This is a genomic window from Pseudomonas cremoris (genome assembly GCF_014230465.1).
Genome location: NZ_JAAXCY010000006.1, coordinates 229,538 through 284,042 on the forward strand (window position 1 = coordinate 229,538; position 54,505 = coordinate 284,042).

The window sequence follows — 54,505 nt, forward strand, 5'->3', positions numbered from 1 at the left end:
CAGTCCTGGTCGATGATATTCAGTTGCGCTGGCGTGTCGAGGTAGATGCGGTCCGTCTCGGCGCTGAAATGCAGCAGCCCGCCTTGTTGCTTGGTCGCCCAGCCATCGGCGGTATCGATGTAGGTTCCACCGTCCAGCCCGTCAACCTGTACGTTGCGCACATCGCTCACGGCGAAGTAGGTATGCAGCGCCTGGCTGAGGGTGACGGTGTCGTTGCCACGGTTATGACTGGTCAGGCGGATATGCAGCTGGTCGTCCAGCAGCAGGCTCAGGGTCAGATCGACCTGATGGGGCCAGCCGGGGAATCCACCTGCCGGCACAGGCAACACCAGGTCGATGCGCAAGGCATCGCCTTCAAGCTCGGTTCCGGCCAACTCCCATAGCGCAGTGCGTACAAAACCGTGGGCACCCGCCGGTTGTTCGCTTTGGCGCATCGCCTTGACGCTTTGCGGGTTGCGATCAAACACACCGAACCACGGCCAGCACACCGGCACGCCGGTGCGAATGCCTTTGCCTTTCTTGAACACCGCTTCAGGGTTAGGCCAGATCAGCGGCTGCTCGCCATCACGCTGGTAACTGAAGATATGCGCACCCTGTTGGGCCACCTTCAATTCGGCGCCGTTGTGGCGGATGCGCCAGCAGTCCAGCTCGTCGATTTTCACGGTTTCAACGTGGGGCGTAGGCATGGCAACACTCTTCAATGGCAGGCAATGGGGCAATTGACCGTCAAAACCCGGCGAGGTTTAACGTGCGCGCGACGGTACCGAACGCGTGCGGCCACTGCCATCGATGGCGACGAATACGAACACCGCCTCGGTGACCTTGCGCCATTCGCTGGACAGCGGATCGTCGCTCCACACTTCGACCATCATCTGGATCGAGCTGCGGCCGATCTCCAGGGCCTGGGTATAAAAGGAAAGCTGCGCGCCAACCGCCACCGGCACCAGGAACGCCATGCGATCAATGGCCACCGTGGCAACACGCCCGCCGGCGACCTTGCTCGCCATGGCGGTGCCGGCCAAGTCCATCTGCGCGACCAACCAGCCTCCGAAGATGTCACCGAAACCATTGGTTTCACGCGGAAGCGCGGTGATTTGCAGGGCGAGGTCGCCTTGCGGGATAGGGTCTTCTTGTTCGAGTTCGATCATGCCGAGGGTGCCTCTGACCCGTGACGCTTCATGGGTATTTCAAGTGGATAGCCGTCTTTGGAAAAACGTTTCAGCACCAACATACACCGCGTGATACGTTTCTCGTAAGGCGTACTAAAAGGGAAACTCTGCCAAATCGGCTGGATGGCACCCAACGGCGTTTTGGCACAGCAGCCCCTCAAGACTGGGGTTCTAGCGCTTGCAAGGGCCGAGTATATCGAGACCCTGGCGCCACGACGACCTCCTGAGGCTCATTTGGTCGGCATTTGGCCGCTGTATCGCGGCTTTTTATGGCAACTGTGCTTCTGATGTGCTTTTGCAAGCGATTTGCTATCTTGCCCAACCCGCTATGGCCCTGCCAACACCTCGGGCTTGCCGTTCTGACTAATAAGAGAAGCCTTGCCATGTCCTCCGTGCCTGCAAGCAGTGCGCAACCGTCGCGCCCGCTGACCCGCAACGACTACAAAACCCTGTCGCTGTCTGCCTTGGGCGGGGCGCTGGAATTTTATGATTTCATCATTTTCGTGTTTTTCGCCACCGTGGTCGGAAAACTCTTTTTCCCGGTGGATATGCCTGAATGGCTGCGCATGATGCAGACCTTCGGCATCTTCGCCGCAGGCTACCTGGCACGCCCACTGGGCGGCATCATCATGGCGCACTTCGGCGACCTGCTGGGCCGCAAGAAGATGTTCACCCTGAGCATCTTCATGATGGCCGTGCCGACCCTGATCATGGGCCTGCTGCCGACCTACGCGCAGATCGGCCTATGGGCGCCGATCCTGTTGCTGTTGATGCGCGTCATCCAGGGCGCGGCGATTGGTGGCGAAGTACCGGGCGCGTGGGTGTTTGTCTCCGAACACGTGCCGCCACGTCATATCGGCTACGCCTGCGGTACCCTGACCAGCGGCCTCACCGCCGGCATCCTGCTGGGTTCGCTGGTGGCCACCGCGATCAACACGCTGTACACCCCAGCGGAAGTTTCGGACTACGCCTGGCGCATCCCATTCCTGCTGGGCGGCGTGTTCGGCCTGCTGTCGGTGTACTTGCGCCGCTGGCTGCATGAAACGCCGATCTTCGCCGAGATGCAGCAACGCAAGACCCTGGCCGCCGAACTGCCATTGCGTGCGGTACTGCGCGACCACCGTGGCGCTATCGTGCTGTCGATGCTGCTGACCTGGCTGCTGTCGGCCGGTATCGTCGTTGTCATCCTGATGACCCCGACCGTGCTGCAGACCGTCTACCACTTCACGCCGACCATTGCCCTACAGGCCAACAGCTTGGCCATCGTCACCCTGAGCCTGGGTTGCATTGCGTCCGGTGCCCTGGCCGACCGATTCGGTGCGGGCCGCGTGCTGGTGGTGGGTTGCCTGCTATTGCTGTGCAGCTCCTGGACCCTGTATCACAGCCTCATCGAACACCCGAACTGGCTGTTCCCGCTCTACGCCCTGACCGGTTTGTTCGTCGGTACTATTGGCGTAGTGCCGTACGTCATGGTCAAAGCCTTCCCGCCCGTGGTGCGTTTCAGCGGGCTGTCGTTCTCCTATAACGTCGCCTACGCCATTTTCGGTGGCCTGACGCCGTTGGCAGTATCGCTGCTGATGAAGGAAAGCCCGATGGGCCCAGCCTACTATGTCGCTGCGCTGTGCCTCATGGGGATGGTCGTCGGCGGCTACTTGTGGAAGCGCTCCCGCTAGGTTTTTGATGACGATCGCTCCCGCGCCCTGCGTGGGAGCGATGGCAATTCCCCGCTTTATCCCTTCTCCCGCCGATAGTGGCCTTTCATCTAACTGTCACATTGCGGACATAGAGTGTTCACACGGCCTCCCGATACTTGGCCCCGATCCAACTATCCCTATCTGCTAGGAGCAAGGCATGAAACTGAAACGTTTGATGGCGGCAATGACTTTTGTCGCTGCTGGCGTTGCGACCGCCAACGCGGTGGCCGCTGGTGTTGACCCGGCAATTCCGGCTTACGTTAAGACCACTGGTGTGTCGGGCAACTTGTCCAGCGTCGGTTCCGATACCTTGGCTAACCTGATGACCCTGTGGGCTGAGGGTTACAAAAAGGAATACCCGAACGTCAACATCCAGATTCAGGCCGCTGGCTCCGCCACTGCACCTCCTGCGCTGACTGAAGGCACCTCCAACCTGGGCCCGATGAGCCGCAAGATGAAGGACACCGAACTGGCAGCCTTCGAGCAGAAGTACGGTTACAAGCCTACCGCCATCCCGGTTGCCGTGGATGCCCTGGCTGTATTCGTACACAAGGACAACCCGATCCAGCACCTGACCATGGAACAAGTCGACGCGATCTTCTCCTCGACTCGCCTGTGCGGTGGCAAAGCCGACGTGAAAACCTGGGGTGACCTGGGTGTGACCGGCGACCTGGCCAACAAGCCAGTACAGCTGTTCGGTCGTAACTCGGTATCCGGCACCTACGGCTACTTCAAAGAAGAAGCCCTGTGCAAAGGCGACTACAAAGCCAACGTGAACGAACAACCAGGCTCGGCTTCGGTCGTGCAGTCCATCAGCTCCTCGCTGAACGGCATCGGTTACTCGGGCATCGGCTATAAGACCGCCAGCGTGAAGACCGTTGCTCTGGCTAAAAAGGGCAGCACTGACTTCATCGAAGACAGCGAAGAAAACGCCCTGAACGGTAAATACCCGCTGTCGCGTTTCCTCTACGTTTACGTCAACAAAGCCCCAAACAAGCCTCTGGCCCCGCTGGAAGCTGAGTTCGTGAAACTGGTTCTGTCCAAACAGGGCCAGGAAGTTGTAGTGAAAGACGGCTACATCCCACTGCCAGCCAAAGTGGCCGCCAAGGCCCTGGCTGACCTGGGTCTGAAAGAAGGCAACTAAGTTGCCTGGGCGAGGCCGGTAAACCGGCCTCGCATCCCCCTTTTTTCACCCGCTGCCAGCTCTGCTACGCGGCGGCTTTGTTGCGTCACTGCATTGTCATCTTTCTGTCATACAGGATCGCTAGGGTGTGCGCATGAATGATCTGGCCAATTCCACCATGACGACGACTTCTCCCCCCAAGCGCATTGATTTCAATACGCCTGAGCTGCAACGCAAGCGCCGCATTCGCGCGCTCAAGGATCGCCTGACGCGTTGGTACGTACTGGTTGGCGGCCTCGCCGTCCTCGGTGCCATTACCCTGATCTTCTTCTTCCTTGGTTATGTGGTTGCGCCGCTGTTCCACGGTGCCTCGCTGACCAAGGAAGACACCCTGACGCCGGCCTGGATGCAAGACGCCGGCAAGCCCTTGATGATCTCCATGGAGGAGCAGAACCAGGTCGCCATGCGGGTTTCCGACAAAGGCCAGGCCCTGTTCTTTGCAGTCGATACCGGTGCTGAGCTCAAGCGTGTCGACCTGCCGCTTCCCGCCGGCGTGAGCGTTGCCTCCATCGGTGAAGACCAGCCGGGCAGCCCGCTGGTGATCCTCGGTTTGTCCAATGGCCAGTCCCTGGTGTTCCGTCACACCTATAAGGTGTCCTACCCGGACGGCAAGAAAACCATCACCCCGGCGATCGAATATCCCTACGGCGAAACGCCGATCGTGCTGGATGACGCCGGTCGCCCGTTGGAGCATGTCGCTCTCAACGCCACCGATTCCTCACTGGTGGTCGCCGGTTCCGCCGGGTCGCACTTGAACGTGCTGTCGCTGACCCGCGAAGAAAACATGATGACTGGCGAGGTCACCAGCGAGCAAAAGCGCATCGACCTGCCGCAAATGACTGAACCGGTGAAGGCGATCTTCATCGACCCACGCCAGCAATGGCTGTACGTGATTAACGGTCGCGCCCTGGCAGACGTGTTCAGCCTGCGCGACAAGAGCCTCAATGGTCGCTACAAACTGCTGGAAGACGGCACTGCCGAAATCACCGCCAGCACCCAGCTGGTGGGCGGCATCTCGCTGATTGTCGGTAACTCCAAGGGCGGCCTGGCCCAGTGGTTCATGGCCCGCGACCCAGATGGCGAACAGCGCTTCAAGCAGATCCGTACCTTCCAGATGGGCAGCGCACCGATCGTGGAGATCACAGCCGAACAGCGCCGCAAAGGCTTCACCGCCCTCGACGCTTCCGGCAATTTCGGCGTGTTCCACAGCACCGCCCACCGCACGTTGCTGGTAGACCCAGTGGTCGACGGCCAGGGCGTATTCGGCCTGTCGCCACGGGCCAACCGCGTGATCGTGGAAGCCGGCGGCAAGCTGCAACCGCTGCTGCTCGACAACCCGCACCCGGAAGTGTCATGGAGCGCGTTGTGGAGCAAGGTCTGGTACGAGAACTACGACGAGCCTAAATACGTCTGGCAATCGACCGCTGCCAACACCGACTTCGAACCGAAAATGAGCCTGGCCCCGCTGACCTTCGGCACCTTGAAGGCCGCGTTCTACGCCATGCTGCTGGCCGCACCCCTGGCGGTTGCCGCCGCGATCTACACCGCGTACTTCATGGCCCCGAGCCTGCGCCGCAAGGTCAAGCCGGTGATCGAACTGATGGAAGCGATGCCGACGGTGATCCTCGGCTTCTTCGCCGGCCTGTTCCTGGCGCCCTATGTCGAAGGGCACTTGCCGGGCATTTTCAGCCTGTTGATGCTGCTACCGATTGGCATCCTGGTGGCGGGTTTCATCTTCAGTCGCCTGCCTGAGTCGATTCGCCTGCGCATTCCCGATGGCTGGGAGAGCGCGATCCTGATCCCGGTCATCCTGTTTGTGGGCTGGCTCTCGCTGTACATGAGCCCATACCTGGAAACCTGGTTCTTCGGCGGCGACATGCGCATGTGGATCTCCCATGACTTAGGCATTACCTACGACCAGCGCAACGCCCTGGTAGTCGGCCTGGCCATGGGCTTCGCGGTGATTCCGAACATCTACTCCATCGCCGAAGATGCCGTGTTCAGCGTGCCGCGTGGCCTGACCCTGGGCTCCCTGGCGCTCGGCGCTACACCGTGGCAAACCATGACTCGCGTGGTCATCCTCACGGCAAGCCCGGGGATCTTCTCGGCGCTGATGATCGGCATGGGCCGCGCCGTCGGCGAGACCATGATCGTGCTGATGGCCACAGGTAACACGCCGGTGATGGAGATGAACCTGTTCGAAGGCCTGCGCACCCTCGCGGCCAACGTCGCGGTGGAAATGCCCGAATCGGAAGTGGGCGGCAGTCACTACCGCGTGCTGTTCCTCTCGGCGCTGGTGCTGCTGCTGTTCACTTTCATCATGAACACCCTCGCCGAGCTGATTCGTCAGCGTCTGCGCAAGAAATACTCGTCGCTTTAAGAAAGGTAGAAGTCTGTGAAACAGAACTCCCTGAATGGATGGTTCAAGAGCGGCGCTCCCGGCGTCTGGATCAGCGGTGGCGCGGTGTCCATCGCGGTCATCATGACCATTGGTTTGCTGGCGGTGATTGCCGTGCGTGGCCTGGGCCACTTCTGGCCGGCCGACCTGATCCAGGCCAACTACAATGTCCCCGGCCAGGAAAACCATATCGTCATTGGCGAAGTGGTGCAGAAAGAAGAAGTGCCGCGTGAACGCCTGAAAAGCGCGGGCCTGCCGGTGCCGGACCAAGGCCCGGAATTCATGACCCGCGAGCTGATCAAGGTCGGCAACCGCGACCTGAACGGCAACGACTTCACTTGGATCGTCGGCGAGTGGTTGAAGGACCAGACCAAGCCTGCCGACCTGATGGCCATCGAGCGGCGTGAGTGGGGCAACTTCTACGGCACGTTGGTCAACGTCAAGCAGGATGGCAAGGTCATCGCTGAAGGTGCTGCGGCCTGGCCGGAGCTGCAAGCCCGTGTCGAGCGCGTGAACAAGCTGGCTGCCCAGCTCAAGACGTTGGAAAAAACCGACATCGGTGCGATCAACGCCGGTCTTGAACGCATCCGCCTGCACGGTCGCAAGCTGGAGCTGGAAGGCAAGCTCGACGCCGCCGCCCAAGCTGACATGGATGCCGACCGTGCCGAGCTGAACGCCCGCTACCAGGACATCGAAGCACGCCTGACCGACCTCCACACCCAGTTCAACCGCGACGCGCTCACGGCCCGTGACGGCAATGGAAAGGAAGTGGAAATCGGCATCGGCAAAGTGGTGCACGCCTACCAGCCGAACGCCATGGGCACCTTCACCAAGATCGGCTTCTACTTCAGTAAGGTCTGGGAATTCCTCAGCGACGACCCACGGGAAGCCAACACCGAAGGCGGGATTTTCCCGGCCATCTTCGGCACCGTGATGATGACCCTGATCATGGCGATGATCGTGACGCCGTTTGGTGTGCTGGCAGCGGTGTACCTGCGTGAATACGCCAAGCAGAACGCCCTGACCCGTATCATCCGCATTGCGGTGAACAACCTGGCCGGTGTACCGGCCATCGTCTACGGCGTGTTCGGCCTGGGCTTCTTCGTGTATGTACTGGGTGGCTCGGTTGACCGCCTGTTCTTCGCCGAAGCCCTGCCGGCGCCGACCTTCGGCACGCCGGGCCTGCTGTGGGCCTCGCTGACCCTGGCACTGCTGGCGGTGCCGGTGGTGATCGTGGCCACCGAAGAAGGCTTGGCGCGCATTCCGCGCACCGTGCGTGAAGGTTCCTTGGCACTGGGCGCGACCAAGGCGGAAACGCTGTGGAAGATCGTGCTGCCCATGGCCAGCCCGGCGATGATGACCGGCATGATCCTCGCCGTGGCGCGCGCCGCTGGCGAAGTGGCGCCGCTGATGCTGGTAGGTGTAGTGAAGCTGGCGCCGTCGCTGCCGCTGGACGGCAACTACCCGTACCTGCACCTGGACCAGAAGATCATGCACCTGGGCTTCCATATTTATGATGTCGGCTTCCAGAGCCCCAACGTCGAAGCGGCACGGCCATTGGTGTACGCCACTGCCTTGCTGCTGGTGCTGGTGATCGCCACGCTCAACTTGTCGGCGGTGTGGATTCGTAACCACCTGCGTGAAAAATACAAAGCGTTGGACAGCTAATTGAAGTGAACGCGGACCCAATGTGGGAGCGGGCTTGCTCGCGAAAGCGGTGTATCAGAAACACATGTTCTGCCTGACACACCGCTTTCGCGAGCAAGCCCGCTCCCACACTGGACCGCGTTACACACAGATTTTTGAGTAAACCGCCACAGGCGGTTCAACGAAACGAATTGGTAGCACAGGGAGCATCCCATGCAACACGACACCCACACCCACGGCATCAACATGTCTGCCCTGGGTCGCGACAAGCAGAGCCTGAGCCTGGCCCAGGAAACCGTGGCCATCGAAGTGCCGGGTCTGAGCCTGTACTACGGTGAAAAACAGGCGCTGTTCGACGTCAGCATGAACATCCCCAAGCAGCGTGTGACCGCCTTCATCGGCCCGTCGGGCTGCGGCAAGTCCACGTTGTTGCGTACCTTCAACCGCATGAACGACTTGGTAGACGGTTGCCGTGTTGAGGGCGCCATCAACCTCTACGGCACCAACATCTACCGCAAGGGCGAGGATGTGGCCGAGTTGCGTCGACGTGTGGGCATGGTATTCCAGAAGCCGAACCCATTCCCCAAGACCATCTACGAAAACGTGGTCTACGGCCTGCGCATCCAGGGTATCAACAAAAAGCGCATCCTCGACGAAGCCGTGGAATGGGCGCTCAAGGGCGCGGCGCTGTGGGACGAAGTAAAAGACCGCCTGCATGATTCGGCACTCGGCCTGTCCGGCGGCCAGCAGCAGCGTCTGGTGATTGCACGTACCATCGCCGTGGAGCCGGAAGTCCTGCTGCTCGACGAACCTTGCTCGGCACTCGACCCGATCTCGACGCTGAAAGTCGAAGAGCTGATCTACGAGCTCAAGTCCAAGTTCACCATCGTTATCGTGACCCACAACATGCAGCAGGCGGCGCGGGTTTCCGACTACACCGCGTTCATGTACATGGGCAAGCTGGTGGAGTTTGGCGATACCGATACCCTGTTCACCAATCCGGCGAAGAAGCAGACCGAAGACTACATCACCGGTCGCTACGGCTAGGAAGCTGTGGTTCTCATTGCACTGACGCTGCGGTTCTCCGCACCTTACCGGACGCTCCAAGGACGCCAACATGATTAGCAAAGAAGGCCTTACCCATCACATCTCCGCGCAGTTCAACGCCGAGCTTGAGGAAGTGCGCAGCCACCTCCTGGCGATGGGCGGGCTGGTGGAGAAGCAAGTCAACGACGCCGTCACCGCGCTGATCGAGGCCGACTCGGGCCTGGCCCAGCAAGTGCGTGAGATCGATGACCAGATCAACCAGATGGAACGCAACATCGACGAAGAATGCCTGCGCATTCTCGCCCGTCGCCAGCCGGCGGCGTCCGACCTGCGTTTGATCATCAGCATCTCCAAGTCGGTGATCGACCTGGAGCGCATCGGTGACGAAGCCACCAAGATCGCCCGCCGTGCCATCCAGCTGTGCGAAGAAGGCGAGGCGCCGCGCGGTTACGTGGAAGTGCGCCATATCGGCGACCAGGTGCGCAACATGGTGCGCGACGCGCTCGACGCATTCGCCCGCTTCGACGCCGAACTGGCGTTGTCGGTGGCGCAGTACGACAAGATCATCGACCGCGAATACAAGACTGCCCTGCGTGAGCTGGCCACCTACATGATGGAAGACCCGCGCTCTATCTCGCGGGTCTTGAGCATTATCTGGGTGCTGCGTTCCCTGGAGCGGATCGGCGACCACGCCCGCAATATCTCGGAACTGGTGATCTACCTGGTTCGTGGCACCGACGTACGGCACATGGGCCTCAAGCGCATGAAGGCCGAAGTTGAAGGCTCGGCTGATCTAATCCCTAATGTTCCGGGCGAATCTGACGATAAGTAAGATTGCCCGAGAAAATAACGCCCGGCCTTTGGTCGGGCGTTTTCGTTTGTGGCAGCTGATTTTGCGTCTTGGGCTAAATAAAGTCCGAACGTGACTGCAGAGTTTTTGGCAAAATGCCATCAGTCAGGCGTAGTGCGTGCCGAGGTTTTTATAGGATGAAGGGTCGATGAGCAAAGTCAGTGTATTGGTGGTGGATGACGCCTCGTTTATCCGCGACCTGGTGAAGAAGTGCCTGCGCAACTACTTCCCCGGGATCAAGCTTGAAGACGCGGTGAACGGCAAAAAGGCCCAGGCCATCCTGATGCGCGAGAGCTTCGACCTGGTGCTGTGCGACTGGGAAATGCCAGAGATGTCCGGCCTTGAGCTGTTGACCTGGTGCCGCGAGCAGCCTCACCTCAAAGCCATGCCGTTCGTGATGGTGACCAGCCGTGGCGACAAGGAAAACGTGGTGCAGGCCATCCAGGCTGGGGTTTCTGGCTACGTCAGCAAGCCGTTCACCAACGAGCAGTTGCTGAACAAGGTCAAGCAGGCCCTGCACAAGATCGGTCGCCTGGACGCTTTGGTCGCCAGCGCACCGACCAAGATGAACTCCGCGTTCGGCAACGATTCGCTGAGCGCCTTGACCGGCGGCAAGCCCGAAGCGGTCAAGTCCGCCCCTGTGGCGGCCGCTGCTCCGGCACCCAACAAAGGCCTGCTCAACAGCCCGCCCGTACAGGCACCTGCGGTATCGCCAGCGAGTGGTCGTGGCCAGGGCCAGTTGCGGCTGTCCAGCGGTAACCAGCAATGCGTGATCAAAGGCTTGAGCATCAAGGAAGCGCTGCTGGTGGTGCGTCGCGGTGAAGTCCTGCCCCAGGTACTGGAAAGCGCCGTACTCGACCTTGAGCAAGGCGACAACGCCGAAGTCGCACGTCTCAACGGCTACCTGCACGCCGTTGTGGCCTACGAGCCCAAGCCCGACAGCGACTGGCTGCAACTGACCTTCCGGTTTATCGACCAGGATGCGCAGAAGCTCGACTACATCTCCCGCCTGATCGCACGCGGTACCGCACAGAAGCATTTTGTGCCGGGTGCGTAAGCCCCTGAATATCGGGAATCAACCGGCGGTCTGATTCCCGGTGCTGGGCTTGATTTATATCTGTTTCGATATAGCCTTCCGTTAACGCCTCTGCGTTATCGAGCCTTTGCTATGCCTTGAAACAAAGCCCCGATCCCTGTGGTTGAATCGTCGATTACGCTTTTTCTTTCCAGGAAAGGAGAAGCCGATGCCAAGGCACAAGGATGTGGTGTTTCTAGGAAGCTCGCTCAAGGATCTCAAAGCGTTCCCGCTTGATGCCAAAAGGGCAGCAGGTTTTCAGTTGGATCTCTTGCAGCAAGGTGAGCAGCCCTTTGATTGCAAGCCGATGAAAACCATTGGGCGGGGCGTCAGTGAGATTCGGATTACAGAGGAGTCGGGAGCGTTTCGTGTGTTCTATGTGGTCAACCGGCCTGAAGCCGTTTATGTGCTGCACGCGCTGCGCAAAACCACACAGAAAACCGAAGGGCGGGATATCGAATTGGCTCGCGCCAGATTGCAGGAGTTAGGGTAATTCCATGAAAAATCAAAAATTTGACGGCGAACGCTTCAGTAACGTTTGGGATGCTCTGGAAGAGTCACCCCAGCAAGCCGCCAATATGCGGCTGCGTTCGAAACTGCTCAGGGAATTGTGCCAGACCATTCGTAGCTGGGAGCTTTCTCAAAAAGATGCAGCGTGCAGGCTGGGCATCAGTCAGCCCCGACTAAACGACGTCCTCACTGGCAAGATCGACAAGCTCTCTCTGGATGCCCTGGTCAATCTGTCAGCGGCTGCCCAAATGGACGTGGATATTTGTTTCAACGGGCTGCCGGCCTAAAGTTGTCATCAAACCTCGTTAACCTGCCGTTCAGTCATCCCGGCAGGTTTACGCCATGCTCATGCGCTTTTCGCTGTGTTGCGCACTGGTGATCGTCGCTACCACGACCCAGGCCATGACCCTCTACAAATCCACCGATGCCAATGGCGTGGTGTTTTTCAGCGACCGGCAAACGCCCGGCGCCCAGGCGTTCGTGATCCAGGAGCGCAAGGTCCAGCGGCCTGTTTTCGACCGGCCAAAAACCGCGTATCCACAGCAAGCCTACCGCTACGCCTTCCCCTGGCGCGGCGGCCCTTTCCGCCTGACCCAAGGCCCCAACGGCAGCTTCAGCCACACCGATGCCAAGAGCCGCTACGCCATGGACATCGCCATGCCCGAAGGCACGCCGATCATTGCGGCACGCAGCGGCGTGGTGGTGAAAACCGAAAATGAACAGAGTGGGCGCGGCAGTGATGCGTCAGGGAATTTCGTGCGGGTGAAGCATGATGACGGCACCGAGGGCGTGTACCTGCACCTCAAGCAAGGTTCGGTCGGTGTCAGGGTGGGGCAGCGTGTGGCGGTAGGCAGCCCGCTGGGGTTGTCGGGCAATACCGGCAACAGCAGCGGGCCTCATTTGCATTTTGTGGTACAGCGCGCCACCGAGGCGGGGCTGGTGTCGATCCCGTATGAGTTCAACCAGCCGGTGGGGGCATTGCCCAACTTTGCGTTGGGCAATTAAAGGTCAGTTCAGCAGCAGGACTTTGGCCAATACGATCTTCGGCCCTTTCATCTTCTTGATGATGATGCGCAAGCCTTCCACTTCCAGCACTTCTTCCTCTTCCGGCACCCGTTTCAGGGTTTCGTAGATCAGTCCGGCCAGGGTCTCGGCTTCAATGTGGTCCAGGTCGATGCCCAGCAGGCGTTCCACCTTGAACAGCGGCGTGTCGCCACGTACCAGCAGCTTGCCCGGCTGATAGGCCAGGATGCCGCGCTCGGCCTTGCGGTGTTCGTCCTGGATATCGCCCACCAGCACTTCCAGCACGTCTTCCATGGTCAGGTAGCCGATGACCTTGCCGTCGGCTTCTTCCACCAGGGCAAAGTGCGCGCCGCCTTTGCGGAACTGCTCCAGCAACTGCGACAGCGGCATATGCCGCGACACGCGCTCCAGCGGGCGGGTCAGCTCGGCGAGGTTGAACGATTCGGGGATGTGATCCAGGGCCGCCAGTTCCAACAGCAGGTCCTTGATGTGCAACAGGCCCACGAACTCGTTGCGCACCGCGTCATACACCGGGTAGCGGCTGAATTTGTGACGGCGGAACAGCGCGAGGATTTCCTTGAGCGGGGCGTTGAAGTCCAGGGTCACCAGGTCTTCCCGAGAGTTGGCCCAGTCCACCACTTCCAGCTCGCCCATTTCCACGGCCGAAGCCAGTACGCGCATACCTTGGTCGCTCGGGTCCTGGCCACGGCTGGAGTGCAGGATCAGCTTGAGTTCTTCGCGGCTGTAATGGTGTTCGTGGTGCGGGCCAGGCTCGCCTTGGCCAGCGATGCGCAGGATGGCGTTGGCACTGGCGTTGAGCAGGTAGATCGCCGGGTACATGGCCCAGTAGAACAGGTACAGCGGCACAGCGGTCCACAGCGACAGCAGCTCGGGCTTGCGAATAGCCCAAGACTTGGGCGCCAGTTCACCGACCACGATGTGCAGGTAGGAAATCACGAAGAACGCCGCGAAGAACGACACGCCCTTGATCACCTCGGGCGACTCGACGCCCACGGCACCCAGCAACGGCTCAAGGATGTGCGCAAAGGCCGGCTCACCGACCCAACCCAGGCCCAGGGAGGCGAGAGTGATACCCAGCTGGCAGGCCGACAGGTAGGCGTCGAGCTGGCTGTGTACGGTGCGCAGGATCTGCCCGCGCCAGCCGTTGGTGTGGGCGATGGCCTCGACCCGGGTGGAGCGCAGTTTGACCATGGCAAATTCCGCCGCAACGAAGAAACCGTTGAGCAGTACCAGGATCAGTGCAAAAAGAATCATGCCGAAGTCGGCGAAGAGTGTAGCGAGGGTAATACCAGGGGAAGGGTCCATGATGGGGTTTTGCAGGTTCCGTGTGTTCAATAAGGGGTGACAGGAGGGCCTGAAAGGCAGGCGCAAGTCGGCCAATGTAGCGGCTGATGGGGCGCTTGCCTAGTGCCCACTGCTGGGCGGAGACAGCAAAGTATCAGCAGCTCCCACATTGGGTCGTCGTTACTTCAGGTTATTCATCATTCCCGACCAGCCGTGTGCGCGTCACTTGAGCCGGCGGAAAATGGCAGGTGAACGTACTGCCATGGCCCAGCACACTGCTGATTTCCAAGCGCGCGCGGTGGCGCAGCAGTACATGCTTGACGATGGCCAGGCCCAGCCCGGTGCCGCCGGTGTTGGAGTTGCGGCTGGAGTCGACGCGGTAGAAACGCTCGGTAAGGCGCGGCAGGTGCTTGGCGTCGATGCCGATGCCGGAGTCCTGCACGCTCAAGTGCGCGCCGTGTTCGTCGGCCCACCAGCGGATGCGAATATTGCCTTTGTCCTGGGTGTACTTCACCGCGTTGAACACCAGGTTGGAGAACGCGCTGCGTAACTCGCCCTCGCTGCCCTTGAGCAACACCTGTGGGTCGGCTTCCAGGGTGATCTGCTGGCCGCGCTGGCCGGAGAGGGCCTGGGCGTCGTTCTTGATGGTCTGCAACAGGCTTTGCACGGTCACCGGATGGTTGTCCGACGGGTAGTCCGTGGCTTCCAGTTTGGCCAGCAACAGCAGGTCATTGAGCAGGGTTTGCATGCGTGAGCCCTGTTGCTGCATCTGCTGCAGGGCACGGCTCCAGCGTGGGTTGATCTCTTCGACGTTGTCCAGCAGCGTTTCCAGGTAACCGCAGATCACCGTCAATGGCGTGCGCAACTCATGGGAGACGTTAGCGACGAAGTCTTTGCGCATCTGTTCCAACTGATGGATGCGGGTGACGTCGCGTACCAGCATCAAGTGTTCATTGTTGCCGTAGCGCGTCAGGTACAGCTGGATGCGTACGCGGTCGTTGGTGGGCGAGGGAATTTCCAGCGCTTCTTCGTAGTTCTCCTGTTCGAAGTACTCCTTGAAGCGTGGGTGGCGCACCAGGTTGGTCACCGGCTGGCCGCTGTCCTGGGGCGTCTTGAGGCCCAGCAGGGTCTCGGCGGCGCGGTTCCACCATTCCAGGTTGCCATCGCTGTCGAGCATGATCACCGCGTCTTTCAGCGCGGCGGTGGACTCTTGCACCCGGTCGATCACCGCTTGCAGGCGCCCGCGTACTCGTTGGTCGCGGCGCTGCAAGTGGTAGATGCTGTCGAACACCTCGCCCCACAAGCCGTAGCCGTCAGGTGGCGCTTCATCGGGTTTGTGCTGGCGCAGCCATTCGTGCAGGCGCAGTAGCTGCTTGAGGGTCCAGCCCAGGTACAGGCCGATGCCGATGGCCAGGCTCCAGCCGTAGTAGCCGCTGATCAGGCCTACCAGCAGGCAGCCGGTGATCAGCAAAAGCATGTGGCGGATCAGGGTGCCATGCCAGTTTTGGTTCACTTGAACACGCGTCCTTTCAGCTGTTAAGTCAGGCTCTTGAATCAGGAAGCGGCTGGCTCAGCCCTTGGTGGAGAATCTGTAGCCAGTACCGCGCACGGTTTGTACCAGATTCTCGTAGGCATCGCCCAAGGCTTTGCGCAGGCGACGGATATGCACATCCACGGTGCGTTCTTCTACGTACACGTTGCCGCCCCAGACCTGGTCCAACAACTGCCCACGGGTGTAGGCGCGTTCCTGGTGGGTCATGAAAAATTGCAGCAGGCGGTATTCGGTAGGGCCCATTTCGGCGGGCTTACCGTCGATGGTCACGCGGTGGCTGATGGGATCGAGCAGCAGGCCGCCGACTTCAATCGGCGCTTCGCCATCGGTAGGGCCGGCGCGGCGCAAGACGGCTTTCAGGCGGGCCACCAGTTCCCGCGGGGAAAACGGCTTGGTGATGTAGTCGTCGGCGCCTACTTCCAGGCCCTGGATCTTGTTGTCCTCTTCGCCCTTGGCGGTAAGCATGATGATCGGGATATCCCCGGTCAGTTCGTCACGCTTGAGACGGCGGGCCAATTCGATACCGGAGGTACCGGGCAGCATCCAGTCCAGCAGGATCAGGTCCGGTTTACGGTCGACGATAATGGCATGGGCCTGCTGGGAGTTTTCCGCCTCCAGGCAGTCATAGCCGGCCATTTCCAACGCGACGGCGATCATCTCGCGAATGGGCGCTTCGTCGTCAACGATCAGAATGCTCCTGCCAACCATGCCTAAATCCTCTTGTCATTTAACTGTCTTGCGCCGCATTAGATAACGGAATTATTGCAGTCGTGTGACAGTAATTTAGTCGCTTAGGCAATTCACGCCTCTGTGGACTACGCTTTGGGTCCGAATCCTTACAACCAAAAAAGGAAGGTTCCGATGACTTACTTCACTGTTTCCTGGAAAGCCCTGCTGGTCACGGCGGCGTTGACGCTGCCGACCCTGGCGTTCGCGGCGGAGCCCGCCATGACGCAAGACGGGATCTTGGTGGATCACAAGGGCCTGACCCTCTACACCTTCGACAAGGACGCCGACGGCAAGTCTGTGTGCAAGGACCAGTGCGCGACCAACTGGCCGCCGCTGAAGGCTGAGTCTACCGACAAACCTGCGGGCGACTGGACCGTCATCACCCGCGATGACCAGACCAGCCAATGGGCCTACAAAGGCAAGCCGGTGTACACCTACAAGGATGACAAGAAGGCCGGGGACAAGACGGGTGATGGCAAGGGTGGGGCGTGGCACGTCATCAAACCTTGAGTCCGAGGCGCCGCTGAGACCTTCGCGAGCAAGCCCGCTCCCACAGGGGTACGCATTCCAAATGTGGGAGCGGGCTTGCTCGCGAAGGCGTCAGTCCATACACCACAAACCTCAGCGCAACGCGTAATCCAACACAATCCCCACAAAAATCGCCAACCCCGCCCAGTGGTTATGCAGGAACGCCTTGAAGCACTTCATTCGGTCCTTGTCCCGCGTATACCAGAACTCCCAGGCAAAACACCCCGCAGCCGCCAACAGCCCCAAGTGGAACCAGCCACCGAGCTCAAACCGCGACCCCGCCAGCAACAGGCACACCAGCGATAGCCCTTGCAGGGTCAGGATGATCACGCGGTCCGCATCGCCAAACAGAATGGCGGTGGACTTCACGCCGATCTTCAAGTCGTCGTCACGGTCGGTCATGGCGTAATAGGTGTCATACCCCACCGTCCACAACAAGTTGGCGATATACAGCAGCCACGCAGCGGCGGGCAGGCTGCCGGTCTCGGCGGTGAACGCCATCGGCATGCCCCAGGAAAACGCCGCGCCCAGCACCACCTGCGGGTAATAGGTGTAGCGCTTCATGAACGGGTAGCTCGCCGCCAGCGCCAAACCGCCCAGGGATAGCAGGATGGTGGTCGCGTTGGTCAGCAGCACCAGCAGGAAGCTGATGCCCATCAGCACCGCAAAAAACACCAGCGCTTCTTTCGAACTGATCTTGCCGCTCACCAAGGGGCGTTGCTCCGTGCGCTTCACATGGCCGTCGACCTTGCGGTCGGCCCAGTCATTGATCACGCAGCCGCCGGCACGGGTCAGCACCACGCCGAGCACGAAAATCAGGATGTTGATGAGTGAGGGCGAGCCCTTGCCAGCAATCCACAACGCCCAGAGCGTCGGCCACAGCAGCAGGTAGATGCCGATGGGTTTGTCCATGCGCGTCAACTGAATGAAATCCCAGGCCCTGGGGTTCAGGCGGTTCAAGGACTTGAGCAGACGTTGATACATCAGCAGTTCTCCGGGTGGCCGTGCAGCGCGTGCCAAAAGCTTGGCAGGAAGATCTCCGCGACCAGCACGCTCAGCGCACCGCGATCGAAGCGCGAGCGACGGCCCCACAGCCCGTCGGCCTGGTCCGCCGTGGGCAACCACTGTCGCGGGTAATGGCACACTTCGATTGCCTGGCGGGTGAATGCCTGGTCACAGAACAGCAACTCCCCCAAGGAGCGGCTGCCCAGCTCATCCATGTGCAAGCCGTCGCCCTGCAACGCACTGCGGGACGCCACGCTGCGGGCAAACACCCACGGCTGGCCATGCCCGCGCAAATACACCTCGCGTACCCAGCCGACAGTGGCTGGTGCCAGGTTCAGGGCGGCGCATTCGTCGTCTCGCAGCGGCTGCCAACCTTCAAACAGCGGCGTCACGCTGAAACCGTCGTTGGACAGCCAGGTCAGCCGCCGCGTCAACGAGTCTTCGTTGAACAGCCAATTGAGGGTCAGAGGCGCGGGCGCGGGGGCCAGAAGGCTCTGGGTCAGCCATTGGCAAGCAGCGGGAAGGGCGGTTGAGTGCGGCACAGTGAGTCAATATTGGCAGCAAAAGAGGCGGCGAGCTTACCATGACGCCCCGGACTTTTGCCGCGGGGACCCGGCCGTTTGCGTCGATCGTGCTTGCATCTGCACGCCCCGATCAGTACAAAACGCCCTGAGCCGAACGGCAACGCTGGATCTATCGACTGTCGGCCAAGATGCCTGGACTCCCTGAGGAAGCAAGTAATGAAGAAGTGGCAATGTGTAGTCTGCGGCTTGATCTATGACGAAAAAGACGGCTGGCCGGATGACGGAATCGCTCCAGGCACCCTGTGGCAAGACGTTCCCGAAGACTGGCTGTGCCCGGACTGCGGCGTGGGCAAGATGGATTTCGAAATGATCGAAATCGGCTGATCTGAATTTTTAAGAAACGTACTACAAGGAGAAAGGAATGAACGCACCTGTCGTGATCATCGGCACAGGACTGGCCGGTTACAACGTAGCCCGGGAGTTTCGCAAGCTCGACAGTGAGACCCCATTGCTGCTGATCACCGCGGATGACGGGCGCTCCTACTCCAAGCCCATGCTCTCCACCGGCTTTGGCAAAAACAAGGAAGCCGATGGCCTGAGCATGGCTGAACCCGGTGCCATGGCCGAGCAACTCAAGGCTGAGGTGCGTACCCACACCCGCGTCAGTGGCATCGACCCTGGCCACAAGCGCCTGTGGATTGGCGAGGAGGCCGTGGCCTACCGCGACCTGATCCTGGCGTGGGGTGCCGAGACCGTGCGCGTACCGGTGGAAGGTGATGCGGCAGAGCTGATTTTCCCGATTAACGACCTCGAAGACTACGCGCGCTTTCGCGCTTCCGCAGCGGGTAAGCGCCGCGTGCTGTTGCTCGGCGCGGGTCTGATCGGCTGCGAATTTGCCAACGACCTGATCCTTGGCGGCTATGAAATCGACTTGGTGGCGCCGTGCGAGCAAGTCATGCCGACCCTGCTGCATCCGGCGGCGGCTGCTGCGGTCCAGGCTGGCCTGGAAGGCCTGGGCGTGCGCTTCCACTTGGGCCCGGTGCTCAATCGCCTGCAACGTACCGCCGATGGCCTGGAAGCGCAGTTGTCGGACGGTGAAGTGATCCACTGCGACCTGGTGGTCTCGGCCATCGGTCTGCGCCCACGGGTTGACCTGGCTGCCGCCGCTGGCCTGCAGACCAACCGTGGCGTCACCGTGGACCGCCACCTCAAGACGTCCCACGCCAATATCTACGCCCTGGGCGACTGCGCCGAGGTCGACGGCCTGAACCTGCTGTATGTGATGCCGCTGATGAGCTGCGCCCGCGCCTTGGCCCAGACCCTGGCCGGCAACGCCACGGCTGTCAGCTACGGCCCGATGCCGGTCACCGTGAAAACCCCGATTTGCCCACTGGTCGTCTCGCCACCCCCACGGGGTACAGAAGGCGTGTGGAGCGTCGACGGTCAAGGCGCCGACATCAAGGCCCTGTGCCGCGACGCCAGCGGTCGCCTGCTGGGCTACGCGTTGACCGGCACTGCAGTGATGGAAAAACTGGCCCTCAACAAAGAACTTCCGCCGCTGCTGGCGTAAATACCGGTCGTTCTGTCGGAATAAGCACGTTTTTGCCTCCAGAAAGGTCGCCGCGAGACTGGCGCAGCGCCTGAGGGCATGCCATCCTCACTCCCGTCTGCCGCAGAGTAGAGCCTGCGGCGCCTTGGGCGCTGCTCCGTAAGAGAGCAGCACGGACATAACAACAAAAAACCGTCAAAGAGGCTTCACTCATGCGTAAACCAGAACTCGCAGCCGCCATCGCTGAAAAAGCGGATCTCACCAAAGAACAGGCAAACCGCGTCCTTAACGCCGTTCTCGAAGAAATCACCGGCGCCCTGCACCGCAAGGACAGCGTCACCCTGGTTGGCTTCGGCACCTTCCTGCAGCGCCACCGTGGCGCCCGCACCGGCAAAAACCCGCAAACCGGCGAACCGGTGAAAATCAAGGCAAGCAACACCGTTGCTTTCAAGCCGGGCAAATCGTTGAAAGATACTGTTAACGAGTAACCGGTAGTACCGTCCCGAAAGGGCTCGGGGCGGTAGAAAAGATGGGCACGCCAACTGGGTTGGGTGCCCATTTTTTGTGGGGCCAAAATCGTCTCGGCCTAGGTCATTGGGCGGCTATTGGGGGCGCAAGGTTTAAGTAACATGCCGCTATAAGCGTCAAACGCCAGCCGATCTTCCGCCAATGCGCAAGATCGGTGGCGTTCTTTTAGCAAATCGTTACACTGCTGCGGCCACTCAATAATTACACCGAGGCCGTGTGCATGAAATTTCGTCTTCTCCTCTGGGTGCTGGGCCTGATGATGGGCAAAGCCAGCCGCACCAATCCTGCGTTCCAGCAACAGCTGGGTGACAAAGACCTGGCGTTCCAGTTGCAGACCCTCGACGGCAAGGTCGCTCGTCACTTCATCGTCAAAGACCAACGCATCACCAGCCGTTCGGGTGTTCACCCGTCGCCTGCCTTTGCGATCGCGTTCAAGGATGCCGCCTACGGCTTCGCCACGATGCAGGCGAAGAACAAGCAACTGGCGTTCATGACGGGGATTCAGGACAAGTCGATCCAGATCAAGGGCAACCCGGCGCTGGTGATCTGGTTCCAGGGGTTGACCAAGTATTTGAAGCCGAAGAAAAAGAAGTAGGCCTGAGGCCGCTTTTGTGGCGAGGGAGCTGGCTCCCTCGCCACAAAAATCAGTTCTGGCTGAACTGCGAGGCCAACTCGCGCAACAACACCTCGGCATCCAGTACCTTACCCACCACTTCCTCAGCCTTTTCACGGCTCAGCCCCAGGCGCTCAAGCAGGGCGTCCGGGATGGCTTCGTCTGGCCCGGAGCCAATGCCACGGCTGCGCAGCAGGCGTACGGCCAGGCAGACTAGGTTCGGGTACTCGGCGTACTGGCCGTCGTAGGTCGGGTCATGCTGGAAGCGCAGGGCTGTGGATAACTCATCCGGCATGTCCCAGTAGCGCATCAACCACGCACCAATCTGCTCGCGGCTGATGCCTAGCAGGTGTTGTTCCACGTAGCTGTGGCACAGGTGTGGGTTGACCTCCAGGTGACGGCAGATCAGCGAAAAATGCGGCGGGAACACGTGGGCCAGCAGCAAATAGCCGAAGTTGTGCAGCAGGCCGGCCAGGTAAGTGAGGCCGGCTTCCGGACGCTGGGCGCGTGGCATGGCACGGGTGAGGCCTTCGATCACGGCGGCGGTGTAGATCGACTGGTGCCAGTACGGCGTAGCCTGGTGTGGGTGGTCCTTGGGCAGGCTCAAGGTTTTGCCGAGGGCCAAGCCGAGGGCCAGGTTGATCACCAGGTCGAAGCCCAGCACGCGCACGATGGCGTCTTCCACTGAACGAATCTTGCCCGGTGATGCGTAGTACGGCGACGCGGCCCAACTCACCACTTGGGCGGCCAGCGCTGGGTCTGTTTCCACTACGCCAGTGATGTCGTCGATAGTGGCGTTGGGGTCGACCCGCAACTTGATGATCTTCTGCGCCGTGTCGGCCAGCGGTGGAATCTCGATGGTCGCTTCCAGGCGTTGCTGGATGCGTCGGGCGGTAAACGCCTGCATCGCTTGGGTGATTTCCTCGCGGTCATCGTTGGGACGATCGAGGTTGGGGCGGATGTTGCTCAGTGGCTCGCCAAAGTGGCCGGCGCTGGCCTTGGTGAGCATGGTCTTGAAATCGGCGCTGGAAATTTCCAGCAGCAACCCGGCTTCGCCAGAGTGCACCAACAGGCTCGGCTCGTTGAGCAGGCTGCCTTCGTACAGGCAGGGCGAACTGGTAAGGGCTGGCAAGCCTGGCAGCAGGCTCAGGTCGTGCTTGCCGAGCATGCGCTCGACGCGGTCCGGCGATACAGCCGTGAGGCGGCGCCCAGTGAGTTCGGCGAGGCGGTTGAGGTCGAGCAGTTGGTTCTGCGGGAACAGCACCATCAGTGCGCCCACCGCATCTTCCAGCAACACAGCCTGCACCTTTCGTGCGGAATTCAGGCCAGGTTGTTCGGCGACTTCCGTGTAGCTGATGGCGAGTTTTGCGAGCAGAGCCCGAATAACCGGCGGGGCGGTCAGTGGGGCTGTAGCGAGAGCAACTTCTGACATGGCCTGATCCAATTTCCTACAATCACCGAAGTATAACCAGCTTGATACATATGTTGGTCGACTAAGTGAGTCAGGCGTCACACTTGGCCGTATTGCTGCCCGTGCCTTAGCCAGCGATCCAGCAAGGGGCTGACATGCTCCGGCCAACGCTCCAGCAGCGCTTGGGCGGCATCGCGTACAGCGGGGAGAAGGTCGGCGTCACGCATCAGGTCGGCGACCTTGAATTGCAGCAGGCCGGTCTGGCGGGTACCGAGCATTTCACCGGGGCCGCGCAGTTCCAGGTCCTTTTCGGCAATGACAAAACCGTCGTTGGTCTCGCGCATGATGCCCAGGCGTTGACGGCCAATCTGCGACAACGGCGGGTGATACAGCAGCACGCAATGGCTGGCGGCACTGCCCCGGCCGACGCGGCCTCGCAACTGGTGCAGTTGGGCCAGGCCCAGGCGCTCGGGGTTTTCGATGATCATCAGGCTGGCGTTGGGTACGTCCACACCGACTTCGATCACGGTGGTGGCCACCAGCAATTGCAGGTTGCCAGCCTTGAACTCGGCCATCACCGCGGCTTTTTCCGCAGGCTTCATGCGCCCGTGGATCAGGCCGACCTTGAGCTCGCCCAGAGCACTTGTAAGGTCCTCATAGGTCGTCTCGGCGGCCTGGCAGGTCAGTTCTTCGGACTCCTCGATCAGCGTGCATACCCAGTAGGCCTGGCGTCCTTCAGCACAGGCACCGCGCACCCGCTCGATCACTTCGACACGCCGGGTGTCGGTGACCAGCACGGTATTGACCGGAGTACGGCCAGGGGGCAGTTCGTCGAGGATCGAGGTGTCTAGGTCGGCGTAGGCGCTCATGGCCAGGGTGCGCGGGATCGGCGTGGCGGTCATGATCAACTGGTGCGGGTTCATGCGCCCGCCCACGCCTTTTTGGCGCAGGGCGAGACGTTGTTGCACGCCGAAACGGTGCTGCTCGTCGATGATCACCAGGGCCAGGTTCTTGAACCTGACTTCGTCCTGGAACAATGCATGGGTGCCCACCACCATCGGGGCGCCGCCGGCGATCTGTTCCAGCGCGGCAACGCGGTTCTTGCCCTTGAGCTTGCCGGCCAGCCACGCCACTTCCAGGCCCAGCGGTTCGAGCCAGCGCTTGAACGTGATGAAGTGCTGCTCGGCGAGGATCTCGGTGGGTGCCATCAGGGCTACTTGGTAGCCCGCCTCCAGCGCCTGCAAGGCGGCGAGGGCGGCAACCACGGTTTTGCCGGCGCCTACGTCACCTTGGATCAGGCGCAGCATCGGTTCTTGCTGGCTGAGGTCGTAGGCGATTTCATTTCCCACGCGCTGTTGGGCGCCGGTGGGTGCGAAGCCGAGGTTAGCCAGGTATTGCGCCGGTAACCGCGTGGCCTTGGGCATCGCGGGTGCGCGCAGGGAGCGCATGCTTTCGCGCAGGCGTTGCTGGGACAGTTGGTGGGTCAGCAGCTCTTCGAAGGCCAGGCGGTGCTGGGCCCAGTGATGACCCAGGGCCAATTCGTCCACATCGGCATCGGCCGGTGGGTGATGCAGGTAGCGGATTGCGTCGTCCAGCGGCGCGAGTTGGTAGTCGCGGGCCAACTCCAGCGGCAACCAGTCGGGGAGGCTTTTCGGGCCAAGCATCGTCAGGGTTTGTGTGCACAGTTGGCGCAGGCGCTGTTGGGTCAGGCCTTCGGTGAGCGGGTAAATCGGTGTCAGGGTGGTGTCCACTGGCGGCGGCTCGTCGCCGGTGATGGCGCGGTACTCCGGATGGTAGATCTCCAGGCCCGACGCGCCTGGGCGTGCTTCGCCGTAGCAACGTACGCGGGTGCCGCGCTTGAGGCCTTCCTTCTGCGCATTGCTGAAATGGTAGAAGCGCAGGCTCAGGCCGCCGGTACCGTCCTGCAAGCGCACGACTAAACTGCGGCGCTTGCCCATTACCACATCGGCGCCGCTGACGGTGCCTTCGACCACCGCGTCCTGCCCGGGGCGCAACTGGCCGATGGGCACCACGCGGGTGCGGTCCTGATAGCGCAGGGGCAGGTGGAACAATACGTCCTGAAGATTTTCCAGGCCGACCTTGGCCAATTTCTCGGCCATGGCTTCACCGACACCCTTGAGTGCCGTCACCGACACCTGTGACAGCTCAGTCATACGTCTACTTAGCTCGCAGCGGGCGGCTTGGCCACCGAACACAGGCGGATCGAGTCGGCGAGGATCTCAATGGCTTTCGGCCGTGGGAAACTGGCACGCCAGGCGATGGCCACGGTACGGAACGGCACCGGCGGCGTCAGCGGACGCACTTCGATCACGCCAGGGGCGTAGTGATGGCTGTCGACTGCCGACAGCGGCAGGATCGAAATGCCCAGGCCGGACGCGACCATGTGGCGGATGGTTTCCAGGGAACTGGATTCCACGGTGGTGTGCTTGGCGCCGTCGTTGCCCTTGGTCAGGGTCGGGCAGGCTTCGAGTACCTGGTCGCGGAAGCAATGGCCTTCGCCCAGCAGCAGCAGGCTCTTGTCGTTGAGCAGGCCGGCGTCGATGGTGTCTTTTTGCGTCCACGGGTGGGATGCAGGCATCAACACGTAGAAAGGCTCGTCGTAGAGCGGCAAGGTGAGTACATCCGCCTCGTTGAACGGCAGGGCGATGATGATCGCGTCCAGCTCGCCGTTGCGCAGTTTGTCGCGCAGTACGTGGGTGAAGTTTTCTTCGATATACAGCGGCATCTGTGGTGCGACGCGATGCAATTGTGGGATCAGGTGCGGGAACAGGTACGGGCCGACGGTGTAGATGGCGCCGACTTTCAGCGGAGCCGTCAGCTGGTTCTTGCCGGCCTGGGCCAGCTCGCGAATGCTTTGCGCTTGTTCCAAGACCTTCTGGGCCTGGGCAACGATGCCTTCGCCCACGGGGGTGAGGCGCACGGCGCTTTTGCTGCGCTCGAAAATCAGCACACCGAGTTCGTCTTCAAGCTTCTTCACGCCCACCGACAGCGTCGGCTGGCTGACGTGGCAACGCTCGGCCGCATGGCCGAAGTGCTGCTCTTGGGCGAGGGTAACGATGTAGCGTAATTCTGTAAGAGTCATAGCGGGCGTCCATGAGGTTGCGAGCCAAGCATACCGGCTGCAATCGATAGACGCACGTTATCAGAACTTTGTTGGGGATTGAGCGGGGACTTGGAGAGTTGTACGCAATTAAATGTGGGAGCGGGCTTGCTCGCGAAGGCGGTATGCCAGTGATGAATGTATCAACTGACACTCCGCTTTCGCGAGCAAGCCCGCTCCCACACAAGCCCGCCTTCAGGCTTTTAGCGGCGACGCTTCTCGATGTTGTACACAAACGGTGCAACGATCTCGATGCTGCCACCCTTGAGCATGTCGGCCGGCGGCTTGGGCAGCGGCTGGGCACGACGGATCATGTCCAGGGTGGCGCGGTCCAGGTCGGCGTTGCCGGAGCGGCCCACCAACTCGTAGGACAGCACGTTGCCGTCAGCATCAACCACGAACCGCAGGCGGTTCAGGCCTTCCTTGCCACGGGCCTGGGCACCTGGCGGGTACTTCTTGTACTTCTGCAAGTGCGCCAGCAGGGTGCCTTCCCAGGATGCTTTGGCCGCGACCTGTTGCGGCGATGGGCCGGGCACGGGCTGGGCCGATTTTTCAGCCGGCGCGTTGGTCGGCGGAGCGTCGCTCGGCGGGTCCTCGGAAGGTTTCTCCTTGGGCGGCTCGATCTTCTTCTCTACCGGCTTGGGCGGTTGTGGTTTCGGCTTGGGCTTGACCGGCTTGGGCACCTGGATCGTCGGTTTGGGCGCCTCTGCCAGCTTCGGCAGGGGCAGCTCTTCGACCGGCGTCGGCGGTTGCGGCGGCGTGATCACCTTGGGCGGTGCCGGCGGCGGCGGCGCTGGCATCGGCGCCAGGTCGATGACCATGGCAGCCGGCGGCAACTGCACCGTGTGCGGCGCTGACCAATGGAGCGCGATAGCAATCGCGACGGCATGCACGCCCAGCACGACGGCGAGGCTGGTGCCATAACGCGTCAGTTTGTGGCGCGTCGTGATCATTTCTTGGCTGCCGTCTCAAGTCCGACCAGGCCTACCTTGAGGTAGCCGGCTGCCCGCAGGGCATCCATCACGCTCATCAGGTCGCCGTAGTCCACGCCTTTGTCGGCCTGGAAGAAGATCGTCGTATCTTTCTTGCCTTGGGTCTTGGCGTCCAGCACCTGGCCCAGGGTCTCGGATTTGACCTCTTCTTCGCCCAGGAACAGACGTTGGTCCGCCTTGACGCTGAGGAACACCGGTTTCTCTGGCCGCGGCGCCGGCTTGGCGGTGGAGGCGGGCAGGTCGACCTTGATGTCCACGGTCGCCAGCGGAGCAGCCACCATGAAGATGATCAGCAGCACCAGCATCACGTCGATAAACGGCGTGACGTTGATTTCGTGGTTCTCGACGAGTTCGTCGTCGCCTTGATTCAAATGCAGGCCCATGGCCGATTACCCCACTTTCACCATGTGCGGTTGCGAGCTGCGCTCGGTAGGCAGGTGGTCGAGGTCGCGGCTGACCAGCAGCAGGACTTCTGCCGACGCGTCCGATACCTGTGCTTTGTAGCCGGCGATCGAACGGGCGAAGACGTTGTAGATCACCACCGCAGGAATGGCCGCGACCAGGCCTAGGGCCGTTGCCAGCAGGGCTTCGGCGATGCCTGGGGCAACGACGGCAAGGTTGGTGGTCTGGGTTTTGGCGATGCCGATGAAGCTGTTCATGATGCCCCACACGGTACCGAACAGGCCGACGAACGGCGCGGTAGAACCGATGGTTGCCAGCACGCCGGTGCCGCTGCTCATGTTACGACCGCAGGCCGCAACCAGGCGCTCCAGGCGGAAAGCCACACGCTCCTTGATGCCTTCTTTTTCGCGGGTGTTGGCCGACAGGCGCATTTCTTCCAGCGCATCGTGCACCAGGGTATTGGCCAGGGTGCCCTTCTTGGTCGCGGTTTCGCTCGCTTCCTTGAGGGTGGTGGCCTTTTTCAGGTGGACGATTTCAGTGCGCAGGCGGCGCTTGGCGCCCAGCAGCTCAAAGCCTTTGGCGATCCAGATGGTCCAGGTGATGATCGAGGCGATGGCCAGGCCGATCATCACGGCTTTCACCACCACGTCAGCATTCTGGTACATGCCCCACGGCGACAGGTCGTGGGCCATGCCCAGGGTGTTGTCTTCTTCCAGGACTACGCCGGTGTCGTCAGCGGAGGCCGGGTCGGCAGCCAGGGCTGGATCGGTAGCGGCTGGAGCAGCAGCCGGGGCTGCAGTGCTGTGCTCGGCAGCAGCCGGGGTGGCCGGGGCGGTGGCGTCAGCGAAAGCGGCGGTCGGCGCCAGCAGCACGCTGAACAGCACTACGGCAATCGCGCGCCAGGCGCGGAATGTGGTTGGCGAAGCGGGGTTTGTATTACGTGTCATGCTGGCCGGACCTGAGAGGAAAAAATGAGTGATCGTCCTTCCAGACCTGGGAGGCCGAGGACAAATGGGCGGTTATTATTGCAAGTAATTCTTGTTAACAGAAGTAATACAGTTACTTTATTTGCCCTTTTTCTGGCCGCCTGTCATCTGCGACGGCTAATCTAGACCTTTAAGTACGGAGTTTTGTGATGTCTGCGCCTTCTGTTGTGATTGCTGGCTGTGGCGATGTGGGGAGCCGGCTGGCCAGCCAATTGCTCGCCTCGGACTGGGAGGTTCACGGCCTGCGGCGTAATATTTCGCGGCTGCCCGAAGGGGTGATCGGCATTGCTGGCGATCTGTTCAACAAGGATTGCCCTGACACCTGGCCTATTGGTGGGGTGGATTACCTGGTGTATTGCGCAGCCGCCACCGACCACGACGAAGCCGGGTATCGCGCGGCTTACGTGCAAGGGCTCAAGCATGTGCTGGAGTGGCTGCAGGACTACGGCCAAGAGCCCAAGCACCTGATCTTTGTATCCAGCAGCAGTGTGTATGGGCAGCAGAATGGCGAAAAGGTCGACGAAACGTCCGACACCCAGGCGAAGGGATATTCAGGGCAGGTGATGCTGGAGGCTGAGCAGGTGGCGCTCAATAGCGGCATCCCGGCAAGCATTGTGCGTCTCACCGGCATTTATGGGCCCGGTCGCGAGTCGCTGTTGACCCGGGTTCGCCAAGGATACCGCGTGGCGATTGACCCACCTTTATATGGCAATCGCATTCATGCGGATGACGCGGCGGGGCTGCTGGCGTTTTTGCTGCGGCATGTGGAAAAGGGTGGTTCGTTGGACAAGATTTACATCGGCGTCGACGATGCGCCCGCGCCGTTGGCCGAGGTGGTAGGTTGGTTGCGTGAGTATCTGGGCGTGACCGAGTGGGCTGAGGATGCCAGTGTGCGACGGGCTGGGAGCAAGCAATGCAGTAATGCGCGGGCTAAGGCTTTGGGTTGGATGCCGACCTATCCAACCTATCGCGAAGGGTATGCAGCAATCCTCAAAGGCTGAAATGCGTTCGAAAATGTGGGAGCGGGCTTGCTCGCGAATGCGGAGTGCCAGTCACTGAATGTGCTTCTGATACACCGCTTTCGCGAGCAAGCCCGCTCCCACAATTGGATCTCTGTTTGGGTGGTTATTGCTTTTCAAGCAACCATTGGCGAGGGCCGGGGGTGAACTGAGGCACCTCATCCGTCTGCGCTGTGTTGACTGCTTGGAAGATTTCCAGCTGCTTGCCCTTGCGCACAAAGATCCACGGGTTGCCCTGGCCATTCAGTTGCAGCCAGATACTGTCATAGCCGCCGCTCATGGACGCGCAATCACCCGCCAGGCACAACGAGTACTGGTCAACATTGGGCAGGCCGGCAACTTTGCCGTTGGCCTGGAACTGCACAATGGCGCCGCTGCCGAAGCCGTCGGTGATCTTCCAGTCGCCGCCCATGTAGGCCGCATACAGTGCACGCTCGAAGTTGGCGCCCAGCGGCGCGCCTTCCGGCGCTGGCTCTTTGGGGCGTGCAAACAGTTGCTCAGGCTCATTGTCGTTGGCCACTTGCAGCAGTTGTTTGCCCTTGCGCTTGAGTTCGGTGGCGGAGCTGCCGTAGAAGTCCACGCTCCAGGCGCCGGATTTTTCACCCAGCAACTTGCCTTCCGCTACTTCAAAACCGTTGTAGTAGCGCGCCTGCGATGCCTTGGGGTTGACCTCCCATTCGAGGTTCGGGCCAAAGCTTTGCAGGGCTTCACGCAAAGGGCCGCCTTTGGCAGCCGCATCGATGGCGACCTGGTTGATCCAGGTGCCGCTCACGTCCAGGTCGGCGGGGTTGCTGGCGCAGCCGCCGAGCAGCAGGGTGAGCAATGATGAGGCTACAAGCGCTTTGCGCATTACGAAATCCTTCTGAAACAGGGTCGGCGCAGCCTGGGGAAAGCTGCGCCGGGTGTTTTACTCGATGACCAGAATCGCGTCCATCTCAACCTGTGCGCCCTTTGGCAGGGCAGCAACGCCGATGGCGGCGCGGGCTGGGTATGGCTGTTCGAAGTACTTGCCCATGATCTCGTTGACCTTGGCGAAGTGGCTCAGGTCGGTGAGGAAGATGTTCAGTTTGACGATGTCCTTGAACGAACCGCCGGCAGCTTCAGCCACGGACTTGAGGTTCTCGAAGACCTGTACGGTCTGGGCTTCGAAGCCTTCCACCAGTTCCATGGTCTTTGGGTCCAGCGGGATCTGGCCGGACATGTAGACGGTGTTGCCCGCCTTGATGGCCTGGGAGTAGGTGCCGATGGCAGCCGGGGCCTTGTCGCTGGTGATAACAGTCTTGGTCATGAATGACTCCTTGTAATGGATCGGCTATGCACGCATGCGGGTGATGCGGATCACACCGGTCAAGGCGCGCAGTTTCTTGATCACGCGGGCCAGGTGCACACGGTCGTGTACGCTGACCACCAGTTGGACGACGCTGATGCGACCATCGCGTTCGTCCATGCTGATTTTCTCGATATTGCCATCGGCCGCGTTCACGCTGCTGGCCAGCAGGGCGATCAGGCCGCGCTGGTGTTCCAGCTCTACACGCAGCTCGACGTTGAATTCGCCGGTGACATCCTTGGCCCACGAGAGCTGGATGCATTTTTCCGGGTTGTGGCGGATTTCGGTGATGTTGCGGCAGTTGTCCAAGTGCACCACCATGCCTTTGCCTGCGGACAGGTGGCCAACAATCGGGTCGCCTGGAATCGGCGTGCAGCACTTGGCGTAGCTGAGTACCAGGCCTTCGGTGCCGCGAATCGCCAGCGGGCCTTCGGGGCTCGGCAGCTGTTCGCCTTCGCCCAGCAGGCGGCGGGCGACAACGTAGGCCATGCGGTTGCCCAGGCCGATATCTTCAAGCAGGTCTTCGATGGTTTCCTGGCGGTACTCGTGGAGCATTGCTTGCACGCGCTCGGCCGGGATCTTGTCCAGGGCGCTGTCGAAGCCGTTTAGCACTTTGTTCAGCAGGCGTTCGCCCAGGCTGATGGACTCGGAGCGACGCTGCAGTTTCAGGGCGTGGCGAATGTGCGTACGCGCCTTGCCGGTGACTACGAAGTTGAGCCAAGCCGGGTTCGGACGTGCGCCCGGTGCACTGACGATCTCCACCGTGGAGCCGCTTTGCAGTGGTTCCGACAGCGGGGCCAGGCGCCGGTTGATCCGGCAGGCGATGCAGCTGTTGCCCACGTCGGTGTGCACCGCGTAGGCAAAGTCGACCGCCGTGGAGCCTTTGGGCAGCTCCATGATCCGGCCTTTGGGCGTGAACACGTAGACCTCGTCCGGGAACAGGTCGATCTTCACGCTCTCGATAAATTCGAGTGAGTTGCCGGCACGTTGCTGCATTTCCAGCACGCCCTTGACCCACTGGCGCGCGCGGGCGTGGGTGCCCTTGGGCTGCTCGTCGCCGCTGGATTTGTACAACCAATGGGCAGCGATGCCGTTGTTGGCCATCTCTTCCATTTCGCGGGTGCGGATCTGGATCTCGATCGGCACCCCGTGCATACCAAACAGCGTGGTATGCAGCGACTGATAGCCGTTGGCCTTGGGAATGGCGATGTAATCCTTGAAGCGGCCCGGCAGGGGTTTGTACAAATTATGCACAGCGCCCAGCACGCGGTAGCACGTGTCGACCTTGTCGACGATGATCCGGAACGCGTACACGTCCATGATCTCGTTGAAGGCCCGGCGCTTGCCGCGCATCTTCTTGTAGATGCCGTAGATATGCTTCTGTCGGCCGCTGACTTCACCTTCGATCTCATCGATCGCCAGGCAATGGCTCAGGGACTCTTCGATCTTGTTGACGATTTCCTTGCGGTTGCCCCGGGCGCGCTTGACGGCCTGGTAGATGCGCGCCGAACGCATCGGGTGCATGGCCTTGAAACCGAGGTCTTCAAATTCGATGCGAATGGCGTGCATGCCCAGCCGGTTGGCGATGGGCGCGTAGATTTCCAGGGTTTCCTTGGCGATGCGCCGGCGTTTTTCGCCGGACAGCACTTCCAGCGTGCGCATGTTGTGCAGCCGGTCAGCCAGCTTGACCAGGATCACGCGAATATCGCGGGCCATGGCCATGGCCATCTTCTGGAAGTTTTCCGCCTGGGCTTCGGCCTTGGTCTCGAAGTTCATCTGGGTCAGTTTGCTGACCCCGTCGACCAGTTCGGCCACGGTCTCGCCAAATTGCGCACTGAGCGCTTCCTTGGCGATGCCGGTGTCTTCGATCACGTCATGCAGCATCGCGGCCATCAGGCTCTGATGGTCCATGTGCATGTCGGCAAGAATATTGGCCACCGCAAGAGGATGGGTGACGTACGCCTCGCCACTACGGCGGCGTTGGCCGTCGTGGGCTTGTTCGGCGTAGAAATACGCTCGGCGGACCAGGTTGACCTGGTCTGGGCCGAGGTAGGCCGATAAGCGATCGGCGAGGGCGTCTATGCTCGGCATAGGATTGACTCCTGCCGCATGCGTTGACCCCGCGCCGTGCTACGTCGACCAGGCATAGGCTTAGACGGCCTCGTTGGACTCGTCCTCGAACGCTGCAAACAGCGGTTCGTCTTCAACGATTTCGGCGTTGGCGATGAACTCGTAGCTCATCAGGCCTTCAGCGATTTCACGCAGGGCTACAACGGTAGGCTTGTCGTTTTCCCACTGGACCAGGGGCTCTTTGCCGCCAGTGGCCAGTTGACGGGCACGCTTGGTAGAGAGCATGACCAGCTCAAAGCGGTTATCCACGTGTTCTAGGCAGTCTTCAACGGTTACGCGGGCCATGGTATTCCTCGGAGCGAATGCAAGATGCGCGCTGCCCGGTTGGGCGAGCGGACTGAGCAGTTTAAAAAATCACCAGCGTTTAGGGAAGCGCTGATTTTCCGCGAGCCCTCGTCAAACCGCTGCAAGCACCAATGTAAAGCCCTTGCAGCGGTTTTGGGAAGAGCCAATCAGCCCAGCAATTCGGCGAGCAATTTGCCAAAACGCTGTTGTTGGCGCTTCTGCTGGAGCTGATTGGTGCGGAAAATCGCCTTCAGATCATCCAGGGCGTGGGCGAAATCGTCGTTGATGATCAGGTAGTCGTAGTCGACGTAGTGGCTCATTTCGCTGACGGCTTCGCGCATGCGGCCTTCGATGATCTCGTCGCTGTCCTGGCCACGGTTGGTCAGGCGCTGATGCAACGCTTCAAGCGATGGCGGCAGGATGAAGATCGAACGCGCCTTTGGCATCAACTGGCGCACTTGCTCGGCGCCCTGCCAGTCGATTTCCAGGATCAGGTCGTGGCCTTCATCCAGGGTCTGCTGCAGGTGGCTTTGCGAGGTGCCGTAGAGGTTGCCGAACACTTCGGCGCGCTCGAGGAAGTCGCCGTGTTCGATCATCTTGACGAACTCGGTGCGCTCGACGAAGTGATAGTGCACGCCGTTCACCTCGCCCGGGCGCATGGCGCGGGTGGTGTGCGAGACCGAGATGCGGATCTGGTCGTCAGCGTCGGTCAGGGCCTTGACCAGGCTGCTCTTGCCCGCGCCCGAAGGGGCGGAAATGATGTAAAGGGTGCCGGTGCTGTGGGTCATGGAAGTTGCCTTACTCAATATTCTGTACTTGTTCGCGCATCTGCTCGATCAACACTTTGAGGTTGACCGCAGCCTGGGTGCTGCGCGGGTCAAATGCCTTGGAGCCCAGTGTATTGGCTTCGCGGTTGAGTTCCTGCATCAGGAAGTCCAGGCGCCGACCGGCGGCACCGGCAGACTTGAGCACACGACGTACTTCAAGAATGTGGGTGCTCAGGCGGTCGAGCTCTTCGGCGACGTCACTCTTCTGGGCGAGCAGCACCATTTCCTGCTCAAGGCGCGTCGGGTCGAGGTCGGCCTTCATGTCGGTAAAGCGGTCGAGGACCTTCTGGCGCTGGGTGGCGAGCATCTGCGGTACCAGTTCACGCAGGGTGACCACATCCTCTTCGATGGCGGTCAGGCGTTCGTTGATCAGGCGGGCCAGTTCGGCGCCTTCGCGTTCGCGGCCAGCCTTGAGCTCCTTCAAACCCTGGTTGAACAGGGCGAGGGCTTCGGCGTTGAGGGCTTGCGGGTCGGTGGCGTCGGCCACCAATACGCCCGGCCAGGCCAGTACTTCCAGTGGGTTCAGTGCTGCGGGCTGTTTGATCAGGCTGGCGATGGTCTCGGCGGCGGCAACCAGTTGCGCGGCGCGGTCGCGGTCAATCTGCAAGGCCTTGCCGGTGGTTTCTTCGGTAAAGCGCAGGGTGCATTCCAGCTTGCCGCGGGAAATGCCTTGGCGCAGCGCTTCACGTACGGCGCCTTCGAGGTCGCGGAATGATTCCGGCAGGCGCAGGTGCGGCTCCAGGTAACGGCTGTTGACCGAGCGCAGTTCCCAGCTCAGGGTGCCTTGGACGCCGGCTTTTTCGACGCGGGCGAAGGCGGTCATGCTGTGCACCATGGAGGTACCTCGCGTTGCAGTCCCGCAAACACGGGCTGATGGTTAAGAAGGCGCAGGATTGTAGCGCAGTGGGGCGAGCGCGCCCAAACAATGGGCGTCAGCCCGGCCATTCGTAACCGAATTTTTAGAAGTGCCCCGAATCGGCTCGCGGCTCTATAATGCTCGGCAGTTTTTGTCCTCAGTACAGGTATCCCCTATGAAACGTCCAAGTGGTCGCGTTGCCGATCAGCTCCGCTCGATCCGCATCACCCGCAACTACACCAAACACGCCGAGGGTTCTGTACTGGTCGAGTTTGGCGATACCAAGGTTATCTGCACCGTCAGCGTCGAAAATGGCGTGCCACGCTTCCTGAAAGGCCAGGGCCAGGGCTGGTTGACCGCCGAATACGGCATGCTGCCGCGCGCGACCGGCGAGCGTAACCAGCGTGAGGCCAGCCGTGGCAAGCAAGGCGGGCGCACCCTGGAAATCCAGCGCCTGATCGGCCGCTCCCTGCGTGCAGCCTTGGACATGTCCAAGCTGGGCGACGTGACCCTGTACGTCGACTGCGACGTGATCCAGGCCGATGGAGGCACCCGTACCGCGTCCATCACCGGCGCCATGGTGGCCCTGGTTGACGCGCTGAAAGTGATCAAGAAGCGTGGCGGCCTCAAAGGCGGTGACCCACTCAAGCAAATGATCGCCGCCGTTTCGGTGGGTATGTACCAGGGCGAGCCTGTGCTGGACCTGGACTACCTGGAGGACTCGGCCGCCGAGACCGACCTGAACGTGGTAATGACCAGCACCGGTGGTTTCATCGAAGTGCAGGGCACCGCCGAAGGCGCGCCATTCCAGCCGGCCGAACTGAACGCCATGCTGGCACTGGCCCAGAAGGGCATGACCGAGATCTTCGAACTGCAGAACGCCGCACTGGCCGACTGAACCGGCTTCAAGGAGAAACGCCATGAGTGACAGCCAATTGCCTGTGTCTACGCCTTCCTATGAAGCGCGCCAGGGTGCGATGTTGTGTCACTTCGCGGCGTTTCTGGGGTTTGTCTTCCCCTTCGGCAGCGTTATTGGGCCGCTGATCCTGTGGCAGCTCAAGAAGGAAAAAGATGCGTTCATTGACGACCAGGGCAAGGAAGCGCTGAACTTCCAGATCACCGTGGCCATCGCCTGGATGGCCTGCGTGGTACTGGCGTTTGCCGTGGTGGGTTTTTTCCTGATGATCGTCCTGGTGATCGCAACCTTGGTGTTGACGATCATTGGCGGCATCAAGGCCAATAAAGGGATCACTTATCGCTATCCCTTTACCTGGCGTCCGGTCAAATAACGGGCGCCCACAAAAAAACCGACAACGATGTCGGTTTTTTTGTACCTGGAAAAAGACCTTAGATGGTCAGTGTCCAGTCGTAGTCCACGATCAGCGGCGCGTGCTGCGAGAAACGTGGCTGGCGCGGCAAGCGTGCACTGCGAACGAACCGGCGCAGACCTGGGGTCAGCAACTGGTAGTCGAAACGCCAGCCCAGGTTGAGCATCTCAGCCTGTTCGTTATCCGGCCACCAGCTGTACTGGTCGCCTTCGCGGCTGACTTCGCGTAGGGCATCTACATAACCCATGTTGCCGACAATCTCGTCCATCCAGGCCCGTTCTGGCGCCAGGAAGCCCGGGGATTGCTGGCTGTCGCGCCAGTTCTTGATATCCAGCTTCTGTTGCGCCACGTACAGCGAGCCACAATAAATGTACTCGCGACGTTTGCGTCGCTGTTTATCCAGGTAACGGGCGAAATCGTCCATTAGCTTGAACTTCTGGTTCAAGTCTTCATCGCCGTTCTGCCCCGAAGGGAGCAGCAAGGTCGCGATGCTGACCTTATCGAAATCGGCTTGCAGGTAGCGCCCGTAGCGGTCGGCTGTCTCGAAGCCGAGGCCGCTGATGACCGCCTTGGGTTGCAACCGCGAATACAAAGCCACGCCACCTTGGGTGGGCACTTCGGCATCGCAGGCATAAAGGAAGTAGCCATCCAGTTGGAAGGCTGGGTCGTCCAGTTCAAAGGCGGAGGCGCGGGTATCCTGCAGGCAGATGACGTCGGCATTCTGGGCTTGCAGCCAACTGAGCAAACCACGCTCGACTGCAGCCTGAATACCATTAACGTTCACACTGATGATCCGCATAAATGGCCCCAAAAATCGCGTGCGTGTATGATACACGCCGTCTACCTAATTAGCTAAATCCGTGGTATCTGAGGCTTTTTTCATGCAGGCGTATCAACGCGATTTCATTCGTTTTGCCATCGATCGCGGCGTTTTGCGCTTCGGTGAGTTCACTCTCAAGTCCGGGCGCACCAGCCCGTACTTCTTCAATGCGGGCTTGTTCAACTCGGGTTCGGCCCTGGCTCAGCTGGGTCGTTTCTATGCGGCAGCCATCGTTGAAAGCGGTATTTCCTTCGACGTACTGTTCGGTCCGGCCTACAAGGGCATTCCCCTGGCGGCTGCGACGGCCGTGGCGCTGGCCGAGCATCACGGGCAGGATCTGCCGTGGTGTTTCAACCGCAAGGAGGCCAAGGCCCATGGCGAAGGCGGTAGCCTGGTGGGCGCGCCGCTCACTGGCGATGTGCTGATCATCGACGACGTGATCACGGCCGGTACTGCCATCCGTGAAGTGATGCAGATCATTGCCTCCCAGGACGGCGCCAAGGCTGCGGGCGTGCTGATCGCGCTGAACCGCCAGGAGCGCGGCAACGGTGAGTTGTCGGCCATCCAGGAAGTGGAGCGTGATTTCGGCATTCCGGTGGTGAGTATCGTGTCGTTGAACCAGGTGTTGCAGTTCCTGGAAGATGATCCACAGCTCAAGCAGCATTTGCCGGCTGTTCGCGCATACCGCGAGCAATTTGGCGTCTGACACACATCCTCTGTGGGAGTCTCTATTTTTCTGCAGAGCCAATGTGCATAAAAAAGGCCCCGCTCAATCAGGTTGAGCGGGGCCTTTTTGTTTGCAGCGGTTAAGGACGCTTGCGATTACTGATCAACGTGCCCATGCCGGTATCGGTGAAGATTTCCAGCAATACCGCATTCGGTACGCGGCCGTCGATGATCAACGAGCTGCCCACGCCGCCTTGCACCGCTTCCAGCGCGCAACGGATTTTCGGCAGCATGCCGCCGTAGATGGTGCCGTCGGCAATCAGCTCGTCCACTTGTTGAGTGGTCAGGCCGGTCAGTACCTTGCCTTCCTTGTCCATCAGGCCGGCGATGTTGGTCAGCAGCATCAGCTTTTCAGCCTTCAGTGCTTCGGCCACCTTGCCGGCTACCAGGTCGGCGTTGATGTTGTAGGACTCACCGTTGGCGCCCACGCCGATCGGTGCGATCACTGGGATGAAGTCACCTTTGACCAGCAGGTTCAGCAGGTCGGTGTTTACACCCACCACTTCGCCCACCTGGCCGATGTCGATGATTTCCGGCTGGGTCATTTCCGGCGTCTGACGGGTCACTGTCAGTTTTTTCGCGCGGATCAGCTCTGCGTCCTTGCCAGTCAGGCCGATGGCGCTGCCGCCGTGGCGGTTGATCAGGTTGACAATGTCCTTGTTGACCTGGCCGCCGAGGACCATCTCCACCACGTCCATGGTTTGCGCGTCAGTGACGCGCATGCCATCGATGAAGTGACTCTCGATCGACAAGCGCTTGAGCAGGTCGCCGATTTGCGGGCCGCCACCGTGCACTACCACCGGGTTGATCCCTACGGCTTTCATCAACACGATGTCGCGGGCAAAGCCGGTTTTCAGCTCGTCGCTTTCCATGGCATTGCCGCCGTATTTGATCACCAGCGTCTTGCCGACGTAGCGTCGAATGTAGGGCAACGCTTCGGAAAGGACCTTGGCGGTGTTGGCAGCGGCTTCGCGTTCGAGGGTCATTCAGGGCTCCGGTAAAAAATCAGAACGGTAATTGGAGATCAGGGGCAACACGTTTCAACTGGGCGTGGAACACGTCCTTGATGCGCTGCAACTCAGCCTCGGTATCCGCCTCGAAGCGCAGGACCAGCACCGGTGTGGTGTTGGACGCGCGCACCAGGCCCCAGCCTTTGGCGTAATCGACTCGCACACCATCAATGAGGGTCAGGTCGGCGCTTTCGCCCCATTGCGCATCGTGCAGTGCGTCAATGATGCTGAATTTGCTCTCCTCGGTCACATGGATATTGATCTCTGGCGTAGAAATATCATTCGGGAAGGTCTGAAACAGCTCTTCGGCGGTGGATTTTTCCTTGCTGAGGATCTCCAGCAGACGAGCGGCACTGTAAATGCCGTCATCAAAGCCGAACCAGCGTTCCTTGAAGAACACGTGACCGCTCATTTCGCCGGCCAACAGGGCGCCGGTTTCCTTCATTTTCTTTTTGATCAACGAGTGACCGGTCTTCCACATTAGCGGGCGACCGCCATATTCCTTGATCAGCGGGGTGAGGCGGCGGGTGCACTTCACGTCGAAGATGATCTCGGCGTTGGCGTTGCGCGCCACCACGTCACGGGCGAACAGCATCAGCAAGCGGTCCGGGAACACGATCTCGCCGGTTTCGGTCACCACGCCCACGCGGTCGCCGTCACCGTCGAAGGCCAGGCCGACGTCGGCCCCGGTTTCCTTGACCTTGGCGATCAGGTCCACCAGGTTTTCAGGCTTGCCCGGGTCCGGGTGATGGTTGGGGAAGTTGCCGTCCACTTCGCAGAACAGCGGGATCACTTCGCAGTTCAGGGCTTCGAGCAGTTGCGGGGCGATCACACCAGCCGCGCCGTTGCCGCAGTCCACCACCACCTTGAGGCGGCGCGCGAGTTTGACGTCGCGGGTGATCTCATCGGAATAGCGCTGCAGGATGTCGACCTTGGTGATGCTGCCTTTGCCGCTGGTCAGGTCGTTGGTTTTCAAGCGGTCGTGCAGGGCCTGGATCTGCTCGTTGGCGAGGGTGTCGCCGGCGATGACGATCTTGAAGCCGTTGTAGTCCGACGGGTTGTGGCTACCCGTGAGCATCACCCCGGATTTGCCGGCCAGGACGTTGGCGGCGTAGTACAGCGCAGGCGTAGGCACCAGGCCGACGTCGCTGACGTGGCAGCCGCTGTCGGCCAAGCCCTGGATCAATTGCTCCACCAACTCGGGGCCGGAAAGCCGACCGTCACGACCGACCGATACGTTCGGCTCGTCCTGCGCCAGGCTTTGGGAGCCGATGGCGCGGCCAATCCAGTAGGCAGTTTCGGCGGTCAGGGTCTTGGGCACCACGCCACGGATGTCGTAGGCGCGAAAGATGCTGTCGGGGAATGTCGGGGCTACTCGGGCTGCGGTACTCATCGCGGGGGGAAACTCCATCTGAAGGGGGCAAAGCTGGCCTTAATGTGGCTGACCGGCAGGCTCAAACTGAAGGGTATGACGGTGTTTTCGGCAGAGAGTTCGTGGTGCAAAAATGCCATCGGAGCGTGCGCTCCGTCTTGTCGCTTGCGTAATGCATTGATTTCACTGGGGAAATCTCGCTTGTAAAATCCGCGCATTCTTCGTCCTGAAAAGCCTTGCGGTGGCGTCGAGCCGGGCAATAGCACCCGGCCAGATTCAGCTTAGTCAGTGACTGCCGGAATGCCCAAAGCCGCCTGCGCCGCGTTGGGTTTCGTCGAATTCCTGCACCAGTTCGAAGTGCGCCTGCACGACTGGCACCAGCACCAACTGGGCAATACGTTCGCCAACGGCGATGTTGAACGCGGTCTGGCCACGGTTCCAGCACGACACCATCAACTCGCCTTGGTAGTCCGAATCGATCAGGCCCACCAGGTTACCCAGCACGATGCCGTGTTTGTGGCCCAGGCCCGAGCGCGGCAGGATCAGAGCCGCCAGGCCCGGATCGCCGACGTAGATCGACAGGCCGGTGGGGATCAGGATGGTCTGGCCCGGCTCAAGGACGGTGTCTTGCTTGAGCATGGCGCGCAGGTCCAGGCCGGCTGAGCCTGGGGTGGCGTAGGCCGGCAGTGGGAATTCGTTGCCGATGCGGGGGTCGAGGATCTTGGCTTGCAAAGCGTGCATGGAAATTAAACCTGGTTCAGCCGTTGGGCGATAAAAGAGATCAGTTGGCGGGCAATCTTGCCCTTGCTGGTCTGGGCGAAAAGGGTGGCGTGCAGGTCACGGTCGATCACGCTGCAGGCGTTTTCCTCGCTGTTGAAGCCGATGCTCGGGTTGGCGACATCATTGGCAACGATCAGGTCGAGGTTTTTGTCTTTCAGTTTGCGTGCGGCGTAGTCCAGCAGGTGCTCTGTTTCGGCGGCAAAGCCGACGCTGAACGGACGGTCCGGGCGAGTGGCGATGGTGGCCAGAATGTCTGGGTTGCGCACCATTTGCAGGAGCAGGCCGTCGCCGCTCGTAGGGTCTTTCTTGAGCTTTTGCGGCGCAACGACTTCCGGGCGGTAGTCCGCAACCGCAGCCGAGGCGATAAACAGGTCGCAGGGAATGGCCGCTTCACAGGCCGCGAGCATGTCGCGGGCGCTGACGACGTCGATTCGCGTGACCCGATCGGGTGTCGGCAAATGCACTGGGCCGGTGATCAGGGTGACGCGTGCGCCTGCCTCGACCGCCGCTTCAGCCAAGGCAAAGCCCATTTTTCCTGAGCTATGGTTGGTGATGTAGCGCACCGGGTCGATGTTTTCCTGAGTCGGGCCGGCGGTGATCAGCACGTGCTTACCGGTCAGGGCCAGGTGCTGGAAGCACTCGGCGGCGCACAGTGCGAGGTCGGTGGCTTCAAGCATGCGGCCCATGCCGACGTCGCCGCAGGCCTGGCTGCCGGATGCCGGGCCGAACACCTTGAGGCCACGGCTTTGCAGGAGTTGGGTGTTGGCCTGGGTGGCAGGGTCGCGCCACATGGCCTGGTTCATGGCCGGCGCAATGGCGACAGTGGCGTCGGTGGCCAGTACCAGCGTGGTCAGCAGGTCATCGGCGATACCTTGGGCGAGGCGGGCGATCAGGTCGGCAGTGGCCGGGGCGATCAACACCAGGTCGGCCCACTTGGCCAGTTCGATATGGCCCATGGCAGCCTCGGCCGCCGGGTCCAGCAGGTCCAGGTGAACCGGGTGGCCGGACAAGGCCTGCATGGTCAGCGGGGTGATGAATTCACTGCCGCCGCGTGTCATGACCACGCGCACTTCGGCGCCTTGGTCCAGGAGCCTGCGAACCAGCTCTGCGCTCTTGTAGGCGGCAATGCCGCCGCCGACGCCGAGAACGATGCGTTTCCGATACAGACGCTGCATTGGTTTGCCTTTCCAGTTCAGTGATGCCAGTTCAATGACGCCTGCGATGCCCCCTCCCCAGGTGAAATCGCACGCAAAAAAGAGGGCCTACGATAACACAGCGCCCGCCAGGCTACAGCGGTGCGCATTGCGCACATGGAGAGGGAGGTGGGATGAGTATTCGTGATTGGCCAGCGGCAGAGCGGCCACGGGAGAAGCTGTTGGAGTGGGGCGCGACGAGCTTGTCCGACGCAGAGCTGCTGGCGATCTTCCTGCGTACCGGGGTGACCGGCAGGAGCGCGGTGGACTTGGCGCGCCACCTGTTGGCGCAATTTGGTGGCTTGCGACCGTTGTTGGAGGCCAGCCAAACGGTGTTCAACCAGCAGTTGGGCCTGGGGCCAGCAAAGTTTGCCCAGTTGCAGGCGGTGCTGGAAATGTCCCGGCGTCATCTGGCGGAACGGTTGCGCGTTGATTCGGTGCTGGAAAGTCCGGTGGCCGTGCGTGATTACCTCAAGGCGCTGTTGCGTCATGAGCCCCATGAAACCTTCGGCTGCCTGTTTCTTGATTCAAAGCATCGGGTGTTGGGGTTTGAGGCCTTGTTCCAGGGCACTATCGACGGTGCCGTGGTTTACCCACGGCAAGTGGTCAAGCGTGCGCTGGCCTACAACGCGGCGGCGCTGATCCTGTGTCACAACCATCCTTCCGGAAGTGTGGAGCCCAGCGCAGCAGATCGAAAACTGACCAAGACTCTGCAAAAAGCCTTGGAAGTGGTGGATGTGCGGGTGCTCGACCACATCATCGTGGGCGACGGTGATCCCTTGTCGATGGCGGAATATGGGTGGATGTAACCCCGCCCGGTCCGGGCGGGGCGGGTGTTCAGGGCTTGACGCTGACCTTGGAGAAGTCTTGGCGTCCGAACGGGCTCACCTGATAACCCTCGACATTCTTGCGTGCCAGGGCGAACGCCGTCGGGTGTGCCAGCGGCAGCCACAGTGCCTGCTGCTGGATCTGCGCCTGGGCCTGCTGGTACAGCTTGCTGCGCACCCCTTGCTCACTGGTGGTCTTGCCGGCACTGATCAGCTTGTCCAGCGCGGGGTCGCAGTAGCGGGCGAAGTTGGTGCCCGATTTGACTGCCGCGCAGGAGAACTGCGGCGTCAAGAAGTTATCCGGGTCGCCGTTGTCGCCGGCCCAGCCCATGAACAGCAGGTCGTGCTCACCCGCCTTGGCGCGGCGGATCAACTCGCCCCATTCGATCACACGGATCTCGGCCTGGATGCCGACCTTGGCCAGGTCCGCCTGCAACAACTGCGCGCCGAGGTTCGGGTTGGGGTTCAGCAGGCTGCCAGTGGGGCGTGTCCAGATAGTGGTCTTGAAACCGTCCTTGAGCCCGGCACGGTTCAGCAATGCCTTGGCCTTGGCCAAGTCCTGTGGATAACCCGGCAAGTCCTTGGCGTAGCTCCAGGTGTTGGGTGGGTAAGGACCGTTGGCGGCTTCGGCGGTGCCTTCAAACACGGCCTTGAGGTAGCTGGCCTTGTCGAACGCCAGGTTGATTGCCTGGCGTACTTCGGGCTTGTCCAGCGGTGGATGCTGGCTGTTGATGGCGACGAATGCCGTCATGAAGGCGGCGGTTTTTTCGACCTTGAGCGCTGCGTCTTTCTCGGCTTCGCCTACATCCAGGGGTTTTGGCGAGAGGGCGATCTGGCATTCATCGCGGTGCAATTTCTGCAAGCGTACGTTGGCGTCCGGGGTGATCGCGAAGATCAAGTTATCCACAGGTGGTTTGCCTGCGAAGTAGTCCGGGTTGGCCTTGTAGCGCACCACGGCGTCTTTCTGGAAACGCACGAAAACGAACGGCCCGGTGCCGATGGGCTGGCTGTTGAGTTTCTCGGGCGTGCCGGCTTTGAGCAGTTTGTCGGCGTATTCCGCCGGGTAGATCGAAGCAAAGCCCATGCTCAACGCGGCGAGGAAGGTGGAGTCGGCGTGATCAAGGGTGAAGCGCACGGTCAGCGGGTCGAGCGCGTCGATCTTCTTGACCAGCGTCGGCAACTGCAGCGACTGCGCGTGGGGAAAGCCGCTCTGGGCGATCTTGTGCCAAGGGTTGGCCGGGTCGAGCATGCGCTCGAAGCTGAAGCGTACGTCTTCGGCGGTCAGGGAGCGGCTTGGGACGAAATAGTCGGTGCGATGGAATTTCACATCCGGGTGCAGCTTGAACGTGTAGGTCAGGCCATCCGGCGACACTTCCCAGCTGTCTGCCAGGCTGGGCACTAGCTTGCCGCTGGCCGCGTCATAGTCCACTAAGCGGTTCATCAGCACATCGGCCGAGGCATTGGTGGTGGTCAGCGAATTGTATTGCACCACATCGAACCCTTCGGGGCTGGCCTCGGTGCAGACGCTCAAGTTGCTGGCGGCAGAGGCCAGCGGCGCGATAAATAGAGGGGCGAGCAACAGCGGTAGGGCAGCGAGGCGCATGTTCGGTTTCCTTTGCAGATCGAAGGCCCATCTGCGAGTGCAGTCTGGAAAAGTCCTACCGTAGTGCTCAGATTGCCAAATGACTAGCCCATTTTTGCCTGTGCTTTTGCCTCAAATGCTGTTTTGATGGCGCCTCAGCGTATTTCGCCGAGCACTTCACCGTGCGCGCAGGCGCTGTAAATCATTCTGTGCGACGAGCGGTCGGCTATTCCGGCGGCCCCTCCTGGCAACGGTTCAGGTGTGTTTTACCTAGAATTAGGTCGGTAAAAACACACGGGCTGTTGTTGCACTGGGGTCTTTCTGGTATAAAGCAGCGCTCTTTTCTAGGGGCCCGGTTCCTTCGCTTGTAGGTGTAGCCGGTAAGACCCTAAAGAAACGCGGCGCCTGGCGCCAAATGACTGAGAGATTAAGCGGCCAACCCATGCCGGGTTGGGCATGTGGTTTTAGAGGGCTGAGGCATGTCGAGAGTCTGTCAAGTTACCGGTAAGGGTCCGGTGACTGGGAATAACATTTCCCACGCAAATAACAAAACCCGTCGTCGTTTCCTGCCGAACCTGCAGCATCACCGCTTCTGGGTTGAAGAAGAGAAACGTTTTGTTCGCCTGCGTGTATCTGCCAAAGGCATGCGTATCATCGACAAGCGTGGCATCACTGTCGTGCTGGCCGAAATCCGCGCCGCTGGCAAGATCTAAGGAGCTCTATCATGCGTGAATTGATTCGAATGATCTCTAGCGCCGGTACTGGTCACTTCTACACTACCGACAAGAACAAGCGTACTACCCCGGACAAGCTCGAAAAGAAAATGTTCGACCCGCGCGTTCGCAAGCACGTGATCTACAAAGAAGGCAAAATCAAGTAATTGATTTTCTTCCTTGTGAAAAAAAGCCCGTATCTCACGATACGGGCTTTTTTTTGCCTGCGATTTGCTGATCAGGCCTTTTGTTCAAACACCACGTAGATCTTGCGGCACGGCTCCAGCACTTCCCAGGTGCCACTGAAGCCGGCGGGGATCACGAAGCGGTCGCCGGCGCGCAAGGTCTTTGCGTTACCCTCGGCATCGCGCAATACCGAAACACCCTGCACGATCTCGCAGTACTCATGTTCGCTGTAGTTGACCTTCCAGTGCCCGACTTCACCTTCCCAGACCCCGGCACTCATCTGCCCGCACGGGCTGTTGTAGTGGTTGTAGATCGTTTGTTCGGGATCGCCCTTGAGGATTTTTTCTGCGGCAGGGCGGTAGCGTTCGGGGGCGGTGTTGGCTTGGCTGAAGTCGACGATGTCCTGGATGCTCATGTGCGTGTCCCGTCTGGCCTGCGGTTGGAGAGCCCAAAGTCTATGTTTATTAAAATGAACATCGCAAGGGAGTTTGCTGGCGTTATGTCAAATATATTGAAACATCCCCAGCGGCTGGTTTAGGGTGGCAGCTGCCTTGAGCCGAACAGCAGGCTGGCCGGGCAAGAATTCTTTGAGGCTGCCGGGGGACATCGCCTGGCCCTTGTATTCAATAAGAGGAGGACACTCGCATGACCACCCTGACCCGTGCCGACTGGGAACAACGCGCCAAGGATCTGAAGATCGAAGGCCGCGCCTACATCAACGGCGAGTACACCGCTGCTGCTTCCGGTGACACCTTCGAATGCATCAGCCCGGTCGATGGCCGCTTGCTGGCCACCGTCGCCAGCTGTGACGTGGCCGACGCCCAGCGCGCCGTGGAAAATGCCCGCGCTACCTTCAATTCCGGTGTTTGGTCGCGCCTTGCGCCGGCCAAGCGCAAATCCGCCATGATCCGATTCGCCGCACTGCTCAAGGCCAATGCCGAAGAGCTGGCGCTGCTCGAAACCTTGGACATGGGCAAGCCGATCAGCGACTCCTTGTACATCGACGTGCCTGGCGCAGCCAACGCGCTGAGCTGGAGCGGCGAGGCTATCGACAAGATCTACGATGAAGTTGCCGCCACCCCGCACGACCAGCTTGGGCTTGTGACGCGTGAGCCTGTCGGCGTGGTTGGCGCCATCGTGCCGTGGAACTTCCCGTTGATGATGGCCTGCTGGAAGCTGGGGCCGGCGCTGTCTACCGGTAACTCCGTAATCCTCAAGCCATCGGAAAAATCCCCACTGACCGCCATCCGCATCGCCGCATTGGCGGTTGAAGCGGGCATTCCGAAAGGCGTGTTCAACGTGCTGCCTGGTTATGGCCACACCGTGGGCAACGCGCTGGCGCTGCACATGGACGTCGACACGCTGGTGTTCACCGGTTCGACCAAAATCGCCAAGCAACTGTTGATCCGCTCCGGCGAGTCGAACATGAAGCGTGTTTGGCTGGAAGCCGGTGGCAAGAGCCCGAACATCGTGTTCGCTGACGCGCCGGACCTGCAAGCCGCGGCTGAATCCGCCGCTGGCGCCATAGCTTTCAACCAGGGTGAAGTCTGCACCGCCGGCTCGCGTCTGCTGGTCGAGCGTTCGATCAAGGATAAATTCCTGCCGCTGGTGATCGAGGCTCTCAAGGCCTGGAAGCCAGGCAACCCGCTGGACCCGGCGACCAACGTTGGCGCTTTGGTGGACACCCAGCAGATGAACACCGTGCTGTCCTACATCGAGGCCGGCCATGCTGACGGCGCCAAGCTGGTGGCGGGCGGCAAGCGCACCCTGGAAGAAACCGGTGGCACCTACGTAGAGCCAACGATTTTCGACGGCGTGACCAATGCCATGAAGATCGCCAAGGAAGAGATCTTCGGCCCAGTCTTGTCGGTGATCACCTTTGATAGCGCCGAAGAAGCGATAGCCATTGCCAACGACACTATCTACGGCCTGGCCGCAGCGGTGTGGACAGCCGATATCTCCAAGGCGCACCTCACCGCCAAGGCACTGCGCGCCGGTAGCGTGTGGGTCAACCAGTATGACGGCGGCGATATGACCGCACCGTTCGGTGGCTTCAAGCAGTCGGGTAACGGCCGCGACAAGTCGCTGCATGCGTTCGACAAGTACACCGAGCTGAAGTCGACCTGGATCAAGCTGTAACTTTCAGGTCTCACCGCAGCTAAAAATGTGGGAGCGGGCTTGCTCGCGAATGCGGAGTATCAGTACCAGATGAGCTGGCTGACCCACCGCATTCGCGAGCAAGCCCGCTCCCACACTGTTTTGTGTGCTCTCAAAAACTATCCACAGGAGCGTGGAAATGCGTTGGGCGACTTATTTCGCCGTGCTGGCCTCGGTCCTCAGCGTCGGCCTGGCGCTGGGTGTCAGCATGCCGCTGGTGTCCCTACGGCTTGAAGGCTGGGGCTACGGCAGTTTCGCCATTGGTGTCATGGCCGCCATGCCGGCGTTCGGCGTGTTGCTCGGGGCGAAGGTTTCCAGCCGCATGGCCTCTTGGCTCGGCACTGCCAACCTGATGCGCCTGTGCCTGTGGGCGGGTGCAGTGTCCATTGGCTTGCTGGCGATTTTGCCCAGCTATCCGGTATGGCTGGTGCTGCGGCTGATGATCGGGGTGATCCTGACCATTGTGTTTATTCTGGGCGAAAGCTGGATCAACCAATTGGTGGTGGAGCAATGGCGTGGCCGGCTGGTGGCGCTGTATGGCTGTAGTTATGCCTTGAGCCAACTGTCGGGCCCGTTGCTGTTGGGCGTGCTCGGTACCGATCATGACTACGGCTTCTGGGTGGGCGTAGGCCTGCTGGTGGTGGCACCAGTGCTGTTACTGGGCCGCACTGGCGCACCCACTGCCGAGTCGTTCAGCGTGACTTTCGCAGACTTGTGGCGCTTCTGCCTGAGCCTGCCGGCGATTGCTTGGGCGGTGGCTTTATTCGCAGCGTTCGAGGCGATGATTCTGACGTTGTTGCCGGTGTATTGCCTGCAACAAGGCTTCACTGCCGAGGTCGCGTTGGCGATGGTCAGTACGGTGGTGGTGGGTGATGCGTTGTTGCAATTGCCCATTGGCGCACTGGCCGACTACCTGCCGCGACGGACGTTGTTCTTGGCTTGCGCGGTGCTGTTGTTGGTGTCGAGCCTGGCGATTCCGCTGTTGATGCATACATCGCTGATCTGGCCGGTTTGGGTGTTGTTCGGCGCCAGTGCCGGCGGGTTGTTCACACTGTCGTTGATATTGATCGGCGAGCGTTATCGTGACGATGCATTGGTACGTGCCAACGCCCACGTGGCACAGCTGTGGGGGATTGGCTGCTTGATCGGGCCGTTGGTGGCCGGTGCGGGCAGCCAGTGGATCAGCGGGCATGCGCTGCCGTTACTGATGGCGGCGGGTGCGTTGGGGCTGGTGTTGTTGTTGCTGCGCCAGGGCGCGTTCGGGATCGCGCAGCCAACCTGACCTTGAAATGCCGCTCCCACTAGAGCATGCGTTCCAAGCCAACGCTGGTGGCGAACCACGCATTGAACCGCCGCCACCAACTGCCCGGCTCGCGGTCCAGGGTGTGGAGTTGGCCGTTATCCTCGGTCACCCACACCACTTGGCCGTCCTGCAATTTCGCCTCATAGCTCAACGCGGGGGCCATGCCTTCCAGCGCCAGGTTGCGCACATGCTCCGCCAGCTCGGGGCTGTCTACCAGCACGCCGACTTCGGTGTTCCACAGCACGGAGCGTGGGTCGAAGTTGAACGAACCGATAAACGACTTCTGCCGATCAAAGATCATCGCCTTGCTGTGCAAGCTTGAGTCCGAGCCGCGGAACGTGCCGCGCCGGAACAGGTGCGGGCCACTACCGCCGCCATCGCCGGGCTGGCGGCGCAGTTCATAGAGTTTTACGCCATGCTCCAGCAGCGCCTTGCGGTACGGCGCGTACCCTCCGTGAACGGCCGGAACATCGGTGGCCTCCAGGGAGTTGGTCAACAGGCTGACCGACACGCCCGCGTCCGCGCGCCCGGTCAGGTACACCAGCCCCGGCTGGCCCGGCACGAAATACGCCGAGATCATCATCAGTTCGTGGCTGACCCCTTCCAGTTCCGGCTCCAGTTGAGTGGTGAGCAATAACCTGGGGTCTGGTTCGGCGGTGGCCAGTACTTTGCTGGGTGCATCCCACAATGCCTGGTTCCAGGCCCAGATCAGCTCACTGCGCCAGATGTCCATGCGCGGCTGGGTTTGATAAGTGCGCAAGCGGCTGTAGAGGGCGTGATTCTGCTGGCGCGATTCGGCGAGCGATGCTTCCAGGCGTGTGCGCGCAGCGTTCAGGTCGCCTTTGGAAGGGCTGTTTGAGACAAAGTCATCAATCGGCTTGCTCAGGGCGCTGTTCCAGTACTGGTCGAAGCTGTGGCCGAGTTGCTCCGCCACCGGGCCCACGCTGAGCATGTCGATATCGGTGAAGTTGAGGTTGGGCTCGGCGTCGAAGTACTCATCCCCCAGGTTGCGCCCGCCGACAATCGCCACGCTGTTGTCCGCCAGCCACAGTTTGTTATGCATGCGCCGGTGCTGCAGCGACAGGTTGAACAAACGCCCCATGGCCCGCGTCACACCCGTGCTGCGCCCCAGGTGCAGCGGGTTGAACAAGCGAATCTCGATCTTGGGGTGGGCGGCGAGGGTGGCGATGATCTGGTCGAGGCCGTCGCTGGTGGTGTCGTCCAGCAGGATGCGCACCCGTACGCCACGGTCGGCGGCCTTGAGCAATTCATCCACCAGCATGCGCGTGCTGATGCCGTCGTGGACGATGTAGTACTGCAGGTCGAGGCTGGTTTGGGCGTTGCGGATCAGTTCGGCGCGGGCCATGAACGCTTCGCTGCTGTTGGGCAGCAGGCGAAAGCCCGAGCGTCCTTGGTAAGGCGCGGCCTGGGCCTGGATCGAACGGCCAAAGGAAGACTGCGCGGCAGGCAGGGCATCGCTGGGGATGCGCGGTGTGCTCACCGTGGCGCAACCGCCCAGGGTCAGGGCTCCCAGCAGGAAGAGCGGTAATAGCCGTCGAATCATCAAAGGGTTCGCTTCCAGATCAGGGCGGTTGTCGGCATATGACGGCTATTTCCCGCGAAAGGTCAGTCCACTGTTTCGGCCAGCAGCTTGATTGCGGCAGTCCCCACTTTGCGCACAGCCTCTTCTATCTGCGGGGTTGGCTTGGCAGAGTAGTTCATGCGCAGGCAGTTCCGGTACTTGCCGGATGCAGAAAAGATGCTTCCCACAGCGACCTGTACGCCTTGTTCCACCAGGATGCGATTGAGCTTTAACGTGTCAAAACCTTCCGGCAGCTCAACCCACAGCATAAAGCTGCCTTGGGGCCGACTGGCGCGAGTGCCGACCGGAAAATAGCGGCTGACCCAGTCGAGCATCAGGTCGCGATTGCGCTGGTATTGAGTGCGCATCCGGCGTAAATGCGGTTCGAAATGGCCGCCTTTCAAAAACTCGGCGATGGCAATCTGCGGTTGTGTGGCGGTGGAGCCGGTGCTGATGTATTTCATGTGCAGCACCCGTTCCAGGTAACGGCCCGGCGCAACCCAGCCGATGCGCAGGCCTGGCGCGAGGGTTTTCGAGAAGGAACTGCACAGCAGCACGCGACCGTCCTCGTCGAAGGATTTGATGGTACGCGGGCGCGGGTAGCTGTAGGCCAATTCGCCATACACATCGTCTTCGATGATCGCCACGTCAAAACGCTGCGCCAGGGTCAGCAGTGCCCGTTTGCGCGCCTCCGGCATGATGTAGCCCAAGGGGTTGTTGCAGTTGGGGGTCAGCTGAATGACTTTGATCGGCCACTGTTCCAGCGCCAGTTCCAGCGCTTCGAGGCTGATGCCGGTGATAGGGTCGGTGGGGATTTCCAGGGCTTTCATGCCCAGGCCCTTGAGGGTCTGCATCGCGCCATGAAAGCTGGGGGAGTCCACCGCGACGATATCACCGGGCTCGCAGATGGCATGGATGCTGGCAGACAGTGCCTCATGGCAGCCGGTGGTGATCACAATGTCATCGGCGGTCAGTTGGCAGCCGGAATCCAGTGACAGTCGGGCGATTTGCTCGCGCAAATCCATACAGCCGAGGATGTTGTCGTAATACAGTCCCGGCAGGTCCTGGCGCCGGCTCACGCGCGCCAGGCTGCGCAGCAGGGGTTTGAGGGTGGGCGTCAAAACATCCGGCATGCCACGGCCCATCTGTATGACGTCTTTGCGCGGCACCGCGCGAATCAGCTCCAGCACCTGGTCCCACTGGGAAATTTCCACTGGGCGCTGTGCCGGACGGCCAACCTCCGGCAATGCCGGCAACTCACGCCCGACGGGTACAAAGTAGCCGGATTTTGGCTTTGGCATCGCCAGGCCGTTGTCTTCCAGCAGCCGATAAGCTTGCTGCACGGTGCTCAGGCTAACCCCATGCTCGATGCTCAGGGCGCGTACAGAGGGCAGACGATCGCCAGGACGGTAGAAGCCTTGTTCGATGCGAGTGCCCAACAGTTCGGCAAGGTTGACGTAGAGGGTCATGGCGGTCGCTCCCAAGGGACCAGTACAGATAGGGCGAAAATACAGGATTCAGCGGCACATAGGCAGTGTCTGTATGGATTTAATAAAGAAGGGTTGAATCTGTAACGGTTTGGCGGGCACGCCCATTCTAGTCACTCATGGCAACAGGCAAATGAGGGACGGTAAAATGAGCGGCATGAGCGATGTGCGGTTGGCGTTACACGGTCAGGAATTGGAAGCGGGGCAGGGTTCGACAATGTCGGCAACTACCAGCAGCCGGTGGACGCTGTTCTGGCGCCGCAGCCATACCCGAAAGGCCCTGCTTGATATGAGCGTCGAGCAACTGCGCGACATCGGCCTAACTGCAGAGCAGGCGCGCCGGGAAGGCGTAAAACCTTTCTGGCGCGGCTGATCACACCAGCTCTTTGAACCGGTGCCACAACATCCCCAATGCCAATAGCGGCGAACGCAGGTGTATGCCGCCAGGGAAGGTGATGTGGGGCACCCGGGCAAACAGGTCGAAGCGACCCTGCTGCTGGCCGCTGATGGCTTCGGCCAGTAGCTTACCGGCCAGGTGCGTGGCATTGAGGCCGTGGCCTGCGTAAGCCTGGGCGTAATACACGTTGGGTTGATCGGCCAAGCGGCCAATCTGCGGCAGGCGATTGGCGCCGATACCGATCATGCCGCCCCACTGGAAGTCGATCTTCACGTCAGCCAGTTGTGGAAACACCTTGAGCATTTTTGGCCGCATATAGGCGCCAATATCCTGGGGATCGCGACCGGAGTAGTGGCAGGCCCCACCAAACAACAGGCGGCGGTCGGCGGACAATCGGAAGTAGTCCACGGTTACCCGTTGATCACACACAGCCATATTCTGCGGCAGCAGGCTGGCGGCCTGGGCTTCGCTCAACGGCTCAGTGGCGATGATGTAGCTGCCGGCGGGCAGCACTTTGCCGCCCAGTTGCGGGTTCAGGCCATTGAGGTAGGCGTTGCAGGCCAGCACCAGCGTTTTGGCGCGCACATGGCCTTGAGCGGTGTGCACCTTGACCTCAGGGCCGTAGTCGATGCGCGTCACTTCGGATTGTTCGAACAGCTTTACGCCCAGTTGCTGCGCGGCGCCCGCTTCGCCAAGTGCCAGGTTCAATGGGTGCAAATGGCCGGAGCCCATGTCGATCATGCCGCCCACATAACGGTCGGAGCCGATCACGCTGCCCATTTCGCCAGCCTGTAGCAGGCGTACTTCGTGGTGATAGCCGAGGCTGCGCAACTCTTCGGCGTCCTCGGCCAACTCCTGCATGTGATGGGGTTTGTTGGCCAGGTCGCAGTAACCCCAGGTCAGGTCGCAAGGAATCTGGTAGCGCTCTACGCGCTCGCGCACGATCTCCACCGCTTCCAGGCCCATCAGCTTCATCTGGCGCACACCGTCGGTACCGATCACGTTGGTGAACTGGTCCAGGCCGTGGCCAACGCCGCGAATCAGCTGGCCGCCATTGCGCCCGCTGGCGCCCCAACCGATCTTGCGTGCTTCCAGCAACGCCACGCTGAAGCCGCGCTCGGCCAGTTCCAGGGCGGTGTTCAGCCCCGAATACCCGCCGCCAATCACGCACACATCGGCAACCACTTCGCCGTTCAACACCGGGTAATCGGGTTGCGGCACGCTGCTGGCGGCGTAGTAGGAAGCGGTGTGCCGGGCGCTGGCAGTCATGGGGAGCATCCCTGTTTGGAAAATTTGACGCAGGATACAGCGGTCGGGCGAAGCTGTCTCATTGCAGGCTTTTGCGGCAGAATCCACGCCTATCCGCCGTTCGGTACCCGTTTCGATGAGTTGCAACAGCCAGAAAATCAGCGCCCTGCGTAGGCAGATTCCTTCGTTCGAATGCGTGCCCGGCTGCCACGACTGCTGTGGGCCAGTGACTACTTCGCCCGAGGAAATGTCGCGCTTGCCGCGCAAGACTGCTGCCGAGCAGGACGCGGCCATGGACGAGCTGAACTGCGTGCACCTGGGCCCCAACGGTTGCACGGTGTACGACGAGCGTCCGCTGATTTGCCGGCTGTTCGGCACCACCAAGACCCTGCCATGCCCGAATGGGCGCCGGCCTGTGGAGTTGATTCATCCACAGGTGGAGAAGCAGATCCATGAGTACATGGCCAGTACTAGGCAAGTACTGGTCTGACAGATGTAGCCGCCTGTCAGTCCGGAATGGGCAGGTTCAGGCTCTCCTTCACCTCTTCCATCACGATATAGCTCTTGGACTCCCGCACATGGGGCAGCTTGAGCAGGATATCGCCAAGCAGTTTGCGGTACGACGCCATCTCTGAGATGCGCGCCTTCACCAGGTAGTCGAAGTCACCCGACACCAAATGGCATTCCAGCACGTGAGGCAGTTTGAGCACGGCGCGGCGGAACTCTTCAAAGGTGTCGCCGGATTTGTAATCGAGGCTGATCTCGACAAATACCAGCAAACTTCCCTTCAAATGCTGCGGATTGAGCCGCGCGTTGTAGCCCATGATGATCCCTTCACGCTCCAGTCGGCGCACGCGCTCGGTGCACGGCGTGGTCGACAGCCCGACCTTTTCTCCCAGCTCCGTGAACGAAATTCGCCCGTCGGTTTGCAGGATACGCAGGATGTTGCGGTCGATTTTGTCCAGCTCCCGCTTGGTCTGGGTGTTGGTACGCATAGGGGATACGCCTCTGTAAAAAGGGTTTTTGCCGAGAATTGTCGCCAAATATAGGCACTTATATAGTGAAATGCACTGGCAATAATTTTTTACACTGCGCCCATCATTGCTCGAATAACACACGTCAGCGGCCATGCCCGCGATGAGGATATAAAAATGCGCGTTCTGGTCTTGGGTAGCGGCGTCATTGGGGTGACCAGTGCCTACTATTTGGCTCGGGCCGGCTTTGAAGTGGTTGTGGTCGACCGTCAGCCCGCCGCTGCCATGGAAACCAGCTTCGCCAACGCCGGCCAGGTGTCCCCGGGCTATGCCTCGCCTTGGGCCGCGCCGGGCGTGCCACTCAAAGCCATCAAGTGGCTGTTGGAGCGTCACGCACCCTTGGCCATCAAAGCCACCGCCGATATCGACCAATACCTGTGGATGGCGCAGATGCTGCGCAACTGCACCGCTAGCCGTTATGCGGTGAACAAAGAGCGCATGGTGCGCCTGTCCGAATACAGCCGCGACTGCCTCG

56 protein-coding genes and 1 pseudogene (2 of these 57 cut by a window edge) are annotated in these 54,505 nt (G+C 60.8%); 27 read left to right on the forward strand and 30 right to left on the reverse strand.

Annotated elements, in window-relative coordinates; all coding sequences use genetic code 11:
- Positions 1 to 686 carry the 5' portion of a D-hexose-6-phosphate mutarotase gene (locus HF257_RS17025; RefSeq protein ID WP_185710013.1) on the reverse strand. 214 nt of this gene lie to the left of the window's left edge, so 686 of the gene's 900 nt are visible here — the first part of the coding sequence; its start codon is at positions 684 to 686; the stop codon falls past the left edge of the window.
- A 57-nt stretch (positions 687 to 743) separates the two neighbouring features.
- Entirely contained in the window at positions 744 to 1,148 is a 405-nt protein-coding gene (locus HF257_RS17030) for an acyl-CoA thioesterase (RefSeq protein WP_003176975.1), read from the reverse strand.
- A 404-nt stretch (positions 1,149 to 1,552) separates the two neighbouring features.
- Between HF257_RS17030 and HF257_RS17035 the strand changes: the two genes are divergently transcribed.
- The 10 genes from HF257_RS17035 to HF257_RS17080 all read left to right on the forward strand — a co-directional run bounded on the left by HF257_RS17035 (position 1,553) and on the right by HF257_RS17080 (position 12,578).
- A complete protein-coding gene (locus HF257_RS17035; RefSeq protein ID WP_185710012.1) occupies positions 1,553 to 2,842 on the forward strand; it encodes an MFS transporter in 1,290 nt (429 codons plus the stop codon).
- 178 nt (positions 2,843 to 3,020) lie between these two features.
- Positions 3,021 to 4,007 carry a phosphate ABC transporter substrate-binding protein PstS gene (locus HF257_RS17040; RefSeq protein ID WP_185710011.1) on the forward strand — a complete coding sequence of 329 codons (987 nt, stop codon included), beginning with the start codon at positions 3,021 to 3,023 and terminating at the stop codon, positions 4,005 to 4,007.
- Between the two features lie 385 nt (positions 4,008 to 4,392).
- Complete coding sequence (locus HF257_RS17045) at positions 4,393 to 6,426, forward strand: ABC transporter permease subunit (protein WP_185710034.1); 2,034 nt, start codon at positions 4,393 to 4,395, stop codon at positions 6,424 to 6,426.
- 15 nt (positions 6,427 to 6,441) lie between these two features.
- Positions 6,442 to 8,112, forward strand: coding sequence for a phosphate ABC transporter permease PstA (gene pstA, locus HF257_RS17050; RefSeq protein WP_185710010.1), 1,671 nt, complete (start codon positions 6,442 to 6,444; stop codon positions 8,110 to 8,112).
- 192 nt (positions 8,113 to 8,304) lie between these two features.
- Entirely contained in the window at positions 8,305 to 9,138 is an 834-nt protein-coding gene (gene pstB / locus HF257_RS17055; protein ID WP_185710009.1) for a phosphate ABC transporter ATP-binding protein PstB, read from the forward strand.
- A 70-nt stretch (positions 9,139 to 9,208) separates the two neighbouring features.
- On the forward strand, positions 9,209 to 9,970 hold the full coding sequence (phoU, locus tag HF257_RS17060) for a phosphate signaling complex protein PhoU (RefSeq protein WP_010207581.1): 762 nt from the start codon (positions 9,209 to 9,211) through the stop codon (positions 9,968 to 9,970).
- A 166-nt stretch (positions 9,971 to 10,136) separates the two neighbouring features.
- Entirely contained in the window at positions 10,137 to 11,045 is a 909-nt protein-coding gene (locus HF257_RS17065; protein WP_185710008.1) for a response regulator, read from the forward strand.
- A 187-nt stretch (positions 11,046 to 11,232) separates the two neighbouring features.
- On the forward strand, positions 11,233 to 11,556 hold the full coding sequence (locus tag HF257_RS17070) for a type II toxin-antitoxin system RelE/ParE family toxin (protein WP_185710007.1): 324 nt from the start codon (positions 11,233 to 11,235) through the stop codon (positions 11,554 to 11,556).
- A 4-nt stretch (positions 11,557 to 11,560) separates the two neighbouring features.
- The gene (locus HF257_RS17075) at positions 11,561 to 11,860 is read left to right on the forward strand and encodes a helix-turn-helix domain-containing protein (protein ID WP_185710006.1); all 300 of its coding nucleotides are present in this window, start codon (positions 11,561 to 11,563) and stop codon (positions 11,858 to 11,860) included.
- A gap of 55 nt (positions 11,861 to 11,915) precedes the next feature.
- Complete coding sequence (locus HF257_RS17080) at positions 11,916 to 12,578, forward strand: M23 family metallopeptidase (protein ID WP_185710005.1); 663 nt, start codon at positions 11,916 to 11,918, stop codon at positions 12,576 to 12,578.
- A gap of 3 nt (positions 12,579 to 12,581) precedes the next feature.
- Here the strand turns inward: HF257_RS17080 and HF257_RS17085 are convergent, their stop codons facing one another.
- The 3 genes from HF257_RS17085 to phoB form a co-directional block, all read right to left on the reverse strand.
- On the reverse strand, positions 12,582 to 13,922 hold the full coding sequence (locus HF257_RS17085; protein ID WP_185710004.1) for a hemolysin family protein: 1,341 nt from the start codon (positions 13,920 to 13,922) through the stop codon (positions 12,582 to 12,584).
- A gap of 169 nt (positions 13,923 to 14,091) precedes the next feature.
- Positions 14,092 to 15,378 (reverse strand): phosphate regulon sensor histidine kinase PhoR, encoded by a 1,287-nt coding sequence (phoR, locus tag HF257_RS17090; protein WP_198913737.1) that lies wholly within the window; start codon positions 15,376 to 15,378, stop codon positions 14,092 to 14,094.
- Positions 15,379 to 15,471: 93 nt separating this feature from the next.
- Complete coding sequence (gene phoB, locus HF257_RS17095) at positions 15,472 to 16,161, reverse strand: phosphate regulon transcriptional regulator PhoB (protein WP_003176964.1); 690 nt, start codon at positions 16,159 to 16,161, stop codon at positions 15,472 to 15,474.
- A 153-nt stretch (positions 16,162 to 16,314) separates the two neighbouring features.
- On the opposite strand from phoB, the gene HF257_RS17100 reads away from it, so the two are divergent.
- Positions 16,315 to 16,692 carry a COG4315 family predicted lipoprotein gene (locus HF257_RS17100; RefSeq protein ID WP_185710002.1) on the forward strand — a complete coding sequence of 126 codons (378 nt, stop codon included), beginning with the start codon at positions 16,315 to 16,317 and terminating at the stop codon, positions 16,690 to 16,692.
- A gap of 111 nt (positions 16,693 to 16,803) precedes the next feature.
- Here HF257_RS17100 and ubiA read toward each other — a convergent pair whose 3' ends face one another.
- Positions 16,804 to 17,694, reverse strand: coding sequence for a 4-hydroxybenzoate octaprenyltransferase (ubiA, locus tag HF257_RS17105; protein WP_185710001.1), 891 nt, complete (start codon positions 17,692 to 17,694; stop codon positions 16,804 to 16,806).
- A complete protein-coding gene (locus HF257_RS17110) occupies positions 17,694 to 18,257 on the reverse strand; it encodes a chorismate--pyruvate lyase family protein (protein ID WP_185710000.1) in 564 nt (187 codons plus the stop codon). The genes ubiA and HF257_RS17110 overlap by 1 nt, the downstream gene beginning before the upstream one ends.
- Positions 18,258 to 18,455: 198 nt before the next feature.
- Between HF257_RS17110 and HF257_RS17115 the strand changes: the two genes are divergently transcribed.
- The 4 genes from HF257_RS17115 to HF257_RS17130 all read left to right on the forward strand — a co-directional run bounded on the left by HF257_RS17115 (position 18,456) and on the right by HF257_RS17130 (position 20,911).
- On the forward strand, positions 18,456 to 18,623 hold the full coding sequence (locus tag HF257_RS17115; RefSeq protein WP_003213373.1) for a rubredoxin: 168 nt from the start codon (positions 18,456 to 18,458) through the stop codon (positions 18,621 to 18,623).
- Between the two features lie 37 nt (positions 18,624 to 18,660).
- Complete coding sequence (locus HF257_RS17120) at positions 18,661 to 19,809, forward strand: NAD(P)/FAD-dependent oxidoreductase (protein WP_185709999.1); 1,149 nt, start codon at positions 18,661 to 18,663, stop codon at positions 19,807 to 19,809.
- A gap of 191 nt (positions 19,810 to 20,000) precedes the next feature.
- A complete protein-coding gene (locus HF257_RS17125) occupies positions 20,001 to 20,276 on the forward strand; it encodes an HU family DNA-binding protein (RefSeq protein ID WP_095014020.1) in 276 nt (91 codons plus the stop codon).
- Between the two features lie 260 nt (positions 20,277 to 20,536).
- Positions 20,537 to 20,911, forward strand: coding sequence for a hypothetical protein (locus HF257_RS17130; RefSeq protein WP_010207528.1), 375 nt, complete (start codon positions 20,537 to 20,539; stop codon positions 20,909 to 20,911).
- Between the two features lie 49 nt (positions 20,912 to 20,960).
- Here the strand turns inward: HF257_RS17130 and HF257_RS17135 are convergent, their stop codons facing one another.
- The 6 genes from HF257_RS17135 to exbB form a co-directional block, all read right to left on the reverse strand.
- Positions 20,961 to 22,361 carry an HDOD domain-containing protein gene (locus HF257_RS17135; protein ID WP_185709998.1) on the reverse strand — a complete coding sequence of 467 codons (1,401 nt, stop codon included), beginning with the start codon at positions 22,359 to 22,361 and terminating at the stop codon, positions 20,961 to 20,963.
- 77 nt (positions 22,362 to 22,438) lie between these two features.
- Positions 22,439 to 24,514: an ATP-dependent DNA helicase RecG gene (recG, locus tag HF257_RS17140; protein ID WP_185709997.1), complete on the reverse strand. Its 2,076-nt coding sequence runs from the start codon at positions 24,512 to 24,514 to the stop codon at positions 22,439 to 22,441.
- Between the two features lie 8 nt (positions 24,515 to 24,522).
- Positions 24,523 to 25,443 carry a hydrogen peroxide-inducible genes activator gene (locus HF257_RS17145; protein WP_015886540.1) on the reverse strand — a complete coding sequence of 307 codons (921 nt, stop codon included), beginning with the start codon at positions 25,441 to 25,443 and terminating at the stop codon, positions 24,523 to 24,525.
- Between the two features lie 221 nt (positions 25,444 to 25,664).
- The gene (locus HF257_RS17150; RefSeq protein WP_185709996.1) at positions 25,665 to 26,414 is read right to left on the reverse strand and encodes a TonB family protein; all 750 of its coding nucleotides are present in this window, start codon (positions 26,412 to 26,414) and stop codon (positions 25,665 to 25,667) included.
- A complete protein-coding gene (exbD, locus tag HF257_RS17155; RefSeq protein ID WP_135289310.1) occupies positions 26,411 to 26,836 on the reverse strand; it encodes a TonB system transport protein ExbD in 426 nt (141 codons plus the stop codon). Before exbD ends, HF257_RS17150 begins: the two co-directional genes overlap by 4 nt.
- A gap of 6 nt (positions 26,837 to 26,842) precedes the next feature.
- Positions 26,843 to 27,802: a tonB-system energizer ExbB gene (gene exbB / locus HF257_RS17160; RefSeq protein WP_185709995.1), complete on the reverse strand. Its 960-nt coding sequence runs from the start codon at positions 27,800 to 27,802 to the stop codon at positions 26,843 to 26,845.
- Positions 27,803 to 27,990: 188 nt separating this feature from the next.
- Between exbB and HF257_RS17165 the strand changes: the two genes are divergently transcribed.
- Positions 27,991 to 28,842 (forward strand): SDR family oxidoreductase, encoded by an 852-nt coding sequence (locus HF257_RS17165; protein ID WP_185709994.1) that lies wholly within the window; start codon positions 27,991 to 27,993, stop codon positions 28,840 to 28,842.
- 124 nt (positions 28,843 to 28,966) lie between these two features.
- Here HF257_RS17165 and HF257_RS17170 read toward each other — a convergent pair whose 3' ends face one another.
- From HF257_RS17170 to HF257_RS17195, 6 genes are all read right to left on the reverse strand, one after another.
- Positions 28,967 to 29,710, reverse strand: coding sequence for a hypothetical protein (locus tag HF257_RS17170; protein WP_185709993.1), 744 nt, complete (start codon positions 29,708 to 29,710; stop codon positions 28,967 to 28,969).
- 57 nt (positions 29,711 to 29,767) lie between these two features.
- On the reverse strand, positions 29,768 to 30,148 hold the full coding sequence (locus HF257_RS17175) for a RidA family protein (protein WP_003176922.1): 381 nt from the start codon (positions 30,146 to 30,148) through the stop codon (positions 29,768 to 29,770).
- Positions 30,149 to 30,172: 24 nt separating this feature from the next.
- The gene (spoT, locus tag HF257_RS17180; RefSeq protein WP_056860838.1) at positions 30,173 to 32,278 is read right to left on the reverse strand and encodes a bifunctional GTP diphosphokinase/guanosine-3',5'-bis pyrophosphate 3'-pyrophosphohydrolase; all 2,106 of its coding nucleotides are present in this window, start codon (positions 32,276 to 32,278) and stop codon (positions 30,173 to 30,175) included.
- 60 nt (positions 32,279 to 32,338) lie between these two features.
- Positions 32,339 to 32,602 carry a DNA-directed RNA polymerase subunit omega gene (rpoZ, locus tag HF257_RS17185; RefSeq protein WP_003176920.1) on the reverse strand — a complete coding sequence of 88 codons (264 nt, stop codon included), beginning with the start codon at positions 32,600 to 32,602 and terminating at the stop codon, positions 32,339 to 32,341.
- Between the two features lie 167 nt (positions 32,603 to 32,769).
- Entirely contained in the window at positions 32,770 to 33,390 is a 621-nt protein-coding gene (gmk, locus tag HF257_RS17190; protein ID WP_185709992.1) for a guanylate kinase, read from the reverse strand.
- 10 nt (positions 33,391 to 33,400) lie between these two features.
- On the reverse strand, positions 33,401 to 34,264 hold the full coding sequence (locus tag HF257_RS17195) for a YicC/YloC family endoribonuclease (protein WP_185709991.1): 864 nt from the start codon (positions 34,262 to 34,264) through the stop codon (positions 33,401 to 33,403).
- A 196-nt stretch (positions 34,265 to 34,460) separates the two neighbouring features.
- On the opposite strand from HF257_RS17195, the gene rph reads away from it, so the two are divergent.
- Together rph and HF257_RS17205 are read left to right on the forward strand one after the other, a co-directional pair.
- Positions 34,461 to 35,183 carry a ribonuclease PH gene (gene rph, locus HF257_RS17200; protein ID WP_017735760.1) on the forward strand — a complete coding sequence of 241 codons (723 nt, stop codon included), beginning with the start codon at positions 34,461 to 34,463 and terminating at the stop codon, positions 35,181 to 35,183.
- A 22-nt stretch (positions 35,184 to 35,205) separates the two neighbouring features.
- Positions 35,206 to 35,574: a DUF4870 domain-containing protein gene (locus HF257_RS17205; RefSeq protein ID WP_185709990.1), complete on the forward strand. Its 369-nt coding sequence runs from the start codon at positions 35,206 to 35,208 to the stop codon at positions 35,572 to 35,574.
- 58 nt (positions 35,575 to 35,632) lie between these two features.
- Here the strand turns inward: HF257_RS17205 and HF257_RS17210 are convergent, their stop codons facing one another.
- The gene (locus HF257_RS17210) at positions 35,633 to 36,412 is read right to left on the reverse strand and encodes an exodeoxyribonuclease III (RefSeq protein ID WP_003195493.1); all 780 of its coding nucleotides are present in this window, start codon (positions 36,410 to 36,412) and stop codon (positions 35,633 to 35,635) included.
- 82 nt (positions 36,413 to 36,494) lie between these two features.
- Between HF257_RS17210 and pyrE the strand changes: the two genes are divergently transcribed.
- Positions 36,495 to 37,139 carry an orotate phosphoribosyltransferase gene (pyrE, locus tag HF257_RS17215; RefSeq protein WP_003195489.1) on the forward strand — a complete coding sequence of 215 codons (645 nt, stop codon included), beginning with the start codon at positions 36,495 to 36,497 and terminating at the stop codon, positions 37,137 to 37,139.
- Between the two features lie 100 nt (positions 37,140 to 37,239).
- Here pyrE and argB read toward each other — a convergent pair whose 3' ends face one another.
- From argB to coaBC, 4 genes and pseudogenes are all read right to left on the reverse strand, one after another.
- Complete coding sequence (gene argB / locus HF257_RS17220) at positions 37,240 to 38,145, reverse strand: acetylglutamate kinase (RefSeq protein ID WP_016975925.1); 906 nt, start codon at positions 38,143 to 38,145, stop codon at positions 37,240 to 37,242.
- Between the two features lie 19 nt (positions 38,146 to 38,164).
- Positions 38,165 to 39,586: pseudogene (locus HF257_RS17225) on the reverse strand (phosphomannomutase/phosphoglucomutase); the annotation flags it as partial.
- 240 nt (positions 39,587 to 39,826) lie between these two features.
- Positions 39,827 to 40,282: a dUTP diphosphatase gene (gene dut / locus HF257_RS17230; RefSeq protein WP_095013997.1), complete on the reverse strand. Its 456-nt coding sequence runs from the start codon at positions 40,280 to 40,282 to the stop codon at positions 39,827 to 39,829.
- Between the two features lie 5 nt (positions 40,283 to 40,287).
- Positions 40,288 to 41,496 (reverse strand): bifunctional phosphopantothenoylcysteine decarboxylase/phosphopantothenate--cysteine ligase CoaBC, encoded by a 1,209-nt coding sequence (coaBC, locus tag HF257_RS17235; RefSeq protein ID WP_016970585.1) that lies wholly within the window; start codon positions 41,494 to 41,496, stop codon positions 40,288 to 40,290.
- 152 nt (positions 41,497 to 41,648) lie between these two features.
- On the opposite strand from coaBC, the gene radC reads away from it, so the two are divergent.
- A complete protein-coding gene (gene radC, locus HF257_RS17240) occupies positions 41,649 to 42,323 on the forward strand; it encodes a RadC family protein (RefSeq protein WP_185709988.1) in 675 nt (224 codons plus the stop codon).
- A gap of 28 nt (positions 42,324 to 42,351) precedes the next feature.
- On the opposite strand, the gene HF257_RS17245 is transcribed toward radC, so the two are convergent.
- Positions 42,352 to 43,944 carry an ABC transporter substrate-binding protein gene (locus HF257_RS17245; RefSeq protein ID WP_185709987.1) on the reverse strand — a complete coding sequence of 531 codons (1,593 nt, stop codon included), beginning with the start codon at positions 43,942 to 43,944 and terminating at the stop codon, positions 42,352 to 42,354.
- Positions 43,945 to 44,402: 458 nt separating this feature from the next.
- On the opposite strand from HF257_RS17245, the gene rpmB reads away from it, so the two are divergent.
- Together rpmB and rpmG are read left to right on the forward strand one after the other, a co-directional pair.
- Positions 44,403 to 44,636 carry a 50S ribosomal protein L28 gene (rpmB, locus tag HF257_RS17250; RefSeq protein ID WP_003176907.1) on the forward strand — a complete coding sequence of 78 codons (234 nt, stop codon included), beginning with the start codon at positions 44,403 to 44,405 and terminating at the stop codon, positions 44,634 to 44,636.
- 11 nt (positions 44,637 to 44,647) lie between these two features.
- Complete coding sequence (gene rpmG / locus HF257_RS17255) at positions 44,648 to 44,803, forward strand: 50S ribosomal protein L33 (protein WP_003176906.1); 156 nt, start codon at positions 44,648 to 44,650, stop codon at positions 44,801 to 44,803.
- 71 nt (positions 44,804 to 44,874) lie between these two features.
- Here rpmG and HF257_RS17260 read toward each other — a convergent pair whose 3' ends face one another.
- Positions 44,875 to 45,237 (reverse strand): cupin domain-containing protein, encoded by a 363-nt coding sequence (locus HF257_RS17260; protein ID WP_185709986.1) that lies wholly within the window; start codon positions 45,235 to 45,237, stop codon positions 44,875 to 44,877.
- Between the two features lie 230 nt (positions 45,238 to 45,467).
- Here HF257_RS17260 and HF257_RS17265 point away from each other — a divergent pair, with 230 nt between their 5' ends.
- Positions 45,468 to 46,961 (forward strand): aldehyde dehydrogenase, encoded by a 1,494-nt coding sequence (locus HF257_RS17265; protein WP_185709985.1) that lies wholly within the window; start codon positions 45,468 to 45,470, stop codon positions 46,959 to 46,961.
- A 157-nt stretch (positions 46,962 to 47,118) separates the two neighbouring features.
- The gene (locus HF257_RS17270) at positions 47,119 to 48,261 is read left to right on the forward strand and encodes an MFS transporter (RefSeq protein WP_185709984.1); all 1,143 of its coding nucleotides are present in this window, start codon (positions 47,119 to 47,121) and stop codon (positions 48,259 to 48,261) included.
- Positions 48,262 to 48,280: 19 nt separating this feature from the next.
- On the opposite strand, the gene HF257_RS17275 is transcribed toward HF257_RS17270, so the two are convergent.
- Together HF257_RS17275 and HF257_RS17280 are read right to left on the reverse strand one after the other, a co-directional pair.
- On the reverse strand, positions 48,281 to 49,846 hold the full coding sequence (locus HF257_RS17275) for a phospholipase D family protein (protein WP_185709983.1): 1,566 nt from the start codon (positions 49,844 to 49,846) through the stop codon (positions 48,281 to 48,283).
- A gap of 62 nt (positions 49,847 to 49,908) precedes the next feature.
- Positions 49,909 to 51,333 carry an aminotransferase-like domain-containing protein gene (locus tag HF257_RS17280; protein WP_185709982.1) on the reverse strand — a complete coding sequence of 475 codons (1,425 nt, stop codon included), beginning with the start codon at positions 51,331 to 51,333 and terminating at the stop codon, positions 49,909 to 49,911.
- 166 nt (positions 51,334 to 51,499) lie between these two features.
- Between HF257_RS17280 and HF257_RS17285 the strand changes: the two genes are divergently transcribed.
- Positions 51,500 to 51,724: a DUF1127 domain-containing protein gene (locus HF257_RS17285; protein ID WP_185709981.1), complete on the forward strand. Its 225-nt coding sequence runs from the start codon at positions 51,500 to 51,502 to the stop codon at positions 51,722 to 51,724.
- Here the strand turns inward: HF257_RS17285 and HF257_RS17290 are convergent, their stop codons facing one another.
- Complete coding sequence (locus tag HF257_RS17290; RefSeq protein WP_185709980.1) at positions 51,725 to 53,017, reverse strand: NAD(P)/FAD-dependent oxidoreductase; 1,293 nt, start codon at positions 53,015 to 53,017, stop codon at positions 51,725 to 51,727. It abuts the gene before it with no gap.
- A 115-nt stretch (positions 53,018 to 53,132) separates the two neighbouring features.
- On the opposite strand from HF257_RS17290, the gene HF257_RS17295 reads away from it, so the two are divergent.
- A complete protein-coding gene (locus HF257_RS17295) occupies positions 53,133 to 53,486 on the forward strand; it encodes a YkgJ family cysteine cluster protein (protein ID WP_185709979.1) in 354 nt (117 codons plus the stop codon).
- 16 nt (positions 53,487 to 53,502) lie between these two features.
- Here HF257_RS17295 and HF257_RS17300 read toward each other — a convergent pair whose 3' ends face one another.
- On the reverse strand, positions 53,503 to 53,991 hold the full coding sequence (locus tag HF257_RS17300) for an Lrp/AsnC ligand binding domain-containing protein (protein ID WP_003176896.1): 489 nt from the start codon (positions 53,989 to 53,991) through the stop codon (positions 53,503 to 53,505).
- Between the two features lie 156 nt (positions 53,992 to 54,147).
- Between HF257_RS17300 and dadA the strand changes: the two genes are divergently transcribed.
- Positions 54,148 to 54,505 carry the 5' portion of a D-amino acid dehydrogenase gene (dadA, locus tag HF257_RS17305; protein ID WP_185709978.1) on the forward strand. 944 nt of this gene lie beyond the right edge of the window, so only the first 358 of its 1,302 coding nucleotides appear in the window; the start codon lies at positions 54,148 to 54,150; the stop codon falls past the right edge of the window.

What these genes read in the sequence shown, in the direction of transcription:
- rpoZ (WP_003176920.1), bottom strand. Translation starts at nt 32,602, where the DNA reads ATGGCCCGCGTAACCGTTGAAGACTGCCTAGAACACGTGGATAACCGC.
- HF257_RS17125 (WP_095014020.1), top strand. Translation starts at nt 20,001, where the DNA reads ATGCGTAAACCAGAACTCGCAGCCGCCATCGCTGAAAAAGCGGATCTC.
- HF257_RS17100 (WP_185710002.1), top strand. Translation starts at nt 16,315, where the DNA reads ATGACTTACTTCACTGTTTCCTGGAAAGCCCTGCTGGTCACGGCGGCG.
- gmk (WP_185709992.1), bottom strand. Translation starts at nt 33,390, where the DNA reads ATGACCCACAGCACCGGCACCCTTTACATCATTTCCGCCCCTTCGGGC.
- HF257_RS17040 (WP_185710011.1), top strand. Translation starts at nt 3,021, where the DNA reads ATGAAACTGAAACGTTTGATGGCGGCAATGACTTTTGTCGCTGCTGGC.
- HF257_RS17150 (WP_185709996.1), bottom strand. Translation starts at nt 26,414, where the DNA reads ATGATCACGACGCGCCACAAACTGACGCGTTATGGCACCAGCCTCGCC.
- HF257_RS17205 (WP_185709990.1), top strand. Translation starts at nt 35,206, where the DNA reads ATGAGTGACAGCCAATTGCCTGTGTCTACGCCTTCCTATGAAGCGCGC.
- HF257_RS17195 (WP_185709991.1), bottom strand. Translation starts at nt 34,264, where the DNA reads ATGGTGCACAGCATGACCGCCTTCGCCCGCGTCGAAAAAGCCGGCGTC.
- radC (WP_185709988.1), top strand. Translation starts at nt 41,649, where the DNA reads ATGAGTATTCGTGATTGGCCAGCGGCAGAGCGGCCACGGGAGAAGCTG.
- HF257_RS17280 (WP_185709982.1), bottom strand. Translation starts at nt 51,333, where the DNA reads ATGACCCTCTACGTCAACCTTGCCGAACTGTTGGGCACTCGCATCGAA.
- HF257_RS17290 (WP_185709980.1), bottom strand. Translation starts at nt 53,017, where the DNA reads ATGACTGCCAGCGCCCGGCACACCGCTTCCTACTACGCCGCCAGCAGC.
- HF257_RS17120 (WP_185709999.1), top strand. Translation starts at nt 18,661, where the DNA reads ATGAACGCACCTGTCGTGATCATCGGCACAGGACTGGCCGGTTACAAC.
- HF257_RS17075 (WP_185710006.1), top strand. Translation starts at nt 11,561, where the DNA reads ATGAAAAATCAAAAATTTGACGGCGAACGCTTCAGTAACGTTTGGGAT.
- HF257_RS17130 (WP_010207528.1), top strand. Translation starts at nt 20,537, where the DNA reads ATGAAATTTCGTCTTCTCCTCTGGGTGCTGGGCCTGATGATGGGCAAA.
- HF257_RS17300 (WP_003176896.1), bottom strand. Translation starts at nt 53,991, where the DNA reads ATGCGTACCAACACCCAGACCAAGCGGGAGCTGGACAAAATCGACCGC.
- HF257_RS17275 (WP_185709983.1), bottom strand. Translation starts at nt 49,846, where the DNA reads ATGATTCGACGGCTATTACCGCTCTTCCTGCTGGGAGCCCTGACCCTG.
- HF257_RS17265 (WP_185709985.1), top strand. Translation starts at nt 45,468, where the DNA reads ATGACCACCCTGACCCGTGCCGACTGGGAACAACGCGCCAAGGATCTG.
- phoU (WP_010207581.1), top strand. Translation starts at nt 9,209, where the DNA reads ATGATTAGCAAAGAAGGCCTTACCCATCACATCTCCGCGCAGTTCAAC.
- phoB (WP_003176964.1), bottom strand. Translation starts at nt 16,161, where the DNA reads ATGGTTGGCAGGAGCATTCTGATCGTTGACGACGAAGCGCCCATTCGC.
- HF257_RS17045 (WP_185710034.1), top strand. Translation starts at nt 4,393, where the DNA reads ATGCAAGACGCCGGCAAGCCCTTGATGATCTCCATGGAGGAGCAGAAC.
- recG (WP_185709997.1), bottom strand. Translation starts at nt 24,514, where the DNA reads ATGACTGAGCTGTCACAGGTGTCGGTGACGGCACTCAAGGGTGTCGGT.
- ubiA (WP_185710001.1), bottom strand. Translation starts at nt 17,694, where the DNA reads ATGTATCAACGTCTGCTCAAGTCCTTGAACCGCCTGAACCCCAGGGCC.
- exbD (WP_135289310.1), bottom strand. Translation starts at nt 26,836, where the DNA reads ATGGGCCTGCATTTGAATCAAGGCGACGACGAACTCGTCGAGAACCAC.
- exbB (WP_185709995.1), bottom strand. Translation starts at nt 27,802, where the DNA reads ATGACACGTAATACAAACCCCGCTTCGCCAACCACATTCCGCGCCTGG.
- HF257_RS17085 (WP_185710004.1), bottom strand. Translation starts at nt 13,922, where the DNA reads ATGGACCCTTCCCCTGGTATTACCCTCGCTACACTCTTCGCCGACTTC.
- pyrE (WP_003195489.1), top strand. Translation starts at nt 36,495, where the DNA reads ATGCAGGCGTATCAACGCGATTTCATTCGTTTTGCCATCGATCGCGGC.
- HF257_RS17135 (WP_185709998.1), bottom strand. Translation starts at nt 22,361, where the DNA reads ATGTCAGAAGTTGCTCTCGCTACAGCCCCACTGACCGCCCCGCCGGTT.
- HF257_RS17285 (WP_185709981.1), top strand. Translation starts at nt 51,500, where the DNA reads ATGAGCGGCATGAGCGATGTGCGGTTGGCGTTACACGGTCAGGAATTG.
- rpmB (WP_003176907.1), top strand. Translation starts at nt 44,403, where the DNA reads ATGTCGAGAGTCTGTCAAGTTACCGGTAAGGGTCCGGTGACTGGGAAT.
- spoT (WP_056860838.1), bottom strand. Translation starts at nt 32,278, where the DNA reads ATGCCGAGCATAGACGCCCTCGCCGATCGCTTATCGGCCTACCTCGGC.
- HF257_RS17165 (WP_185709994.1), top strand. Translation starts at nt 27,991, where the DNA reads ATGTCTGCGCCTTCTGTTGTGATTGCTGGCTGTGGCGATGTGGGGAGC.
- HF257_RS17070 (WP_185710007.1), top strand. Translation starts at nt 11,233, where the DNA reads ATGCCAAGGCACAAGGATGTGGTGTTTCTAGGAAGCTCGCTCAAGGAT.
- rpmG (WP_003176906.1), top strand. Translation starts at nt 44,648, where the DNA reads ATGCGTGAATTGATTCGAATGATCTCTAGCGCCGGTACTGGTCACTTC.
- HF257_RS17210 (WP_003195493.1), bottom strand. Translation starts at nt 36,412, where the DNA reads ATGCGGATCATCAGTGTGAACGTTAATGGTATTCAGGCTGCAGTCGAG.
- phoR (WP_198913737.1), bottom strand. Translation starts at nt 15,378, where the DNA reads ATGCTTTTGCTGATCACCGGCTGCCTGCTGGTAGGCCTGATCAGCGGC.
- HF257_RS17080 (WP_185710005.1), top strand. Translation starts at nt 11,916, where the DNA reads ATGCTCATGCGCTTTTCGCTGTGTTGCGCACTGGTGATCGTCGCTACC.
- HF257_RS17260 (WP_185709986.1), bottom strand. Translation starts at nt 45,237, where the DNA reads ATGAGCATCCAGGACATCGTCGACTTCAGCCAAGCCAACACCGCCCCC.
- HF257_RS17175 (WP_003176922.1), bottom strand. Translation starts at nt 30,148, where the DNA reads ATGACCAAGACTGTTATCACCAGCGACAAGGCCCCGGCTGCCATCGGC.
- HF257_RS17030 (WP_003176975.1), bottom strand. Translation starts at nt 1,148, where the DNA reads ATGATCGAACTCGAACAAGAAGACCCTATCCCGCAAGGCGACCTCGCC.
- HF257_RS17065 (WP_185710008.1), top strand. Translation starts at nt 10,137, where the DNA reads ATGAGCAAAGTCAGTGTATTGGTGGTGGATGACGCCTCGTTTATCCGC.
- HF257_RS17115 (WP_003213373.1), top strand. Translation starts at nt 18,456, where the DNA reads ATGAAGAAGTGGCAATGTGTAGTCTGCGGCTTGATCTATGACGAAAAA.
- HF257_RS17145 (WP_015886540.1), bottom strand. Translation starts at nt 25,443, where the DNA reads ATGACTCTTACAGAATTACGCTACATCGTTACCCTCGCCCAAGAGCAG.
- coaBC (WP_016970585.1), bottom strand. Translation starts at nt 41,496, where the DNA reads ATGCAGCGTCTGTATCGGAAACGCATCGTTCTCGGCGTCGGCGGCGGC.
- dut (WP_095013997.1), bottom strand. Translation starts at nt 40,282, where the DNA reads ATGCACGCTTTGCAAGCCAAGATCCTCGACCCCCGCATCGGCAACGAA.
- argB (WP_016975925.1), bottom strand. Translation starts at nt 38,145, where the DNA reads ATGACCCTCGAACGCGAAGCCGCTGCCAACACCGCCAAGGTCCTTTCC.
- HF257_RS17035 (WP_185710012.1), top strand. Translation starts at nt 1,553, where the DNA reads ATGTCCTCCGTGCCTGCAAGCAGTGCGCAACCGTCGCGCCCGCTGACC.
- pstB (WP_185710009.1), top strand. Translation starts at nt 8,305, where the DNA reads ATGCAACACGACACCCACACCCACGGCATCAACATGTCTGCCCTGGGT.
- rph (WP_017735760.1), top strand. Translation starts at nt 34,461, where the DNA reads ATGAAACGTCCAAGTGGTCGCGTTGCCGATCAGCTCCGCTCGATCCGC.
- HF257_RS17245 (WP_185709987.1), bottom strand. Translation starts at nt 43,944, where the DNA reads ATGCGCCTCGCTGCCCTACCGCTGTTGCTCGCCCCTCTATTTATCGCG.
- HF257_RS17170 (WP_185709993.1), bottom strand. Translation starts at nt 29,710, where the DNA reads ATGCGCAAAGCGCTTGTAGCCTCATCATTGCTCACCCTGCTGCTCGGC.
- HF257_RS17270 (WP_185709984.1), top strand. Translation starts at nt 47,119, where the DNA reads ATGCGTTGGGCGACTTATTTCGCCGTGCTGGCCTCGGTCCTCAGCGTC.
- HF257_RS17295 (WP_185709979.1), top strand. Translation starts at nt 53,133, where the DNA reads ATGAGTTGCAACAGCCAGAAAATCAGCGCCCTGCGTAGGCAGATTCCT.